Source organism: Methylobacterium haplocladii, from assembly GCF_007992175.1.
Lineage (GTDB): Bacteria > Pseudomonadota > Alphaproteobacteria > Rhizobiales > Beijerinckiaceae > Methylobacterium > Methylobacterium haplocladii.
Genome location: NZ_BJZT01000038.1, coordinates 1 through 54,529 on the forward strand (window position 1 = coordinate 1; position 54,529 = coordinate 54,529).

At 68.3% G+C, this 54,529-nt stretch carries 59 protein-coding genes (1 of these 59 cut by a window edge); 32 read left to right on the forward strand and 27 right to left on the reverse strand.

What is annotated here, in order from left to right; translation table 11 throughout:
* Positions 1-173: 173 nt before the first annotated feature.
* From MHA02_RS17125 to ygfZ, 5 genes are all read right to left on the reverse strand, one after another.
* Positions 174-458 carry an exodeoxyribonuclease VII small subunit gene (locus tag MHA02_RS17125; RefSeq protein ID WP_147080862.1) on the reverse strand — a complete coding sequence of 95 codons (285 nt, stop codon included), beginning with the start codon at positions 456-458 and terminating at the stop codon, positions 174-176.
* A gap of 159 nt (positions 459-617) precedes the next feature.
* Positions 618-1,130: a tyrosine phosphatase family protein gene (locus MHA02_RS17130; protein WP_147080864.1), complete on the reverse strand. Its 513-nt coding sequence runs from the start codon at positions 1,128-1,130 to the stop codon at positions 618-620.
* Positions 1,131-1,146: 16 nt separating this feature from the next.
* Positions 1,147-1,788 carry an HD domain-containing protein gene (locus MHA02_RS17135; protein ID WP_147080866.1) on the reverse strand — a complete coding sequence of 214 codons (642 nt, stop codon included), beginning with the start codon at positions 1,786-1,788 and terminating at the stop codon, positions 1,147-1,149.
* A complete protein-coding gene (locus MHA02_RS17140) occupies positions 1,785-2,399 on the reverse strand; it encodes a DNA-3-methyladenine glycosylase I (protein WP_147080869.1) in 615 nt (204 codons plus the stop codon). The genes MHA02_RS17135 and MHA02_RS17140 overlap by 4 nt, the downstream gene beginning before the upstream one ends.
* Positions 2,400-2,570: 171 nt before the next feature.
* The gene (gene ygfZ / locus MHA02_RS17145; RefSeq protein ID WP_147080871.1) at positions 2,571-3,431 is read right to left on the reverse strand and encodes a CAF17-like 4Fe-4S cluster assembly/insertion protein YgfZ; all 861 of its coding nucleotides are present in this window, start codon (positions 3,429-3,431) and stop codon (positions 2,571-2,573) included.
* A gap of 91 nt (positions 3,432-3,522) precedes the next feature.
* Between ygfZ and MHA02_RS17150 the strand changes: the two genes are divergently transcribed.
* Positions 3,523-4,866 carry a dihydroorotase gene (locus MHA02_RS17150; protein ID WP_147080873.1) on the forward strand — a complete coding sequence of 448 codons (1,344 nt, stop codon included), beginning with the start codon at positions 3,523-3,525 and terminating at the stop codon, positions 4,864-4,866.
* Positions 4,867-4,995: 129 nt separating this feature from the next.
* Here MHA02_RS17150 and MHA02_RS17155 read toward each other — a convergent pair whose 3' ends face one another.
* The 6 genes from MHA02_RS17155 to MHA02_RS17180 all read right to left on the reverse strand — a co-directional run bounded on the left by MHA02_RS17155 (position 4,996) and on the right by MHA02_RS17180 (position 8,911).
* Entirely contained in the window at positions 4,996-5,205 is a 210-nt protein-coding gene (locus MHA02_RS17155; protein ID WP_147080875.1) for a hypothetical protein, read from the reverse strand.
* A 364-nt stretch (positions 5,206-5,569) separates the two neighbouring features.
* On the reverse strand, positions 5,570-5,836 hold the full coding sequence (locus tag MHA02_RS17160) for a hypothetical protein (RefSeq protein WP_238180230.1): 267 nt from the start codon (positions 5,834-5,836) through the stop codon (positions 5,570-5,572).
* A 152-nt stretch (positions 5,837-5,988) separates the two neighbouring features.
* Complete coding sequence (locus tag MHA02_RS17165) at positions 5,989-6,432, reverse strand: TIGR02301 family protein (protein WP_147081085.1); 444 nt, start codon at positions 6,430-6,432, stop codon at positions 5,989-5,991.
* 3 nt (positions 6,433-6,435) lie between these two features.
* Positions 6,436-6,933 (reverse strand): NUDIX hydrolase, encoded by a 498-nt coding sequence (locus tag MHA02_RS17170; RefSeq protein WP_147080877.1) that lies wholly within the window; start codon positions 6,931-6,933, stop codon positions 6,436-6,438.
* Positions 6,930-8,054, reverse strand: coding sequence for a hypothetical protein (locus MHA02_RS17175; protein WP_147080879.1), 1,125 nt, complete (start codon positions 8,052-8,054; stop codon positions 6,930-6,932). Before MHA02_RS17175 ends, MHA02_RS17170 begins: the two co-directional genes overlap by 4 nt.
* 134 nt (positions 8,055-8,188) lie before the next feature.
* A complete protein-coding gene (locus tag MHA02_RS17180; protein WP_147081088.1) occupies positions 8,189-8,911 on the reverse strand; it encodes an SDR family NAD(P)-dependent oxidoreductase in 723 nt (240 codons plus the stop codon).
* Between the two features lie 353 nt (positions 8,912-9,264).
* Between MHA02_RS17180 and MHA02_RS22470 the strand changes: the two genes are divergently transcribed.
* Positions 9,265-9,423 carry a hypothetical protein gene (locus tag MHA02_RS22470; protein ID WP_210245083.1) on the forward strand — a complete coding sequence of 53 codons (159 nt, stop codon included), beginning with the start codon at positions 9,265-9,267 and terminating at the stop codon, positions 9,421-9,423.
* A 171-nt stretch (positions 9,424-9,594) separates the two neighbouring features.
* On the opposite strand, the gene pdxH is transcribed toward MHA02_RS22470, so the two are convergent.
* Positions 9,595-10,221, reverse strand: coding sequence for a pyridoxamine 5'-phosphate oxidase (gene pdxH / locus MHA02_RS17185; protein WP_147080881.1), 627 nt, complete (start codon positions 10,219-10,221; stop codon positions 9,595-9,597).
* Positions 10,222-10,313: 92 nt separating this feature from the next.
* On the opposite strand from pdxH, the gene MHA02_RS17190 reads away from it, so the two are divergent.
* From MHA02_RS17190 to fabI, 3 genes are all read left to right on the forward strand, one after another.
* On the forward strand, positions 10,314-10,793 hold the full coding sequence (locus tag MHA02_RS17190; protein ID WP_147080883.1) for an RT0821/Lpp0805 family surface protein: 480 nt from the start codon (positions 10,314-10,316) through the stop codon (positions 10,791-10,793).
* A gap of 183 nt (positions 10,794-10,976) precedes the next feature.
* A complete protein-coding gene (locus MHA02_RS17195) occupies positions 10,977-11,888 on the forward strand; it encodes a DnaJ C-terminal domain-containing protein (protein WP_147080885.1) in 912 nt (303 codons plus the stop codon).
* Positions 11,889-12,012: 124 nt separating this feature from the next.
* Positions 12,013-12,834: an enoyl-ACP reductase FabI gene (gene fabI / locus MHA02_RS17200; protein ID WP_147080887.1), complete on the forward strand. Its 822-nt coding sequence runs from the start codon at positions 12,013-12,015 to the stop codon at positions 12,832-12,834.
* A 7-nt stretch (positions 12,835-12,841) separates the two neighbouring features.
* On the opposite strand, the gene MHA02_RS17205 is transcribed toward fabI, so the two are convergent.
* From MHA02_RS17205 to MHA02_RS17215, 4 genes are read right to left on the reverse strand one after another with little or no spacing between them, the layout of a single operon-like run.
* Entirely contained in the window at positions 12,842-13,993 is a 1,152-nt protein-coding gene (locus tag MHA02_RS17205; protein WP_147080889.1) for an AAA family ATPase, read from the reverse strand.
* A 43-nt stretch (positions 13,994-14,036) separates the two neighbouring features.
* Complete coding sequence (locus MHA02_RS23000) at positions 14,037-14,153, reverse strand: hypothetical protein (RefSeq protein ID WP_368736859.1); 117 nt, start codon at positions 14,151-14,153, stop codon at positions 14,037-14,039.
* Positions 14,099-14,464 carry a hypothetical protein gene (locus tag MHA02_RS17210; RefSeq protein WP_238180229.1) on the reverse strand — a complete coding sequence of 122 codons (366 nt, stop codon included), beginning with the start codon at positions 14,462-14,464 and terminating at the stop codon, positions 14,099-14,101. Before MHA02_RS17210 ends, MHA02_RS23000 begins: the two co-directional genes overlap by 55 nt.
* A 31-nt stretch (positions 14,465-14,495) precedes the next feature.
* A complete protein-coding gene (locus MHA02_RS17215) occupies positions 14,496-15,380 on the reverse strand; it encodes a polyphosphate kinase 2 family protein (RefSeq protein ID WP_147080894.1) in 885 nt (294 codons plus the stop codon).
* A 101-nt stretch (positions 15,381-15,481) separates the two neighbouring features.
* Between MHA02_RS17215 and MHA02_RS17220 the strand changes: the two genes are divergently transcribed.
* The 4 genes from MHA02_RS17220 to MHA02_RS17235 all read left to right on the forward strand — a co-directional run bounded on the left by MHA02_RS17220 (position 15,482) and on the right by MHA02_RS17235 (position 21,391).
* Positions 15,482-16,078, forward strand: a complete 597-nt coding sequence (locus MHA02_RS17220; RefSeq protein WP_238180228.1) for a histidine phosphatase family protein — start codon at positions 15,482-15,484, stop codon at positions 16,076-16,078.
* 187 nt (positions 16,079-16,265) lie between these two features.
* Positions 16,266-20,357, forward strand: a complete 4,092-nt coding sequence (locus MHA02_RS17225) for a Pls/PosA family non-ribosomal peptide synthetase (RefSeq protein WP_147080899.1) — start codon at positions 16,266-16,268, stop codon at positions 20,355-20,357.
* A gap of 105 nt (positions 20,358-20,462) precedes the next feature.
* On the forward strand, positions 20,463-20,882 hold the full coding sequence (locus tag MHA02_RS17230; protein WP_147080901.1) for a VOC family protein: 420 nt from the start codon (positions 20,463-20,465) through the stop codon (positions 20,880-20,882).
* Positions 20,883-20,917: 35 nt separating this feature from the next.
* Positions 20,918-21,391, forward strand: a complete 474-nt coding sequence (locus MHA02_RS17235; protein ID WP_147080903.1) for an SRPBCC family protein — start codon at positions 20,918-20,920, stop codon at positions 21,389-21,391.
* Positions 21,392-21,521: 130 nt separating this feature from the next.
* On the opposite strand, the gene MHA02_RS17240 is transcribed toward MHA02_RS17235, so the two are convergent.
* Positions 21,522-22,175, reverse strand: a complete 654-nt coding sequence (locus tag MHA02_RS17240; RefSeq protein ID WP_147080905.1) for an alpha/beta hydrolase — start codon at positions 22,173-22,175, stop codon at positions 21,522-21,524.
* Between the two features lie 288 nt (positions 22,176-22,463).
* Here MHA02_RS17240 and MHA02_RS17245 point away from each other — a divergent pair, with 288 nt between their 5' ends.
* From MHA02_RS17245 to MHA02_RS17275, 7 genes are all read left to right on the forward strand, one after another.
* Complete coding sequence (locus MHA02_RS17245; RefSeq protein WP_147080907.1) at positions 22,464-23,636, forward strand: cysteine desulfurase family protein; 1,173 nt, start codon at positions 22,464-22,466, stop codon at positions 23,634-23,636.
* Positions 23,637-23,704: 68 nt separating this feature from the next.
* Complete coding sequence (gene sufB, locus MHA02_RS17250; protein ID WP_147080910.1) at positions 23,705-25,174, forward strand: Fe-S cluster assembly protein SufB; 1,470 nt, start codon at positions 23,705-23,707, stop codon at positions 25,172-25,174.
* Positions 25,175-25,266: 92 nt separating this feature from the next.
* Entirely contained in the window at positions 25,267-26,016 is a 750-nt protein-coding gene (sufC, locus tag MHA02_RS17255) for a Fe-S cluster assembly ATPase SufC (RefSeq protein WP_147080912.1), read from the forward strand.
* Positions 26,016-27,338, forward strand: a complete 1,323-nt coding sequence (locus tag MHA02_RS17260) for a SufB/SufD family protein (RefSeq protein ID WP_147080914.1) — start codon at positions 26,016-26,018, stop codon at positions 27,336-27,338. Before sufC ends, MHA02_RS17260 begins: the two co-directional genes overlap by 1 nt.
* 217 nt (positions 27,339-27,555) lie before the next feature.
* Positions 27,556-28,800, forward strand: coding sequence for a cysteine desulfurase (locus MHA02_RS17265; protein WP_147080917.1), 1,245 nt, complete (start codon positions 27,556-27,558; stop codon positions 28,798-28,800).
* 49 nt (positions 28,801-28,849) lie between these two features.
* Entirely contained in the window at positions 28,850-29,233 is a 384-nt protein-coding gene (locus MHA02_RS17270; protein WP_147080921.1) for an SUF system Fe-S cluster assembly protein, read from the forward strand.
* A gap of 118 nt (positions 29,234-29,351) precedes the next feature.
* The gene (locus tag MHA02_RS17275) at positions 29,352-29,735 is read left to right on the forward strand and encodes a HesB/IscA family protein (protein WP_147080924.1); all 384 of its coding nucleotides are present in this window, start codon (positions 29,352-29,354) and stop codon (positions 29,733-29,735) included.
* A gap of 7 nt (positions 29,736-29,742) precedes the next feature.
* Here the strand turns inward: MHA02_RS17275 and MHA02_RS17280 are convergent, their stop codons facing one another.
* The 3 genes from MHA02_RS17280 to MHA02_RS17290 all read right to left on the reverse strand — a co-directional run bounded on the left by MHA02_RS17280 (position 29,743) and on the right by MHA02_RS17290 (position 33,066).
* Positions 29,743-30,798 carry a GGDEF domain-containing protein gene (locus MHA02_RS17280; protein ID WP_147080928.1) on the reverse strand — a complete coding sequence of 352 codons (1,056 nt, stop codon included), beginning with the start codon at positions 30,796-30,798 and terminating at the stop codon, positions 29,743-29,745.
* Positions 30,799-30,947: 149 nt separating this feature from the next.
* Positions 30,948-32,495: a DEAD/DEAH box helicase gene (locus MHA02_RS17285; RefSeq protein ID WP_147080931.1), complete on the reverse strand. Its 1,548-nt coding sequence runs from the start codon at positions 32,493-32,495 to the stop codon at positions 30,948-30,950.
* 319 nt (positions 32,496-32,814) lie between these two features.
* Positions 32,815-33,066 (reverse strand): hypothetical protein, encoded by a 252-nt coding sequence (locus MHA02_RS17290; RefSeq protein WP_147080934.1) that lies wholly within the window; start codon positions 33,064-33,066, stop codon positions 32,815-32,817.
* 442 nt (positions 33,067-33,508) lie between these two features.
* On the opposite strand from MHA02_RS17290, the gene MHA02_RS17295 reads away from it, so the two are divergent.
* Positions 33,509-34,399: an outer membrane protein gene (locus tag MHA02_RS17295; protein ID WP_147080938.1), complete on the forward strand. Its 891-nt coding sequence runs from the start codon at positions 33,509-33,511 to the stop codon at positions 34,397-34,399.
* 388 nt (positions 34,400-34,787) lie between these two features.
* On the opposite strand, the gene MHA02_RS17300 is transcribed toward MHA02_RS17295, so the two are convergent.
* The gene (locus tag MHA02_RS17300) at positions 34,788-35,600 is read right to left on the reverse strand and encodes an ABC transporter permease (protein WP_147080942.1); all 813 of its coding nucleotides are present in this window, start codon (positions 35,598-35,600) and stop codon (positions 34,788-34,790) included.
* A gap of 202 nt (positions 35,601-35,802) precedes the next feature.
* Between MHA02_RS17300 and MHA02_RS17305 the strand changes: the two genes are divergently transcribed.
* The 6 genes from MHA02_RS17305 (at position 35,803) to MHA02_RS17330 (ending at position 41,001) form a co-directional block, all read left to right on the forward strand.
* Positions 35,803-37,332, forward strand: coding sequence for a Do family serine endopeptidase (locus MHA02_RS17305; protein WP_147080945.1), 1,530 nt, complete (start codon positions 35,803-35,805; stop codon positions 37,330-37,332).
* A gap of 167 nt (positions 37,333-37,499) precedes the next feature.
* Positions 37,500-38,387, forward strand: coding sequence for an aldo/keto reductase (locus MHA02_RS17310; protein WP_147080948.1), 888 nt, complete (start codon positions 37,500-37,502; stop codon positions 38,385-38,387).
* A 161-nt stretch (positions 38,388-38,548) separates the two neighbouring features.
* Positions 38,549-39,004, forward strand: coding sequence for a hypothetical protein (locus tag MHA02_RS17315; RefSeq protein ID WP_147080951.1), 456 nt, complete (start codon positions 38,549-38,551; stop codon positions 39,002-39,004).
* A 116-nt stretch (positions 39,005-39,120) separates the two neighbouring features.
* Positions 39,121-39,609 carry a hypothetical protein gene (locus MHA02_RS17320; protein ID WP_147080954.1) on the forward strand — a complete coding sequence of 163 codons (489 nt, stop codon included), beginning with the start codon at positions 39,121-39,123 and terminating at the stop codon, positions 39,607-39,609.
* A gap of 17 nt (positions 39,610-39,626) precedes the next feature.
* On the forward strand, positions 39,627-40,481 hold the full coding sequence (kdsA, locus tag MHA02_RS17325) for a 3-deoxy-8-phosphooctulonate synthase (RefSeq protein WP_147080957.1): 855 nt from the start codon (positions 39,627-39,629) through the stop codon (positions 40,479-40,481).
* Positions 40,482-40,668: 187 nt separating this feature from the next.
* Positions 40,669-41,001: a hypothetical protein gene (locus MHA02_RS17330; protein WP_147080960.1), complete on the forward strand. Its 333-nt coding sequence runs from the start codon at positions 40,669-40,671 to the stop codon at positions 40,999-41,001.
* Between the two features lie 200 nt (positions 41,002-41,201).
* Here MHA02_RS17330 and queF read toward each other — a convergent pair whose 3' ends face one another.
* Positions 41,202-41,666, reverse strand: coding sequence for a preQ(1) synthase (gene queF / locus MHA02_RS17335; RefSeq protein WP_147080963.1), 465 nt, complete (start codon positions 41,664-41,666; stop codon positions 41,202-41,204).
* Between the two features lie 239 nt (positions 41,667-41,905).
* Here queF and eno point away from each other — a divergent pair, with 239 nt between their 5' ends.
* The gene (gene eno / locus MHA02_RS17340) at positions 41,906-43,195 is read left to right on the forward strand and encodes a phosphopyruvate hydratase (RefSeq protein WP_147080965.1); all 1,290 of its coding nucleotides are present in this window, start codon (positions 41,906-41,908) and stop codon (positions 43,193-43,195) included.
* A 9-nt stretch (positions 43,196-43,204) separates the two neighbouring features.
* On the opposite strand, the gene MHA02_RS17345 is transcribed toward eno, so the two are convergent.
* Entirely contained in the window at positions 43,205-44,260 is a 1,056-nt protein-coding gene (locus MHA02_RS17345; RefSeq protein WP_170249324.1) for a DUF4268 domain-containing protein, read from the reverse strand.
* 285 nt (positions 44,261-44,545) lie between these two features.
* Here MHA02_RS17345 and MHA02_RS17350 point away from each other — a divergent pair, with 285 nt between their 5' ends.
* The 7 genes from MHA02_RS17350 (at position 44,546) to lpdA (ending at position 51,389) form a co-directional block, all read left to right on the forward strand.
* On the forward strand, positions 44,546-44,857 hold the full coding sequence (locus MHA02_RS17350; protein ID WP_147080970.1) for an FtsB family cell division protein: 312 nt from the start codon (positions 44,546-44,548) through the stop codon (positions 44,855-44,857).
* Positions 44,858-44,954: 97 nt separating this feature from the next.
* Positions 44,955-46,004 carry a pyruvate dehydrogenase (acetyl-transferring) E1 component subunit alpha gene (gene pdhA / locus MHA02_RS17355; protein WP_147080973.1) on the forward strand — a complete coding sequence of 350 codons (1,050 nt, stop codon included), beginning with the start codon at positions 44,955-44,957 and terminating at the stop codon, positions 46,002-46,004.
* A 54-nt stretch (positions 46,005-46,058) separates the two neighbouring features.
* Complete coding sequence (locus tag MHA02_RS17360) at positions 46,059-47,510, forward strand: pyruvate dehydrogenase complex E1 component subunit beta (RefSeq protein WP_147080977.1); 1,452 nt, start codon at positions 46,059-46,061, stop codon at positions 47,508-47,510.
* A 43-nt stretch (positions 47,511-47,553) separates the two neighbouring features.
* Complete coding sequence (locus MHA02_RS17365) at positions 47,554-47,829, forward strand: DUF5076 domain-containing protein (RefSeq protein WP_147080980.1); 276 nt, start codon at positions 47,554-47,556, stop codon at positions 47,827-47,829.
* Positions 47,830-47,856: 27 nt separating this feature from the next.
* Positions 47,857-49,242: a pyruvate dehydrogenase complex dihydrolipoamide acetyltransferase gene (locus MHA02_RS17370; RefSeq protein ID WP_147080984.1), complete on the forward strand. Its 1,386-nt coding sequence runs from the start codon at positions 47,857-47,859 to the stop codon at positions 49,240-49,242.
* A gap of 163 nt (positions 49,243-49,405) precedes the next feature.
* Complete coding sequence (locus MHA02_RS17375) at positions 49,406-49,960, forward strand: endonuclease domain-containing protein (protein ID WP_210245084.1); 555 nt, start codon at positions 49,406-49,408, stop codon at positions 49,958-49,960.
* A gap of 7 nt (positions 49,961-49,967) precedes the next feature.
* Complete coding sequence (gene lpdA, locus MHA02_RS17380; RefSeq protein ID WP_147080987.1) at positions 49,968-51,389, forward strand: dihydrolipoyl dehydrogenase; 1,422 nt, start codon at positions 49,968-49,970, stop codon at positions 51,387-51,389.
* A gap of 127 nt (positions 51,390-51,516) precedes the next feature.
* Here lpdA and MHA02_RS17385 read toward each other — a convergent pair whose 3' ends face one another.
* The 3 genes from MHA02_RS17385 to ppk2 all read right to left on the reverse strand — a co-directional run bounded on the left by MHA02_RS17385 (position 51,517) and on the right by ppk2 (position 53,169).
* Positions 51,517-51,783 carry a DUF6894 family protein gene (locus MHA02_RS17385; protein ID WP_147080990.1) on the reverse strand — a complete coding sequence of 89 codons (267 nt, stop codon included), beginning with the start codon at positions 51,781-51,783 and terminating at the stop codon, positions 51,517-51,519.
* A 5-nt stretch (positions 51,784-51,788) separates the two neighbouring features.
* Positions 51,789-51,971 (reverse strand): DUF3606 domain-containing protein, encoded by a 183-nt coding sequence (locus tag MHA02_RS17390; protein ID WP_147080992.1) that lies wholly within the window; start codon positions 51,969-51,971, stop codon positions 51,789-51,791.
* 289 nt (positions 51,972-52,260) lie between these two features.
* Complete coding sequence (gene ppk2 / locus MHA02_RS17395; protein ID WP_147080995.1) at positions 52,261-53,169, reverse strand: polyphosphate kinase 2; 909 nt, start codon at positions 53,167-53,169, stop codon at positions 52,261-52,263.
* Positions 53,170-53,301: 132 nt separating this feature from the next.
* On the opposite strand from ppk2, the gene MHA02_RS17400 reads away from it, so the two are divergent.
* The gene (locus tag MHA02_RS17400) at positions 53,302-53,955 is read left to right on the forward strand and encodes a class II aldolase/adducin family protein (RefSeq protein ID WP_147080998.1); all 654 of its coding nucleotides are present in this window, start codon (positions 53,302-53,304) and stop codon (positions 53,953-53,955) included.
* 67 nt (positions 53,956-54,022) lie between these two features.
* Here the strand turns inward: MHA02_RS17400 and MHA02_RS17405 are convergent, their stop codons facing one another.
* A protein-coding gene (locus MHA02_RS17405; RefSeq protein ID WP_147081001.1) for a molybdopterin molybdotransferase MoeA crosses the window boundary here: on the reverse strand, positions 54,023-54,529 show its 3' end. The gene runs 747 nt beyond the window's last position; the window shows 507 of its 1,254 coding nt (coding positions 748-1,254); the start codon falls outside the window, past its right edge — the gene reads right to left on this strand; its stop codon occupies positions 54,023-54,025.

Genomic DNA, 54,529 nt, shown 5'->3' on the forward strand with positions numbered 1-54,529 from the left:
CCCTCCGGAAGGCGACGCAGCGCGTCAGGCGTCGGGATCGAATCGAGAATGGTCTTGTCTACGAGTGCCACCGAACCATCCTCATGTCCGGAGTAAGAAAAGGCGCGCAAGGTCTTGCGCGAGCTGATGACTTCGATCGAAGCGAGCGTGAGGAGGCCATGCGCCGGCGCCCGCTACTCGACGTCGAGGGGAGCGACGGAGGCTGCCTGACCATCGGGGCCGAGGGTGATCCGCTGGATGCGGGCTTCGGCCCGCTTGAGCAGCGCTTCGCAATGGCGCTTCAGCGCCTCGCCGCGCTCGTAGATCTCCACGGACCGGTCGAGGGGCACATCGCCCTTCTCGAGCTGACGTACGATCTCTTCGAGCTGCGCCAGCGCCGCCTCGAAGGGCAGGTCTTCGGGCACGGCGTCGGGCGCCCCGGGCACGGAGGCCGGCGCGGCGGATCGAGCTGCGTTCATCCCTCACATCCCATTGGGCCGGTTATGACGGGGCCGGTGCAACCGCACAAGCCCGCCGGATTGCTCGGAGGCGCAGCCCCGCGTCGGGTCTCGATGATCATGTCGGGCCAGTAACGCATGACGGCCGGTTTCCGTCGCGTTTTCTTCCGAGCCGGGTCCTCACCCGAGGGCGAGGTGGAACGGCGTACCCTCGAAGGCCTCCGCGCCGCGCCCGATGCCGGCGATGCCGGTGATCATGCGGCCCTGTCGTCCGAGCAGGCCGTCGGCGATCTCGACGAGCAGCCGGTTCGGGGTCGCGGAGGGGGACGCCCGGCGGAGTTCCGACGCGATGCCGCCCTCGTCCCGCTCCGGCTGGAGCGCACAGGCGGCGATGTAGAGCGCGGCCGTCGAGCGGCTGATGCCGGCATAGCAGTGGATCACGAGCGGCCGGGCGCGATTCCAGCCGCGCACGAAGTCGAGCAGCGCCCGCACATGCGCCTCCGCCGGCAGGATGTGATCGGCCATCGGGGAAGAGATGTCGCTGACGCCGAGGACGAGGTGGCGCTCCGCTTCGATCGCAGCCGGTCGCCTGACGGCGGCGCCGGCTGTGAAGAGCGTGACGAGATGGCTCGCCTGCGTCGCCGCGACGGTCTCGGGCAGGCGCGCCAGCGAGCAGGCATGGAGGGTCGGCATCGGCTTCTCGACTGTATCAGGATCGGGCGCGCGGCGGTTCGCCGGGTAGGGCGGCCGTCAGGGCCGCGAAACGGGCGAGATAGCAGGCCTGCGCCTCCGCCGTCGGGCGGCAGACGATCCAGGTCTCGATGTCGGCCGCGACCACATCCGGCAGGACGGGCGTCCGGCCGAAGATGCGTCCGGCCTCGTCCTCGGAGAAACCGGCGATCCGGACCGCCTCGATCGCGGCCGCGATCCGGTCGGCGCGCTTGACGAGCCGCGCCAGGGCCGGGGAGGGCGGGGCGAGTTCGAAGCGACGGCGGATGGCGCCGAGCAGCCGCCGTTCGACCGACTTGTAGGCGTCGCCGATCGCGGCCTTCAAGGGCGAGATGATGTCGCCGATGACGTATTCGGGCGCGTCGTGCAGCAGCAGTTCGAGGCGCTGCGCCGGCCCGTCGCCGCCGGCCAGCCCACCGCCGATCGCCTCGACCAGCAGCGAATGCTGCGCGACCGAGAAGACGTGCGGCCCGTGCGTCTGCCCGTTCCAGCGGGCCACGCGGGCGAGGCCGTGCGCAATGTCGGCGATCTCGACGTCGAGCGGCGAGGGATCGAGCAGATCGAGCCGCCGGCCCGACAGCATGCGCTGCCAGGCCCGCGGCGGTTGCTTCACGGCTTTCATGCCGGAGCGAGCGCGGCGCAGGCCGCATGGCGATGACAGCCGGTGAGGTGATCGTTGACCATCCCCGTCGCCTGCATGAAGGCGTGGACGATGGTCGGCCCGCAGAAGCTGAAGCCCTCGGCCTTCAACGCCTTCGCGATCTGTTGCGAGACTTCGGTTTCGGTCGCGATGTCGCCCCGGCTCAGCGCTCCGGACTGGATCGGCCGCCCATCGACGAAATCCCAGAGGAACCGCGAAAAGCCCGGTCCGCGCTCCTCGATGGCCAGCCACGCGCGGGCGCCAGCGATGGTGCCGACGATCTTGGCGCGGTTCCGGATGATGCCGGTGTCGGCCATCAGCCGCGCCACGTCGGCCTCGGTGAAGCGCGCGATGCGCTCGGGTTCGAAACCGACGAAGGCCCGCCGAAACCCCTCGCGGCGGCGCAGGATGGTGATCCAGGACAACCCGGCCTGGAAGCCGTCGAGGATCAGCTTTTCGTAGAGGGCGCGGGAATCGTATTCGGGCACGCCCCATTCGGTGTCGTGATAGGCGACGTAGACCGGGTCGAGCCCGGCCCACCAGCAACGCGGGCAGCCGTCGGGATGGGTGGTGATGAGGCCGGTCTCGTCCATCACACCCACCCTGCGCCCGAATTCCGCACCGTCGTTCCGGGGCCGCGCAGCGGAACCCGGAAGCCACCCGTGATGCGCCGGAGATGAAGGACGATGTGCCCAGTCGTGGATCCCGGGTTCTCGCCTTTGGCGAGCCCCGGGATGACAGGGTTATGGTCTCGAAACGTCACCTCACCCAGCCGGTGCCGCGGCATCCGCCGGGAAGGCGAAGGTGGCGAAGGAGGGCTTCTCGACACCCGCGATGAGACCGCCCGCACGCACCGGCTCGCCTGTGGCCAGCGCATCACCGAGGCGGTCGAGGCGGATCGCGGCGAGGCCGCGTCCGCCGGCAGAGCTGCCCGTGGTGCCGAGGTTCTTCTGGCCGGCCGTCACCTCGCTGCCGGGGGGGGCCGCCTCGCCGTCGCGGTAAACCAGCGACACGATGCGGGTGCGGGCGGTGCCGCGGTGCTGCATGCGCGAGACCACCTCCTGACCCACGTAGCAGCCTTTGCGAAAATCGACGCCGCCGAGCTGGTCCATCAGCGCCTCGTGCGGGAAGGCGTCGGCGAAGGCGAAGTCGCGCCCGCCCTCCGGAACGCCGAGGGCGATGCGGTGGGTGTGGTAATCGTCTTCGGTGGCATCGGCCGAGAACGCGCCTTGCGAAAAATAGAGGCGGCCGCCGAGTTGCGGCAGGCGCCCGTCCGCGAAGCGCGGCACGTCGGCGCTCGTCTCCGCATCGTTCCAGGAGGCGGCGACGCCCTGGGCCGGGTCGGCCGCGATCGTCACCTTGGCGCGCAGCTTGTAGAGGGTCAGGCGCTTGACGAGGTCGGGCACCTGCCCGGCCGCGACGTCGAGGCGAAACGCGTCGGGGCCGGCCCGCGACACCAGGAAGTCGAACTGGATCTTTCCTTGCGGCGTGAGAAGCGCCCCGAGGCGAGCCTCGCCCTCCGGCAGGGACTCGACATTGCAGGTCAGGATGCCCTGCAGGAAGGAGGTCGCCGGCTCCCCGGTGACCGTGACGACGGCGCGGTCCGGCAGCAATGCGATCGGCATGGACGTCTCACGCGATGGGCGCCGCGGGAATTGCACGCGGCCAGCGGCTGACATAAGCCGCCCGGCATTGAGCCTCAATGTGGAGCGGCCGGTGACGGAGACGCCTTTCGATCTCGTGCTGACGGGCGGGACGGTGGTCAACCACGATGGCGAGACCCTGGCCGACCTCGGCATCCGGGCGGGCCGGGTCGCCGCGATCGGCGACCTGTCCCAGGCTCGAACCGTCGAGAGGCGCGACTGTACCGGCCTGCATCTGCTGCCCGGCGTCATCGACAGCCAGGTCCATTTCCGCGAGCCGGGGCTCGACCACAAGGAAGACCTCGAATCGGGCTCGCGCGCCGCGGTGATGGGCGGCGTCACGGCCGTCTTCGAAATGCCGAACACCAACCCGCTGACCACCAGTGCCGCGGCGCTCGCCGACAAGGTGGCGCGCGCACATCACCGGATGCATTGCGACTTCGCCTTCTGGGTCGGCGGCACGCACGAGAACGCCGATCAGGTTGCCGAACTGGAGCGGCTTCCGGGCGCGGCCGGCATCAAGATCTTCATCGGGTCGTCGACCGGCGCGCTGCTGGTGGAGGACGATGCCGGCGTGCGCGAAATCCTGAAAAGAATCCGCCGCCGGGCCGCCTTCCACTCGGAAGACGAGCCAATGCTGCGGGAGCGCAAAGGCCTGCGGGTGCCGGGCGACCCGTCCTCGCATCCGGTCTGGCGGTCGCCCGAGGTCGCAGTGAAGGCGACGCGGCGGCTGATCGCGCTCGCCCGGGAGACCGGCGCACGCATCCACATCCTGCACATCTCGACCCAGGACGAGATGCCGATCCTCGCCGAGGCCAAGGACCTCGTCAGCGTCGAGGTGACGCCGCATCACCTCACCCTCGACGGCAGCGAGGCCTATGCCCGCCTCGGTACGCTGGTGCAGATGAACCCGCCGGTGCGCGACGCCGCCCATCGCGACGGGATCTGGCGGGGCCTCGCCCAAGGCATCGCCGACGTGCTCGGTTCGGACCACGCCCCGCACACGCTGGAGGAGAAGGCCAAGCCCTATCCCGACTCGCCCTCCGGCATGACCGGGGTGCAGACGCTGGTACCGATCATGCTCGATCACGTCGCCGCCGGGCGGCTCTCACTCGCGCGCTTCGTCGACCTGACGAGCGCCGGGCCGAAGCGGCTGTTCGGCATCGCGCGAAAGGGCCGGCTGGCCGTCGGCTACGACGCGGACGTCACCGTGGTCGACCTGAAGCGCCGCGAGACGATCCGCAACGACTGGATCGCCTCGAAATGCGGCTGGACGCCCTATGACGGCGTCTGCGTCACCGGCTGGCCGGTCGGCACGCTGGTGCGCGGCGTCCCCGTCATGTGGCAGGGCGATCTCGTGGCGCCGTCACGCGGCGAAGCCGTCGTCTTCGAAGAGGCCTTGCATCCGCTCTCGTGACGCAGGGGCCGGAAACGATCCGGATCAGCCGCCCGATCGTCTCGAAGAACCGCGCGTGCCGCATTCGCTCGGTTCGCGCCGGCCGCCAGCGCGTCGGCCCGTGTCCGCAAGCAACGCCCGCGACGAGGATCATTGCTGCTGCGCCCAGATCAGATGCAGGCCGGCGCGATTGCGGAACCACCGCATCGGCGGCGCGTGCCGGCCGTTCTGCGCGTAGGAACCGGCCAGACGATCGACGAGCGCCTTGGCCTCGTCGTGGTTCTCGATATCGACGGCGAGTGTCTCCAGCGAAGGCTCGCTGCGGCGGTCGACCCGGCGATACTTGATGGCGAATGGCATGACGCGACACCCGATATGTTCATGTACGATGAACGTCAGGCTATGCGACGAACCGGAGAATCCCAGTTACGGCTGAGAACACAGGATGGAAAACTGAGTTGAGATTTGGAATACTTCAGTCGATCGATAAAATTTGATCTGATCTGTGCGCTTTCCGATTTCAAGACATCAGATCGGACAGGCTACAAAACACCAAGGCACGCCAGCGGCTTAGCGAGTCGGTTCTTCCAAGTCGCTGCGCGCAGTCAGGCCCAGACATCCGCAAAAACATGATCCGGCGTCGCGAGACGCGTCACGCGACCGCGTCTGTCGGTGCGGCGAACGTCCTGTGGATATTGCAGTGACCGGCCCGGCAGACGGCGTTCTAGTGATGAAGCGTCGTCGTGAACCCGCCGGCGCGGATGCGCTCGGGCAAGCCTTCGGCATAGACCGCAGTGGCGTCTTCGCCATAGGTGGCCACGAGTTCCTGGAAGGCCGCGAACAAGGCGGCCTGCGCCATGCAATCCCCGTCGAGCCCATCCAGACAGCCCTCGGCGAAAGCTTCGGTGACGAGGCCCAGGGCGACGCGCTTGTCGTCGCTGTCGACATCGAAGGTTTCGGCGGCGGTTTCCTGGAGCATGGTCTCGCGCATGGTTCGGGCCGATCCGTTGTCCGGCGAAGCAGTTGGACGATAGGCCGCTTGGGCCGCGCGGACCAGCAGGGAATTGCGAAGAGGTTAATGTCGACGCCACGATTGGAGCGATCGTCGTAACCAAACGGTTATGTGGCCATTCGGCAACAAGCTCACCCGCCGAAACGGCCGGCGATGCCATGGGACAGGCGCTCGCCCTCGCCGAGATAGCGGTTCGTCGCCTCGGTCGCCGACGGCGTGCAGACCCGGTAGGTGAGGGCATAGCCGCGGTAGCCGCGGTTGTAGGCACCGGCGAGCCGGTCGCGGCGGTTCGGCGTCACCCCTTCCGATTCCATGATGGATTTCATCCGCGCCGGCCATTCGGCGGCGTCCCCAGCGCCGCAGAGGCCACGCAGGAAGGCCAGTGCGCCGATGATCTCGGAGAGACGCAGGAGGTCGCGGTCGTAGGGAGCGGGCGGAGGCTCGGCCGGGGGCGGAGGCTCCTTGTCCGCCGGCTTCTGCTGGGATTGCGGCCGCGCCGGCGCCACGCGCTGTTGGGCAAGCGCAGGTGTGGCGGCGAGCAGTATGGCGAGCAGGATCGGACCGAGCCGGCGGATCACCTACGTGCCTCCCCCGACGCGGGAAAACGCCTCGGCCAGCGTGCCGGCGAGGCCCGGCGTGGTCTCCAGCCCGGCGACGTCCGCGAGCTGCGCCCAGCGCACATCGAGGGCCTCCGGTCCTGGCGTCGGCTCGCCGGCGAGCCAGGTCGCGGCATGGGGATGGATGACGTAGTGGTGACGGATGCCGCCGGCCTCGTCGCGCAAGATGATCTCGGTCGGCGTCAGGCTGGTGCCGACGACCGCGGCAACCACGCCGACCTCCTCCGAAAGCTCGCGGAGTGCGGCCTGCGCCAGCGGCTCCCCGGCCTCGACGAGCCCCCCCGGAAGCGTCCAGACGCCCCGCATCGGCTGGTTGGCGCGCGCGGCGAGCAGCACCCGTCCGTTCCGGATCACGGCGATCGAGACGCCGACGAAAGGACGGGTCGGAAACAGCCGGTCGTCGCCGTCGCTCGTGGCTTGTACGGGCGTCGGCCGTGCGTGAGCCAGGGCGGCCGTCATGGCGACACGGCTCCGGCGGCGTTCGCGGGGATCACGGCCAAGCGGCCATCCGCGAGGCCGACGAGGATCCGCGCCCGACCTCCACGGCCGAGCACGGCGACGCCGAGGGCGGCCGGTCCGGGCAGCAGAATCCGCGCCCGTTCCGCGATGCCGCCCTGGAGCGACACGATCGCGAGCGTGTCGCGGTCGGCGGCGGGGAGGGCGAGGGCTGCGGCTTGGCCGGGCTCGCCCGGAATCACGGCGGCGAGGTCGATCTCGGCGGTCGGGCCGGCATAGCCCGGCGCCTCGGCGGACAGGCTGAGAGCGCCGTCGGCGTAGGACCAGAGCTGCAGCACCCCCACCCCGTCGGGCTCGCGGATCGTCGCGGCCTGGGGACGGCCGCTGCCGGCGAAATCGCCGAGGCCCGCGACGGCGAGCGGCGTTGCGCCGGACTGCGGCGGCGTGCGCGCGACGACGCTCCAGGCGCCGGCGGCGTCCTTGGCAGCGAGCACCAGCGCGGAGACGGCACCCGGCCCGGCCGTGACGGCGACGATCACCGGTGTGCCGTCGATCGTCGCGATGCGCGGGCGGCGGGCGGCGAAGACCGCGTCGGCCCCCGGCGCGAGCGTGGCGCTCGCCACCGGCACGGCCGTCGGCTCGCTGGTGGTCCCGACGGGCTGGCGCTCGCGGATCGTCAGGCCCGAGGCCCGGCCCGTGGCGCCGGTCGGCCCCGAAAGGTAGGCGCTCAGCGGGCCTGACAGCGCCCGGCGCGAGCCCGGCACCGCGCCGCGCGGCGTCTCGGAGGCGGCGAGCCCCTCCATCGCCTCGGCCCCGATGAGCGTGGTCTTCACCGTGTCGCCGTCGAGGCTGAGCACGGCCCCGCCGCCCTCGCCCCAGACCACGGCCACCGGCGCGATCTCGGTCTCGTCCGGTGTCGGTGCGGGACGTGCCTTCGGGTCGGCACTCGCGGGTTTCGGCCGGGCGATCGGCAGCAGCCCCGAGGTCGAGACGGCAAGCGCCACCTCGCTGCCGGGTCCGCGCATCGCCTTCACGGAGAAGGGCAGGTCGAGGATCGTGACGCCGCCCGCCGGCTCCGCGGCCACGGCCGGAGCGGCCAGAATGAGGAGGAGGGCGGCGACCACGAGGCCGCCCGCACCCTTTCCGTCATGGCGAGCCGAAGGCGAAGCAAGCCGGGGCTGAAGCCCCGAGGTCGCGGATCCGGCCCTGGGTTTCTTCGCCGCGCTCGCGATGACGGAGGAAGCGATCGACCACGCCCTCAAACGTGCTGCCCGCCGTTGATGTGCAATTCCGCCCCGTTCACGTAGGACGACGCCTCGGTGCAGAGGAAGTAGATCGCCTTGGCGACCTCGTCCGGCGTGCCGAGCCGCCGCTGCGGGATCTTCTTGACGATCTCGTCGGTGCCCGGCGACAGGATCGAGGTGTCGATCTCGCCCGGCGAGATCGCATTGACGCGCACGCCCAGCGGTCCGAAATCCTCCGCCATCTCGCGGGTCAGCCCGGCGAGCGCAGACTTCGAGGTGCCGTAGGCGGCGCCGGCGAAGGGGTGGACGCGCGAGCCGGCGATCGAGGTGACGTTGACGATGGAGCCCTTGGCCCGGGTCAGCTCCTCGCGCATGCCCTGGGCCAGCAGCATCGGCGCGAAGAAATTGACCTGAAACACCCGCGACCACGTCGTGTAGTCGGTGCCGAGCGCGCCGAGGCGCTGGCCGTCGGGACCTTTCGGCGAAATGCCGGCATTGTTGACGAGGGCGTGCAGCATGCCGCCCTCGGCCTCGAGCCGTCCGGCGACCTCGCGCACGCCGCGGATCGTATCCTCGGCATCGGCCAGATCGACCTGCAGATGGTCCTCGGGCCCCATCTCCCACGGGCAGTTTTCGGGGAAGGGGTGGCGGGAACAGGTGATGACGCGCCAGCCCGCAGCGGAGAAACGCTTCACGGTGGCGTGGCCGATTCCTCGGCTCGCGCCGGTGAGCAGCATGACGCGCCGACGATCGTTGGACTGGGCCAAGGCCGCTCCTTCAGTCCCGGCACGCGAACCGCCAAGGCCGCGGCGCCCGCATGGACACGCACAGGTCTAGGACGCGCGACACCGGAAATCCAGCGCCCTACCGCGTTGCAGCGATACAGGGCGATGCAGTCCGGAACGGATGACGGAAGCAGACCGGATTTGGGGGCGGCCCTCGGCCTGCACCGCTTCCTGGAAACACGCAGCGGGCGCGGAAGGCCTGTTGGCAGAGGCGGGCACGGTCGACGCACGCGCCGCACTTCTCTCCAGCGGCAATCAGGGACAGCCGCCGAACCGATGGCGTCGGCGCGGCGGCTGCCGATCGAATGGACTACGGCTTCGGCGCGTCCGGCTTCGGCGCGGGCGTTGCCGGCGGCGGTGTTGTCGGGGCGGTGCTCGCCGGCGGCGGAGGTGGCGGCGGCGGCGCCTTCTTCTCATCCTTGCACCCGGCGAGGGCAAAGACCCCGATCAGCGGCAACAGATAACGGATTCTCACGGCGCTTCTCCTCGTTCTGGGTCGAGAAGAACGCCGGGCGTGGCGAAACGGTTCGGATACGGACAGGGCGCTCGGTCCGGCGCATCACGTCGCCGGTCAGCTGGCACTCTATCCAGCGATGTCCGAGCCTCACACGCACACCTGAGGTGCCGCGCAGCACTCACGGATACAACCGCGCCCGGCTCCACCCCGCCCCGTCCCGGGTAAACCGCACCCGGTCGTGCAGCCGAAAGTCGCCGTTCTGCCAGAACTCCATCTGAACGGGGGCGATCCGAAATCCCGTCCAGTTCTCCGGCCGCGGAATCGGGCCGTCTTCGTATCGCGCCGAGAGTTCTGCGACTTCGGCCATCAGCGTCGGGCGGTCGGCCAGCGGGCGCGACTGCCGGCTGGCGATGGCGCCGATGCGGCTGTCGCGGTGGCGGCTGGCGAAATAGGCGTCGGCCTCCTCCGGCGTCACCGGCACGATCGGGCCGCGGGCGCGGATCTGCCGACGTAGGGATTTCCAGTGAAACACCACGGCCGCCTGTGGATTGCGGGCGAGCTGCTCGCCCTTGGCGGATTCGACGTTGGTGTAGAACACGAGCCCGTGCGGGTCGGCGCCCTTCAGGAGCACCATGCGCACGTCGGGCAGGCCGTTCGCATCCGCCGTGGCGAGCGCCATCGCATTGGCATCCTCGGGCTCCGCGGCCGTCGCCTCCGTCATCCAGGCGGAGAACAGCGCCCAGGGATCTCGCGCGAGCGTGAAGTCCGCCGGAGCCCGAGGCTCATCGTCTCTTAACCGATCCACGCTCTACTCCTGTGCAGTGACATCCGTGTCGGGGGGGTACCGGCGTGGAGCACCGATGCGTCGGTCACGTATGTCTCGCGAGTTCAGGTGTAATGCGTTTTCGCGACTGTAAAGCCCTCAACGGGCCGCCGCCGGGCGCGCTGATCGTCTCGGGCCTGATCCTGTCGGCGCTCTGCGGCTGCAGCGGGCCGATCCTGTCGTTCGCGTCCGACCCCAAACCGGAGGTGCGCGAGCCGACGAGTACCGGCAGTATCACCAAGCCGCCGACGAGCTTCGGCCGGGATCTCGACGACGAGGACTGGCGCCGGGCGCATGCCGCGCTCGCGGTGGCGCTCGATCCGCAAGGCAACGGCAAGCCGGTGAAGTGGGAGAACCCGGAGACCGCGATGCGCGGTTCCGTGAACCCCACCGGGCTTCCCTACGTCTCCAACGACGAGATCTGCCGCGACTTCCTCGCCTCGGTGGTGGCGCCCGCCACCAGCCGCTTCGTGCGCGGGACCGGTTGCAAGCCGTCGGGCGGCGGCTGGGAGTTGAAGCGCCTGAAGGCTGCGTCCAAGCCGGCGACGACCTGATTGGCGGCGTTTTGCACCGACGGCAGTCGGCGAGCGCGACGGCCCGGCGCCGCTTCCGCGACGGGCAGTCCTGGCGGCGTCGGCCGCAAGGGCCACTGGTATTCGACAACCAAACTCCCACGTTGAAGGGCTGATCACGAGGTCGTATCCGTACGGCCTGATTTCTCTTGGACATCATCCCGGATGCGGAACCCCTACGACGTGCTCGGCGTGCCGAAGGGCGCGAGCGAGGCGGAGGTCAAGAAGGCCTTCCGGAAGCTCGCCAAGGCCTATCACCCCGACTCGAACAAGGACCCGAAGGCCAAGGAGCGGTTCGCCGAGGCGAACACCGCCTACGAGGTGCTGGGCGACAAGGACAAGCGCGGCCAGTTCGACCGTGGCGAGATCGACGCCGAGGGCAAGCCCCGCGCCACCGGCTTCGAGGGCTTCGGTGGCGGGCGCGGCGGCTTCGACTTCGAGAACGTCCAGCGGGGCCGCGGTCCCGCCGGCGGTGGCATGAGCGACGACATCTTCTCCACGCTGTTCGGCGAGGCGTTTCGCGCGGGCGGCGCCGGGCCGGGGCAGGCGCGTGGGCCCGCGCGCGGCGAGGACGTCGCGGCGGAACTCACCGTCACCCTGGAGCAGGTGGCCAGCGACGAGAAGCTGCGCCTGACTCTCCCAGGGGGACGCGGCGTCGACGTGATGATCCCCAAGGGCGTGGTCGACGGCCAGACGATTCGACTGCGCGGCCTCGGCGGACAGGCCGGTCCGCGCGCGGAGCCGGGCGACGCACTCCTCACCATCCGGATCAAGCCGCACGACCGCTTCAAGGTGGAGGGCGCGGATCTGCGCGTCACCGTCGATCTCGCCCTTGAAGACGCCGTGCTCGGCGGGGCGCTCCGCGTGCCGACGCTGACCGGCGCCGTCGAGATGAAGATTCCGGCGATGACCAGTTCCGGCCGCGCGTTCCGGTTGCGTGGAAAGGGCCTGCCGAAGAAGGACGGCTCGCGCGGCGACCTGATCGCCACAACCGCCATCGTCCTGCCGTCCGACGCGGACGCGGCCCTTGCCGACTACGCGCGGCAGCGGCGCGAGGCCAAGGCCGGGACGGCCTGACCCTCACGCAGAGTGGCGGCCCGAGGCTTTCCCCTGCGCCGGGCCTCCGCTAAGGATGCCGGCCGCATGGCCGTCCCTTGGCGGGCGTCCCTTGGGTCGTGCGGTTGCGAAGGCAGGGTCGAACATGGCGGACGGAACCGGTTTGCTGGCAGGCAAGAACGGGCTGGTGCTCGGGGTGGCCAACAACCGCTCGATCGCCTGGGGCATCGCCAGGAGCGCTGCCGCGCACGGGGCCAAGCTCGCCTTCACCTACCAGGGCGACGCCCTGAAGAAGCGCGTCGAGCCGCTGGCAAAGGAGCTCGATGCCCACGTCGTCGGCCATTGCGACGTCACCGACCCGGCCTCGATCGATGCGGTCTTCGCGCGGACCGCCGAAATCTTTCCCGAGGGCATCGACTTCGTCGTCCACTGCATCGCCTTCTCCGACAAGGACGAGCTGACCGGGCGCTACGTCGAGACCTCGGAGGCGAACTTCACCAAGTCGCTCCTGATCTCCTGCTATTCGTTCACGGCGGTCGCCCAGCGCGCCGAGAAGCTGATGTCCAACGGCGGATCGCTCCTGACGCTGACCTATTACGGCGCCGAGAAGTGGATGCCGCACTACAACGTCATGGGCGTCGCCAAGGCCGCGCTCGAAGCCTCGGTGCGCTACCTAGCCGCCGACCTCGGCCCCTCGAAGATCCGCGTCAACGCGATCTCGGCCGGCCCGATCAAGACGCTCGCCGCCTCCGGCATCGGCGACTTCCGCTACATCCTGAAGTGGAACGAGTACAACGCGCCCTTGCGCCGGACCGTCACCATCGACGAAGTCGGCGAAACGGCGGCCTACCTCGTCTCCGACATGTCCCGCGGCATGACCGGCGAGATCCTGCACGTCGATGCCGGCTACCACGTGGTGGGCATGAAGAACCCCGAGGCGCCGGACCTGGCGCTCGACAAGGACTGAGCGCGGCTCAGTCCTCATCCTGCGAAAAATCTCCGGCCAGCCTGAGACCCTCGATCCAGGTCGCGCCGTCGCGCTTGACGACCACGCGCGGACGCACGCCGCCGTGCTCGGCGATGGCCTGCGCCAGCCGTTCGGAATGGGTGACGAGCCAGACCTGCGTGCGTTCGGACGCCCGCACGATCATGCGCGCCAGCGGCTCCATGAGATCCGGATGCAGGCTGGTCTCCGGCTCGTTCAGGGCGACGAAGGGCGGCAGCCGGTAGGCGAGGAGCGCTCCGGCGAGGGCGAGGTAGCGCAACGTCCCATCCGACAGCTCCGACGCCGCGAAGACGCGCCGCGGATACTCCGAAAAGATCAGCCCGAACTGCGCCTCGCGATCGGGCGGCGGGATGACGAGACGTGCGCCGGGAAAGGCGTGCCCGACCGCCTCGTCGAGATCGACCGTGTCCTGCCGGATGTGCCTCAGCGTCGCGAACACCGCAGCGAGATCGGACCCGTCCGAGGCGAGCGTCGGCGTCGTCACGGCCAGGCAGGGACGGCGCAGAGCCGAGGCGGCATCGGTGCGAAAGTCGTGGTGGAAGCGCCAGGCCGCCATGGCCCGGCGTACGATCTCGATCTCAGGAAAGCGCACCGCGTCCTGCAAGGCGCCGAGCGCGGTCTCGGTGGCGAGCAGGGTGGTGCCGAAGGGCCGCTTCCGGCCGTCCTCGTCGCGCACGAAGCCGGACGGGCCGTCTCGGTTCAGCGCCACCACCGGGCGCAGACCCGTCTGCACCGTCAAGCGCTCCGTCTTGACCTGGGGCTCCAGCGAGAAGGCGGCGCCGTAGATCTCGTCACCGGCTTGCGGCACGAGGCCGACCGCGACCTCGTAAGCGAAGGCGTGTCCGGTCTCGTCATCCGCCAGCTCGGCCGACAGCCGGACGCGCGCAGGCTCCGTCCTGCGGCGCTCGCCTGCCCAGAGCACCGATTCCATCCCGCCCTCGGCCGCCAGCGCCCGCGTCAGCGCGCCGTCGGCGGCGGACTGCAGCAGCTCGAGCGAGCGGTAGAGGTTTGTCTTGCCGGCCCCGTTGCCGCCGACGAACACGCCGAGCCCGTCCACCGGGAAACGGATCTGCTTGAGCGAGCGATAGCCGGAAACGGCGATCTCACGAACGGTGAGCATGGCTGATTCTCGACGTCACCGGATCGGAACGGCCGTCGGCATCTCACCCCGCGACGAGATACACGCCCACCACGCAGAGCAGCATACCAGCGACCTTGCGCGCGGTCATCGGCTCGCCCAGCACGAGGACGCCGAGCAGGCTGCCGCCGAGGATGAACATCCCGTAGATCGGCACGACGACGCTCGCAGGGCCGAGCGAGAGGCCCTTGAACAGCGACCCACCGCGATCGTCAGGGCGATGCCCGCCGCGTAGGCATACAGCGCCCCGGGCCTCAGGAAATCCGCGCCGGTCTTGCCGGCGAAGGCCCCGCCGAGAACAGCGTTGGCGAGGGCCGAGACCGCAACGACGCCCGTCGCGACGGCAAGCACGGCAAAGGCGTTGAAATCGCCGGTGCGCGTGGCGAGCTTCACCAGAAGTGTCACCGCCGAGTAGCCGGCCATGCCGAGCAGCGCCCAGGCGATATGGGTCATGGGTTTCCGCTCCGGCGCGACGCCCGTCACATCACACCACCTTCAACCCCGCGATCCCGTCCTTGGGCTCCGGAAACTGCGGGTCCATCGCCTCCAGCGTGTCGGCGACGGTGCGGCTGACGACGAGGTTACGGTACCATTTGCGGTTGGCGGGAACGACGTGCCAGGGCGCGTAGGGCGTCGAGCAGCGCGCGAGCGCGTCGGCGAAGGCGGCCTGGTAGGCGTCCCAGGACTTGCGCTCGGTCAGATCGGCCGGATCGAACTTCCAGGCCTTGTCCGGCTCGGCGAGGCGGGATTCCAGGCGCTCCTTCTGCTTGTCCTTCGAGATGTGCAGGAAGAACTTGAGCACCGTCACGCCCGAGAGCGTGAGCAGCCGCTCGAAATCGTTGATCAGCCCGTAGCGCTCGCGCCAGACGGTCTCGGGCACGAGCTCCTTCACCCGCACGGCCAGGACGTCCTCGTAATGGCTGCGGTTGAACACGCCGATCAGGCCGCGCCCCGGAACCTTGGCGTGGTAGCGCCACAGGAAGTCCTGATCGAGCTCGTCCGAGCTCGGCACCTTGAACGACCAGACCCGGCAGCCCTGCGGGTTCACGCCCTTGAAGACGTTGCGGATGGTGCCGTCCTTGCCGCCGGTGTCGATCGCCTGGAACACCACGAGCAGGCTGCGCTTGCGCTCGGCATAGAGGCGTTCCTGCAGGACGCTGATCCGCTCGCGCTCGACCTTCAGAGCCGCGCCCGCGGCCTCCTTCTCGAAGCCGCCATCGGCGTCGGAATCAACCGCGCCGAGGTCGAAGGCCTGCCCCGGCACCACGGTCACGATGCCGGACGCGGCGCGTGGACCATCCTGCCATGGTGTCGCATCGTCCGCTGCGGGGGTTGCGGCGCGGTGGCGCTTGCCGTGCTTCTTCGACATGGGAAAAGACGGATCCTGACAGGTTTTCGCAACGGGAACGGTGCAGGCTATCGAAGGCTGCGGCCGAGGTCCAAGGCCGAGCCGGGTCGAGAGGAGATGCGGTGAAGCCGAGATCGGCGATCTGGTTCGTACGCCACGGCCAGACCGACTGGAACGCGCAGCGGCGCCTCCAGGGCCAGCGCGACATCGACCTCAACGCCACCGGCCTCGCCCAGGCGGCGGAGGCGGCCGCGCGCCTGCGCGCCGTGGCGGGGGCGGGGCTGGCCGACGCCGCCTTCGTCGCGAGCCCGCTGGTCCGCACCCGGCACACCATGGAAATTCTTCGCGATGGGCTGGGGCTGCCGCAGGCCGGCTACCGGACGGACCCACGACTGAAGGAGATCGGCTTCGGCGCCTGGGAGGGCTCGACCTGGGCCGAGATCCGGCGCTGGGACCCCTCCGGCGCGGCGGCGCGCGACCGCGACCGCTGGAACTACCAGCCGAAGGGACACGGCGCCGAGAGCTACGCCATGCTGACCGAGCGCGTCGCCGCGCTCATCGGCGAACTCGACGGCCCGACGGTGCTGGTCGCCCATGGCGGCGTCGCCCGCGCGGTGCTGGTGGCGCTCGGCCATGTCGACACCTACGCCGCCCCCCGCCTCGGGATCCGCCAGGGCAGCATCCTGGTGATCGAACCGGACGGTTGGCGCTGGGCGTGAAAAAAATCCGGCATTCAACGCCGGTTCAAGCGGCCCATGGAACCGTGCTACGCGACCGGTACGGGGCTCACGCCCCGGTGACGGCAAGATCCGGTCGCAGAATGGCCCCGCGCGCCGGACAAGCTCTCCCCGAACCGACTTGAGACGAGAGGGCCGATCCCTGGCGGGAGCGGCAGCGAAGAATCGGATGAGCACACTCACCGAGACGAGCCGGGGGCAGGAGGGCGGTACGCCGTCCGATAGGTTCGCGGGCAAGGCCTTCCTGCGCGGCGAGTCGCGTCCGGATCTGATCCGCAACGAAGTCCTCGCCGACATCTTTCGCGCCAGCGCGGAGACGAGGCCGGGGCAGGCTTGCCTGATCGACGGAGCGGCCCGCGATGCCGATGGCCGCTATCCGTCGCTGACCTACGCCGAAGTCGATGCCCGCTCCGATGCGGTCGCCGCCGCTCTGGCGAACCGTGGCATCGGACCGGGGGCGGTCGTCGGCCTCTGGATGGCGCGCGGGCCGGAACTGCTGATCGCGCAGATCGGCATCACCAAGTCCGGCGCCGCCTGGCTGCCCTTCGACGCCGAGGCCCCGGCCGACCGCGTCGGTGTGTGCCTCACCGACGCCGCGGCCAAGGCGCTGATCGTCTCCGAGGCACTGAAGACCGCCGCGCCGGACGCCGCCCCCGTCGTCGTCACCATCGAAGCCCTACTACGTGACGTGCCCGAGGGTGCACCCGCGCCGGACCTGAAGGCACTGCGCCTGACGCCGGAGCATCCGGCCTACCTGATCTACACCTCCGGCTCGACCGGCGTGCCAAAAGGCATCGTCATCAGCCACGCCAACATCTGCCACTTCCTGCGGTCCGGAAATGCGCTTTACGGCATGCGGGCCGACGACGTGGTGTTCCAGGGCGCCTCGGTCGCCTTCGATCTCTCGATGGAGGAGATCTGGGTTCCCTATCTCGTCGGCGCGACGCTGTTCGTGGCCACCCCGACGATGATGGGAGACGTCGAGAGCCTGCCGGGCATCATCGCGGGGGCAGGCGTTACGGTGCTCGACACGGTGCCGACGCTGCTCGCCATGATCACCGGCGACTTGGCCGGGGTCCGGCTGGTGCTGCTCGGCGGCGAGGCGCTGCCGGAGCCGCTGGTGGGCCGCTGGGCCGTGAACGGCCGCCAGCTCTTCAACACCTACGGCCCGACCGAAGCGACGGTCGTCGCCACCGCCGCCGAGATGCGCCCGGGCGAGCCCGTCACCATCGGCGGCCCGATCGCCAATTATTCGGTCTATGTCGCCGACGAGAGCCTCAACCTGCTCGATCCCGGACAGCAGGGCGAGTTGCTGATCGGCGGCCCCGGCGTCGCCAAGGGCTACCTGCAGCGGCCGGAGCTGACCGCGGAAAAGTTCGTCGCCAACCCGTTCGCGACGGGGGGCATCGATCCGGTGCTCTACCGCTCCGGCGACGCCGTCTCGCTGGATGCGCAGGGGCGCATCGCCTTCCACGGCCGCATCGACGATCAGGTCAAGGTGCGCGGCTTCCGGGTCGAGCTCGGCGAGATCGAGACGCGGATCCGGGCCGAGACCGGCATCAACCAAGCGGCCGTCGTGCTCCGCAACGACGACGGCGTCGAGCGGCTCGTCGCCTTCCTCGTGCCCGACCGCGGCGCGACCGTCGATCCGGCCGCCCTGAGAAAATCGCTCGCGGCGCAGCTGCCGCCCTACATGATGCCCGGCCATTTCGAGGCCGTCGAGACGCTGCCCCGGCTGACCTCCGGCAAAGTCGACCGCAAGGCGCTGAAGGCCGCCCCGCTCACCGTCACGGTGGTGGAGGGCGAACAGGAAGAGCCGCGGAACGACACCGAGGCCGCGCTGCTCGTCGCCGCGAAGAAGGCGTTCGGCGAACAGCCGATCGGGTTCGATGCGGATTTCTTCGTCGATCTCGGCGGCCACTCTCTGCTGGCTGCCCGCTTCGTCGGCGCGGTGCGCGACACGCCGGTGCTGGCGGCGATGACCATCCGCGACGTCTACGCCCATCGCACACTGCGGGCGATGTCGGACGACCTGATCGCGCGGTTCGGCGGCGTCGGCACGGACGTGGCCGTGCGCGATCTGAGCTTCGAGCCGCCGCCCCTGCTGCGCCGGGCGCTCTGCGGTCTCGCCCAGGCGGTCGCGCTGCCTTTCGTGATCGCGCTCGCGACCTCGCAATGGCTCGGCATCTTCGTCACCTACCTGCTGCTCACCGGCGGCGGGCTCGGGTTCTTCGAAGAGCTCGGCGTGCTGCTCGCGGTCTATATCGGCCTTGTCCTCGGCACCGGCGCCATCGCCATCGCCGCGAAATGGATTCTGCTCGGGCGGACCAGGCCCGGCCGCTATCCGCTCTGGGGCCAGTACTATTTCCGCTGGTGGCTGGTCTCGCGGCTGTCGCCGCTGGTCCACGTGAAGTGGCTGCAGGGCTCGCCGGCGATCGTCTGGTACCTCCGCCTGATGGGGGCGAAGATCGGCAAGGATGCGCTGATCTCCGAACTCGTCGTCGGCGCGCCGGATCTCCTGACCGTCGGCGCGGACGCGACGCTGGGCGGCCACAACGTCGTCGCCAATGCCGAGGTGATCGGCAACGAGCTCGTCATCGGCACCGTCACCATCGGCCGCGACGTCGTCACCGGCGCCTCCTGCGTGTTCGGGCCGGATACGGTGGTGGGCGACTACGCGCAGCTCGCCGACCTGACCACCGTGCCCGAAGGCACCGAGATCGGCGAGGCCGAGGCCTGGGACGGCTCCCCCGGCCGCAAGGTCGGCATGGTCGACGTCGCGAGCCTGCCGGAGCCCGCCTACGCCTCACCGGCCCGCCGGTTCTGGCTCGGCGCCGCCTATCTCGCCCTCGTCACCATCGTGCCGTCGGTCGGCCTGCTGCCGATCTTTCCGGCCTTCTTCGTGTTCGACCAGATCAGCGACTCCCTCGGCGACGTCACCGACATCGACTACCACTGGTACCTGCCGCTGCTCACCTGGCCCACCGCCATGCTGATGACGGCGAGTTCGGTGATGCTGATCGCGCTGATGCGCTGGGTGCTGGTGCCGCGGCTGCGCACCGAGACCTATTCGGTCCACTCGGTGTTCTACCTGCGCAAATGGACCCTGGCGCTTGCCGTCGAGGTGACGCTGGAGATGCTCTCCTCGCTCTTCGCCACCGTCTACATGCGGGCCTGGTACCGCATCATGGGCACGCGGATGGGCAAGGGCTCGGAGATCTCCACCAACCTCTCCGGCCGCTACGACATCGTCGACATCGGCCCGAACAACTTTCTGGCCGACGAGGTGATCATCGGCGAGGAGGAGATCGTCCGGGGCTGGGTCGAGACCCATCCGGTCAAGACCGGCGCCCGCGTCTTCATCGGCAACGAGGCGGTGGTACAGCCCGGCGCGATCATCCCAGACGACGTGCTGATCGGCATCAAGTCGAAGGCGCCGTCCAATGCCGAGATGTCGCCCGGCGACACCTGGTTCGGCTCGCCGCCGATCAAGCTGCCGACCCGGCAGCGCGTCGATCTCGGCGAGATCGGCAAGACCTACGAGCCCGGCTTCGGCCCGAAGATCCGGCGCGGGCTTTTCGAGGCGTTCTCGACCTCGTTCTCGCCGATGCTGTACCTCACGCTCGCGGTCTGCGGCATCGACTACTACTTCTATCCGGCCATCCTGGCGGGTGACTGGAGCGGTCTCGCCATCAGCTTCATCGTGGTCAGCGTCGCCTTCGCCTTCATCCAGACGGCCGCGGTGATCGGGCTGAAATGGGCGCTGATGGGCACCTACAAGCCCGGGATGCGGCCGATGTGGTCGTGGTTCGCCATGCGCACCGAGGCGATCGCCGTGGCCTATTGGGGGCTCGCCGGAAAGGTGCTGCTCGAGCACATGATGGGCACGCCGTTCCTGCCCTGGATGCTGCGGCTCTTCGGCGTGAAGATCGGCCAGGGCTGCTGCCTGTTCACGACCGACGTCACAGAGTTCGACTGCGTGACGATCGGCGACTACGTCACCGTCAACCGCGTCTCGGCGGCCCAGACCCATCTCTACGAGGACCGGATCATGAAGGTCGGCCGCGTCTCGATCGGCAACGGCGTCTCGATCGGCTCCTTCGCCACGGTGCTCTACGACGCCAAGGTCGGCGACTTCGCGCGGCTGCGCCCGCTCACCATCGTCATGAAGGGCGAGACGATTCCCGCGCATAGCGAGTGGGAGGGCGCGCCGCCGGTGCCGGTGACGCGCGCGCCGGCCGAGGCGAAGCAGGCGGCTTGAGAGGCTTCACGCAAAAAAAGTCGTGAAAAGCCTGTCGGGATGGCCATGCTTCGTTCGTCCTGGGATCGGACCGGCGAGACGGCCGAGCACGAGAGGAGCCCGACGATGAGCGACCACCCGCAAGCCACACCCCCGAAAGACATCACCAAGGGCGGCGTCGTCGCCTACCTCCAGGTCGACGGCGCCCTGAAGGCGGCCGAGTTCTACGGCCGCGCCTTCGCCGCCGAGACCGCCTACGTCATCCCGCCGGACGACAAGGGCCGGACCATGCACGTCCACCTGCACATCAACGGTTCGTCGGTGATGCTCGGCGACGCCTATCCCGAGTACGGACACCCGCTCCTGCCGCCGCAGGCCTTCAACCTGACGCTGATGGTCGACGACATTGCGCCGTGGTGGGATCGCGCGGTCGCGGCCGGCTGCAGCGTGATCACGCCCTACGCCGAGATGTTCTGGGGCGACGTCTACGGCCAGCTCCGTGACCCCTTCGGCGTCACCTGGGCACTGAACCAGCCCAAGCGCTAGCGCGTCGCTCCCCCTCGGATGACGGAGACGTTCCCATGACCGATACCGCCGACGCAGCGGACCGCGACCTCGTGCTCACGCGGCTGATCGCGGCGAGCCCGGCCGCGCTCTATCGCTGCTGGACCGAGCCGGAGCTGATGAAGCAGTGGTTCACGCCGGCCCCCTGGACCACGGTCCATGCCGAGACCGACGTGCGGCCCGGCGGCGCGAGCCTCGTCGTCATGAAGGGGCCGGACGGCACCGAGTTCCCGAACCGCGGCGTCTATCTCGAAGTCGTGCCGAACGAGCGCCTCGTCTTCACCGACGCCTATGTCGCCGCCTGGGAACCATCGCAGAAGCCGTTCATGACGGTGATCCTAACCTTCGAGACGGAGGGCGACGGCACCCGCTACACCGCTCGCGCCCGCCACTGGAGTGCCGCCGACCGCGAGGCCCATGAAGGCATGGGTTTTCACGAGGGCTGGGGGAAGGCGGCGGACCAGCTCGCAGCGCTGGCGGCGGGGCTGTAGGGCAGAGCGCGTAACCCTCTCCCCTCTGCGGGAGAGGGGAGCGCCACGTCCGGAGAGGTCGTTCCCCTCTCCCGCCCTGCATCCGCAGGGCACCCTCTCCCGCAGAGGGGAGAGGGATTTTGGCGCCGGCTCAAGCCGCCTTCGCCGGGCCCAACCGCTTGTCGAGATACGTGTCCACCGTCTGGGTCAGTTCGTCGACCTTGCCGTCGAAGAAGTGGTTGGCGCCCTCGACCATCTGGTGCTCGATGATGACGCCCTTCTGGACCTTCACCTTCTCGATCACCGGCATGACCTCGCGGGCCGGCGCGACCCGATCCTCGGAGCCGTGCACGAACAGGCCGGAGGAGGGGCAGGGGGCGAGGAAGGTGAAATCGTAGCGGTTGGCCATGGCCGCGATCGAGATGAAGCCCTCGATCTCGGGGCGGCGCATCAGCAGCTGCATGCCGATCCAGGAGCCGAACGAGACGCCAGCGATCCAGCAGGCCTTGGCCTCGGGGTTGACCGACTGCACCCAATCGAGGGCCGAGGCGGCGTCCGACAGCTCTCCCGAACCGTGATCGAACGCGCCCTGGCTGCGGCCGACGCCGCGGAAGTTGAAGCGCAGGGCCGCAAATCCGCGATTCGCGAACGTGTAGAACATGTTGTAGACGATCTGGTTGTTCATCGTGCCCCCGAACTGGGGGTGCGGATGCAGCACGATCGCGATCGGCGCGCCCTTCTTCTTGGGCGCCTGGTAGCGGCCTTCGAGGCGACCGGCCGGGCCGGTGAAGATGACTTCGGGCATGATGTCCTCAGGCGGAGCATCCGATCGCCTCCGCTCGGCGGAAACCGGCGGGACCCATGATCCGGGCGCATCTCGCGACGCCTTGACTCGGTCCGCCAGCTTCGTACAAGCGGCTTAGAATAATTCTAGGCGATTAGAAGCATTCTAAACAAGAAGCCGCTTGAGGCGGCCCTGTCGTTGCAGGTGTTGCGTGGCAGCGCCTTAGCACGGTGACGGGGGGCGAAAGCAAGAATTTCGAGCACCCGGTCGGTGGGCGCGGCGAAATCGGGCGATCGAGAACCAGACAGGATGACCGCAGCCACGCGCAGCTACCTCGACCATAACGCCACGTCTCCGGTTCGTCCGGAGGTGGCGGCAGCGGTCGCGCGTGCGCTGGCACTGCCCGGCAATCCCTCCTCGATCCATGCCGAGGGCCGTGCCGCCCGCGCCATGCTCGACACCGCCCGCGATTCCGTGGCCGCCCTCGTCGGCGCGCGGCCGGCGCAGGTGACCTTCACCAGCGGCGGCACAGAGGCCGCGAACGCCGTGCTCTCGGGCGCCTTGCGCCGCACCGGCCGGCCGGCCCCGACGCGGCTCCTGATCTCCGCGACCGAGCACCCCTGCGTCTCCGCCGGCCACCGCTTTTCGCCGGACGCCGTCGCGGTGCTGCCGGTCGATGAAGCGGGCGTGCTTCGGCTCGACGTGCTGCGCGAGCGTCTGGCAGATCTGGCCGGCGAGAGCCTGCTGATTTCGGTCCACGCCGCCAACAACGAGACCGGGGTGGTCCAGCCGCTTGCCGAGATCGTGGCGCTGGCGCGCGAGCACGGTCAAGCGTTGGTGCACAGCGATGCCGTGCAGGCCGTCGGCAAAGTCTCCCTCGACATGGCGGCGATCGGCCTCGATGCGCTCACCCTCTCGGGCCACAAGTTCGCGGCGCCGAAGGGCGTCGGCGCCCTCGTGCTCGCCGACGGCGTCGTCCTCGAATCCGCCTTCGTACGCGGCGGCGGCCAGGAGTCGCGCCTGCGCTGCGGCACCGAGAACCTTTCGGGCGTTGCCGGCATGGGCGAGGCGGCCGGCCTCGCGACGGCTGATCGCGATGCCGAGGGCCCACGGCTCGCGGACCTGCGGAATGCTCTCGAAGCACGGGTGCTGGCACTCGCACCGGACGCCGTCGTATTCGGCAAGGGCGCGCCGCGCCTGCCGAACACCCTCAGCTTCGCGGTCCCCGGCCTGGAGGCTGCCACCGCGCTGATCGCCTTCGATCTCGCCGGCGTCGCGGTCTCGTCGGGCTCGGCCTGCTCGTCGGGCAAGGTGGCGCGCTCGGCCACGCTCGCGGCCATGGGCGTGAGCCCTGCAGTGGCCGCGGGGGCGCTACGCGTGAGTTTCGGCTGGAATTCCACGGACGCGGATGCGGCACGGTTCCTCACGGCCTTCGAACGGGTCGTGTCGTCCCTATATCAGCGGCGAGGGCAGGCGGCATGACGCGCGCCTCCCACCGTCATCTCGAAAATACGCCGGCCCCTCGGTCCGGCGCCGTCAGGAGACGTTGAATGCCTGCAGTGCAGGAGACCATCGACCGGGTTCGTTCGATCGACCTCGACCAGTACAAGTACGGCTTCGAGACCGTCATCGAGATGGAGAAATCCGTCCGTGGCCTGTCCGAGGACGTGGTGCGCTTCATCTCGGCCAAGAAGGACGAGCCGGAGTGGATGCTGGAATGGCGCCTCGACGCCTATCGCCGCTGGCTCACCATGCAGGAGCCCGACTGGGCGCGCGTGTCCTACGACAAGATCGACTACAACAACCTCTATTACTACGCGGCGCCCAAGCGCCCGGCGGCGCTCTCCCTCGACGAGATCGACCCGGAAATCCTGAAGACCTACGAAAAGCTCGGCATCCCACTGCGCGAAGTCGAGGTGCTGGAGGGCATCGCCCCCGAGCGCCGCGTCGCCGTGGACGCCGTGTTCGACTCCGTCTCGGTCGCGACCACCTTCAAGAAGGAACTCTCGAAGGCCGGCGTGATCTTCATGCCGATCTCCGAGGCCCTGCGCGAGTACCCGGACCTCGTCCGGAAGTACCTCGGCACGGTCGTGCCGGTGACAGACAACTTCTTCGCGACCCTGAACTCGGCGGTGTTTTCCGACGGCTCGTTCGTCTACATCCCGCCCGGCGTGCGCTGCCCGATGGAGCTGTCGACCTACTTCCGCATCAACGAGCGCGATACCGGCCAGTTCGAGCGGACCCTCATCATCGCCGACAAGGGCAGCTACGTCTCGTATCTCGAGGGCTGCACCGCCCCGAAGCGCGACGACAACCAGCTCCATGCGGCGGTGGTCGAGCTCGTCGCCCTGGACGACGCCGAGATCAAATACTCCACCGTCCAGAACTGGTACCCCGGCGACAACGAGGGCAAGGGCGGCATCTACAACTTCGTGACCAAGCGCGGCGATTGCCGCGGCGCCCGCTCGAAGATCTCGTGGACGCAGGTCGAGACCGGTTCGGCGATCACCTGGAAGTACCCGTCCTGCATCCTGCGCGGCGACGATTCCCGCGGCGAGTTCTACTCGATCGCAGTGTCGAACGGCATGCAGCAGGTCGATTCCGGCACCAAGATGATCCATCTCGGCAAGAACACGTCGAGCCGCATCATCTCGAAGGGCATCTCGGCCGGGCGTTCGCAGAACACCTATCGCGGCCTCGTCTCGGCGCACAAGAAGGCGAAGAACGCCCGCAACTTCACCAACTGCGACTCGCTCCTGATCGGCGATCAGTGCGGCGCGCACACGGTGCCCTACATCGAGTCGAAGAACGCTTCCGCGGTGTTCGAGCACGAGGCCACCACCTCGAAGATCTCCGAGGACCAGATGTTCTACTGCCAGCAGCGCGGCCTCTCAAACGAGGAGGCCACCGCCCTCATCGTCAACGGCTTCGTCCGCGACGTGCTGCAGCAGCTGCCGATGGAGTTCGCCGTGGAGGCGCAGAAGCTGATCTCGATCAGTCTCGAAGGCTCGGTGGGCTGAGGCCCGCCTAGACAAGAACGATCACTGTCGGCGCCAACCCCACTGCCCCGCAGCGGGGCTCGGCAGCCGTTTCCAACCAGGACGACCCAAGCATGCTCGAAATCAAGAACCTCGTCGTACAGATCGAGGACAACCGCATCCTCAACGGCTTGAACCTCACCGTGAACGATGGCGAGGTCGCCGCGATCATGGGACCGAATGGCTCCGGCAAGTCGACGCTGTCCTACGTCATCGCCGGCAAGGAGGACTACGAGGTCCTCGACGGCGAAATCCTGCTCGACGGCAACAACGTGCTGGAGATGTCGCCGGACGAGCGCGCCGCAGCCGGCCTGTTCCTGGCCTTCCAGTATCCGCTGGAAATTCCCGGCGTCGGCACGATGACCTTCCTCAAGGCCTGCATCAACGCGCAACGCCGCGCCCGCGGCGAGGGCGAGATCTCGACGCCGGACTTCATCCGCAAGGTGAACGCCGCCGCCGACAAGCTCGAGATCGAGAAGGACATGCTCAAGCGCGCCCTCAACGTCGGGTTCTCCGGCGGCGAGAAGAAGCGCATGGAGATCCTGCAGATGGCGCTGCTGGAGCCGAAGTTCTGCGTGCTCGACGAGACCGATTCCGGCCTCGACATCGACGCGCTGCGTATCGTCTCAGAGGGCGTGAACGCGCTGCGCGCCCAGGGCCGCTCGTTCCTCGTCATCACCCACTACCAGCGCCTCCTCGACCACATCGTGCCCGACACCGTGCACGTCATGTCGAAGGGCCTGATCGTGAAGACCGGCGGCAAGGAGCTGGCGCTCGAACTCGAGAAGTCCGGCTACGCCGATTACCGCAGCGAGGCCGCGTGATGGCCGACATCCAGAACCTGCGCAGCGCCGCCGAAACCCGCCTGTCGAGCCTGTTCGAGTCGGCGCGTCAGAGCTTCGCCAGCGAAGAGAAGATCTCGCGGGAGGAAGCCTTCAAATTCTTCGAGGCGACGGGCCTGCCGAGCCGCCGCGTCGAGGCCTTCAAGTACACTGACCTGCGCGCCGCCATCGAGGATGCGGCGCATCCGGCCAAGAAGCCCTCTCTCGACGTGGCGAAGGCGGCGGTGAGTGCCGCGACGGCCTTCGCCGGCATCGAGGCCGTGCGCCTGACCTTCGTCAACGGCCACCTGATCGGCGAGTTGTCCGACCTCGACCGCGTGCCGGCAGGCGTCACGGTCACGCCGCTCAACGAGGCGATGAGCCAGGGCGATCCGCTGTTGAAGCAGCTCGCGCCGGTCGCGCAGACCCGCGAAAACCCGATCTACCAGCTGAACACCGCCTTCCTGGCGGACGGCGCGCTGATCTCGGTCGACGCTGGCGCCACGGTCGAGACGCCGATCCACCTGCGCTTCGTCGGCACCGGCGAGACCGCCTTCTCGACGGCGACCCGCGTGCTGGTCACCTTGGGGGAGGGCGCCGAGTTCTCCTTCCTCGAGAGCCACGAGGGGCAGGACGGTGTCGCCTACCAGCCGAACGACGTGGTCGACACGGTGATCGCCGACCGGGCCAACCTGCATCACACCCGCCTCAACCGCGAGGGCGACAAGGCCGTCGCGCTCTCGACGATCACGGCGCGGCTCGGGGCCGGATCCAACATCGAATCCGTCAATCTCGTCTTCGGCGGCGTGCTCTCGCGCCACCAGATCTACCTGCACTTCGCCGGCGAGAACGCCACGGCGACCGTCAACGGCGCGGCGATGCTCGGCCACGGTCGGCTCGCCGACTCGACGCTGCTCGCCGACCACGCAGCGGTCGGCGGGGTCAGCCGCGAGATGTTCAAGACGGTGATCGACGGCGATTCAACCGGCGTGTTCCAGGGCAAGATCATCGTCCGCCAAGCGGCGCAGAAGACCGACGGTAAGATGAAGTCGGACTGCCTGCTCCTGACCGACGACGGCCAGATGATGAACAAACCCGAGCTCGAAATCTTCGCCGACGACGTCGCCTGCGGCCACGGCGCGACCTGCGGCGCACCGGACGAAGACCTGCTGTTCTACCTCATGGCCCGCGGCTTGCCGAAGCCGATCGCCGAAAGCCTGCTCGTCCAGGCCTTCGTCGGCGAGGCGATCGAGTCGGTCACCCACGAAGGCGCACGGGACGCGCTGATCGGCGAAGTCGAGGGTTGGCTGAAGACGCGGGGGTAAGAACTCTCCCCCCCCCTCCGCGGGGGGAGGGGAGCGTTGACCGATCCTCGTCCTCGCCCGACGTGCCCCCAGAGCGGGCCGCGCAGGAGGGCTTCAGGGATCGCAGAGACTGCTGGAAGCCTCCTTCGAGGCCTCCGCTTCGCTTCGGCACCTCGGGACGAGGGCGCGGGTTGGAGGAGCGAGGCTCGCAACTGACCGCAGGTTCGAGATCGACACCATGAACGCACCGATCCGCCAGCCGAGCTACGACGTCGAGGCGATCCGGAAGGAATTCCCGATCCTGTCGAAGCAGGTCTACGGCAAACCCCTGGTCTATCTCGACAATGCCGCTTCCGCGCAGAAACCGCGCGCCGTGATCGACGCCATGGTCGGCTGCATGGAGGGCGCCTATGCCAATGTGCATCGCGGGCTGCACTACATGGCGAACGCCGCGACCGAAGGTTTCGAGGGTGCGCGCGAGACCACGCGGCAGTTCCTGAACGCCACCTCCACCGACGAGATCGTCTTCACCCGCAACGCGACGGAGGCCTACAACCTCGTCGCCTCCTCGATGCATCGCGGCGGGCTGATCGGGGAGGGGGACGAGATCATCCTCTCGATCATGGAGCACCACTCCAACATCGTTCCCTGGCATTTTCTGCGAGAGCGCTACGGGGCCGTCATCAAGTGGGCGCCCGTCGACGACGAGGGCAACTTCCTGCTGGACGCGTACGAGAAGCTGTTCTCGCCGCGTACGAAGATGGTCGCGATCACGCACATGTCGAACGTGCTCGGCACGGTGACGCCGGCCGAGGCGATCATCCGCATCGCCCATGGGCACGGCGTGCCGGTGCTGCTCGACGGGGCGCAGAGCGCGGTCCACCGCACGATCGACGTGCAGGCGCTCGATTGCGACTTCTTCGTCTTCACCGGCCACAAGGTCTACGGCCCGACCGGCATCGGCGTGCTCTACGGCAAGAAGGAATGGCTCGACCGTCTCCCGCCCTACCAGGGCGGCGGCGAGATGATCCGGACCGTCTCCGAGGACACCATCACCTACAACGACCCGCCGCACCGCTTCGAGGCCGGCACGCCGGCGATCATCGAAGCGGTGGGCCTCGGTGCGGCGCTGGAATTCATGATGGGTGTCGGCCGCGAGGCGATCAGTGCGCACGAGGACGCGCTGACGGCCTACGCACAGGAGCGGCTCGGGGCGATGAACGCGATCCGCCTGATCGGAACGGCACGGGACAAGGGCGGCGTCGTCGCCTTCGAGATGAAGGGCACGCATGCCCACGACATCGCCACGGTGATCGACCGCCAGGGCATCGCCATCCGCGCCGGCACGCATTGCGCCATGCCGCTGCTCAACCGCTTCGGCGCGACCTCGACCTGCCGCGCCTCGTTCGGCCTGTATAATACGAAGGCCGAGATCGACGCGCTTGCGGAGGCGCTCGCCAAAGCCGAGATGCTGTTCGCCTGAGTTTTTTGATTGTCCGTCGCGGCCCGGGCCGCACCGGAGGAGGATCATCATGAGCACCGACGCCACCATCACCGGCGGCACCAACACGCCGGCCGTCGCGGCGGCCTCCGCGATCCCGCCGGAAGAGCTCGACCGGCTGACCGACGACATCGTCGCCGCGCTCAAGTCCGTCTACGATCCCGAGATCCCGGCCGACATCTACGAGCTCGGCCTGATCTACAAGGTCGACATCGCCGACGACCGCAAGGTCGCGATCGACATGACCCTTACCGCCCCGGGCTGTCCCGTGGCCGGCGAAATGCCGGGCTGGGTCGAGGACGCGGTCTCGAAGGTGCCGGGCGTCCAGTCCTGCGACGTGACGATGGTGTTCGACCCGCCCTGGGACCAGAGCCGCATGTCGGACGAGGCGCGCGTGGCGCTGGACATGTGGTAGCTGCCGGCTCCGCGCGTGGCAGCGCTGCGCTGGACCAGCAATCGGCGAATGCTTATCTTGGGCTAGAGCATAACCCCCTCACCCGCCCGGGCCTTGAACCCGGCCGCAGGAGAGAACGATGTCAGGTTTCCAGGTGATCTCGCTGACCGACCGCGCCGCGGATCGGCTCAAGGCGATCATAGCCGATGCGGACAAGCCGATCGCGGGGTTGCGCGTCGGCGTGCGCAACGGTGGCTGCGCCGGCATGGCCTACACGATGGAATATGCCGAAGGCCGCAACGTCGGCGAGGACATGGTCGAGGTGAACGGCGTGACCGTGTTCATCGACCCGAAGGCGGTGCTGTTCCTCCTCGGCACCGAGATGGACTTCAAGACCGACAAGCTGTCGTCGCAGTTCGTGTTCAACAACCCGAACCAGACCTCGGCCTGCGGCTGCGGCGAGTCCATCGCCATCACCCCGGCGACGCCGGACAGGCTCGCGGCGGCCGGCGTGCCGGCCTGACGCGACCTCAGGCGACCTCGGAAAACTCCGAGAGCTCGCCGTCGTCGATCGTGCGGTTCCGGCCCGCGCGCTTGCCGGCATAGAGGCAGGAATCGGCCCGCTCGATGAACGACACCATGGTGTCGTCGGGGCGTCTCTGCGCGACGCCGAGCGAGATCGTGACCTTCCCGAGCGATTCGCCGGTGGCGCGCTTCACGAGATCACGGCCCATGATGCTGGTGCGGACGGCCTCGGCCACGATGCGTGCGGCATCGCGGCCGATACCGGGCAGAAGGATGCCGAACTCTTCGCCACCGAAGCGCGAGAGCGTCGCGCGCGCCGAGACGGTCTCGCGCATCACGACCGCCACGAGCCGCAGGACTTGGTCGCCGGTCAGATGGCCGAACAGGTCGTTGAAGCGCTTGAAGAAATCGATGTCGATCAGGATTAGGCTCGCCGGCTGGTGCGACTTGGCGCCCTCGTCGATCTCCTTGCAGAGCATCTCCTCGAAATGCTTGCGGTTGGAGAGGCCGGTCAGCGGATCCGTCAGGCTCTCGAGCCGGGCCGCGGCCAGCGTCTCGCGCAAGGTTTCGATCTCGCGCCGGCTTTCACGCATATGCGCCTCCAGCGTCCGGTTGCTCGCCGCCACCTCGCAGGTGTTGACGATCAGCGTCGCGACGATGTCTTTCAGCCGGTTCGGCGTGGTGTCGGCGAGATCCTTGGAGATGGCCTGCAGCGACGCGCCGTACTGGGCCGTCGAACCGAGAGACAGGTCGATCATCTCCATGATGCCCTGCACCTCGGTGATCAGGCCCGCATTGTGACGATCCAGCTCGCCTTCGACGTTGCGGCCGTCGATATGGGCCTCGTAGAGGTCGTCGATGTCGCCGTCGGAGAGGCTGCCGCTCTGCGTGGTCAGACGCTTGATCGCGGTGTTCATCAGGGGCTGGCGGCCCGAGACGTAATTATACCAGACCGCGTAGGCGCGGGGGCTCGCCGACGAGCCGTAGTCGCGCATCAGCTCGTTCGCGCGCTGCGCGATGACGTAGCTGCGTTCGCGATCCTCATGCCCAGCGCCGCTCATTCGACCTAACCCGACCCACCGTGCGGAGATCATGACCGACGGGTGGTAGCTGGCAGGTTAAAGTTCGGACGGAAACGTCGCCCTCGATCCTCGGAAATCAGTGAACCCGGTCAGAACCTTCGCTTCGGAGCGACGTCGCGGGCCGGGGCTCAATCCTTCCTGGGCGGCACGGGACGCATCAGGAAGGCCGGCACGTGCGCGCCGAGGCCCACCGGCGTATCGCCGTCGTCGTCGCGGCGCGGCGCGGGACGTCGGCTCTCGCGCTCGCGCTCGCGCTCGCGGGGGCGATCGTCAGCCGGCCGCTCGGCCACGCGGCGCGGAGGCAGCGCGGCGCGCTCGGCCGGAGGCTGCTCCACAGGCAACGGTGCGGGAGCCTCTTCGGAACGCGGACGCCGGCCGCGGACGCGGGTCGCCGAACGGGTCTCGTCGGTCTTGGCGCGGCGGCTCCCCTCGGCACGGGGCTCGCGGCCGGCTTCAGCGCGCGGCTCGCTGTGCGCAGCGCTACCGCTGCGGCTTCCGCGGCGGCGCGGGCGGCTCTCCTCGGATTCTCCCAGATCCCCGGACAACGCGGCGAGATCGCCGTCGAGCCAGGGGATCGGCTGGCCGATCAGACTCTCGATCGCCGCGAGCGAGCGCTCGTCGCCACGTCCGATCAGGGTGAAGGCGTGGCCCGAACGGCCGGCGCGGCCAGTGCGGCCGATGCGGTGAACGTAGTCCTCGGCGTGATGCGGCACGTCGAAATTGAAGACGTGGCTCACGGCCGGAATGTCGAGACCGCGCGCGGCGACGTCGGAGGCGACGAGCAGCGGCACCTCGCCGGAGCGGAAGCCTTCGAGGGCGAGGGTCCGCGCGCGCTGGTCCATGTCGCCGTGGAGCGCCGCGACATTGAAGCCGTGGCTGGCCAGCGATTTCTGCAGCAGTGCCACGTCGCGCTTGCGGTTGCAGAAGACGAGGCCGTTCTGGAGTTCCTTGGCGTCGCGCATCAGGCGGCGCAGGGTCTCGCGCTTGGCAGCCGCCTCCGATCCCGTCGCCACGAGCCGCTGCTCGATCGTCGTCGCGGCGGAGGCCGGCCGGCTGACCTCGACCCGCTGCGGGTTCGACAGGAACATGTCGGCGAGACGCTCGATCTCCGGCGGCATGGTCGCCGAGAAGAACAGCGTCTGGCGCGTGAACGGCACCATCTTCACGATGCGCTCGATGTCGGGGATGAAGCCCATGTCGAGCATGCGGTCGGCCTCGTCGATGACGAGGAGCTCGACGCCGGTGAGCAGGAGCTTGCCGCGCTCGAAATGGTCGAGCAGGCGGCCGGGCGTTGCGATCAGAACGTCGGTGCCGCGCATCAGCTTGGCATCCTGGTCCCCGAAGGAGACGCCGCCGATGATGAGCGCAACGTTGAGCTTGTGGTTGGTGCCGTAGCGCTCGAAGTTCTCGACGACCTGCGCCGCGAGTTCGCGGGTCGGCTCGAGGATCAGCGTGCGCGGCATCCGGGCGCGGGCGCGACCGTTCTCCAGCATCGTCAGCATCGGCAGCGTGAACGCCGCCGTCTTGCCGGTGCCGGTCTGGGCGATGCCGAGCACGTCGCGCCGCGCGAGCACGTGGGGGATCGCGTTCGCCTGGATCGGCGTCGGCTCGGTGTATCCGGCGGCGGCGACGGCCGCGAGGACCTTGTCGCTCAGTCCGAGATCGGCAAATGACATGATCGTTTGGAGACCGTCCGCGCGAGGTCTTCGGCATCATCGGCGCGACACGGCGTCGGCTCACCGTACGAACCGCGCCAAGGCGAATGATGCGAAATCAAGAGACCCGAGCAAGGGATCCGCGGGGAAGGGTCCCGCGGATCCCTTGCTCGGGCCGGTCGGGCTCGCGTCGCGGCGGAAGCGTCCGGTCGTGTCCCGTGGCCGTCGTTTAAGCCACGCACCATCCTCGCCCCGCCGAGGGTGCGAGCGTGCGCGACGTTTAGAGGCTTGCCGGGGCTTGTCAATCTTCGGAGGATATCCGTCCCCGGCAGGCTCGGGATCAGGGTCCGCGGACGAGCAGCCGTTCCTTGCCGTTGCAGGGATCGAGGACGACGCTGCGGGCGGACGTGCCGATCGAGCCGGTCACCTCCGGGTCGGCGATGCCCGACGGGAGCGACGCGACGCGGCTTCCGGCCCTGTCGACGGTGCGGGCGAGGTGATGGACCAGCCCGAGCGCGCCGACGCTCGCGACGAGCGCGATCAATGCCGTCGAGGCGAGGAGGCCGCGGGGACCGAAGGGATCGAAGGACATCGGGCAGGCACCGTCCGCGAGCGCCGGGCAGCGGCGGCACGCCCGGATCATCGGCGAACACGGTTAATGCGGCCTGACGCGAGAGCGACGAAGTCTGCCCCTTTCGGGACAGGCGATCATGAGCCTCCGGCAATTTTCCCTCGGCAATGCGCAGTATAAATCCACTCTTCGAGCCAACCGGAAGGATCGATCCACACTCGCCCGGCCGGATCCGACGCCCATCGGCGCTATTGGGCCGATGCGGCCGGAGATGTCATCTTCGCTAGTGACGTGTGCGAAAAATCACCTCCGGCTTATCCCCTCGATCGGCCGCGGCTAACCTTTACCTTTCCTTGACGAGGTCGGGTGCATCTGAGCGGCTTGTTGCAGGAAAGCGACAGACCTTCCGACGGGACCGGAGCTAGAAGCGCGCCGGCTTTCGCCAATCAGGACCTTGCACCGCATGAAAAAACTGCTTCTCGCCTCGTCCGTCCTCGCCGGCATGACCGTCGTCGCTTCGGCCGCGGATCTGCCGCGCCGCGTCGCCGCTCCGCCGATCTTCACGCCGGTTCCGGTCTTCACCTGGACGGGCTTCTATGCCGGCTTCAACGCGGGCTACGGCTTCGGCACGCAGGACACCCAGCAGGCGACCGTGATCGGCATCCCCGCCAACGGCCTGCTCGTGAACGCGGCCGGCGCCCCCGCCACGGGCGCCGTCGCCTTCGGCAACAGCAACCGCACCGACGGCTTCGTCGGCGGTGGCCAGATCGGCTACAATTATCAGTTCACCCCGGGATCGGGCTTCGTGATCGGCGTCGAGGCCGACGCCCAGTACGCCGATTTCGGCCGTGACCGGAACCGCGCCGCCTTCAGCACCGGCACCGCCCCCGGCGCCGGCGTGACCTTCTTCAACCCGAACGGCTTGTCGGGCCTCGACTATTTCGGCACGGTCCGCGGCCGCCTCGGCTACGCCTTCGACCGCACCCTCGTGTACGGCACCGGCGGCTTCGCCTACGGCGCCGGCGGCGGTCGTGAGTTCGGTCTGCCGGATTCCTCCACCAGCGATTTCCAGACCGGCTACGCCGTCGGCGGCGGCATCGAGTACGCGCTTCCCACCGAGTCGTTCCTGAACGTCTTCAAGTCGTCCGCCGTGACGCTGAAGCTCGAAGGCCTCTACGTGAACCTCGATCGCGGCGGCAACCGCAACACCGGCGCCTTCGCCGTCGGTGCGAACGGCGCCGTCGCCAGCCTCGCCGGCGGCAACGGCGTCCTGCTCTCCGGCGCAGTCCGCCGCCAGGATACCGAGTTCGCCGTCGTGCGCGCCGGCATCAACTACAAGTTCGGCTCGTACTAGAACCGGACGGTACCGAATTCCGGCGGTTCCCGGACGGGGCCTCTCGGACGACATCAACACACCCTCGGACCGGAACCCCGGTCCGAGGGTGCTTTCGTTCGTGCCGGCGGCAGCGGGTGGCCGGATCTGCGGTCGTCGCCGGAGGCGGGCGTCGGAGCGGAGGAAACCGAAGGAATGATCCGTAAGGCCGGATCGAACGTAGCGGCGGCTCGTGGCAGGTCGTCCGACCCGCCGCCTGACCGAAGGCGGTCAGCCGTCGGGGTACGTCGAGGCAGTTGCTCGACGGCTGCCGCACACAGGCCGCGTACCCGCAAGGCGGACCGGTTCCTTGCAGGGCGATCGAGCCCCGCGGGCTAGGCCACCGCAGATCGGGGGAGAGGTGTCCTTTTCAGGCACTGCCCCGGCGGCCGATCGTGCGCTCGAGGGCGAGCCCGAGCGAGAGCGAGCCGAAGATCCACAGGAACAGGTAGATGTAATCGATGGTGATCGGAAGGGTCGGATCGTAGCCGAGCCGAACCCATTCGACGAGCTGTAGAATCGGATTCCACTTCAGGTAGTAATAAATCTGCTCCGGAAAGTCGCTGGCCAGGAACATGACGCCGCTGGCGATATAGAGCAGGATACCGATCCCGATATATCCGAGTAGCCATCCCGGGAAGACCTGGATGATCGCGACGTTTACGGTTCCGACTCCAATTCCTAGGGCGATCGCGCTCAGATATCCACAAATCGCCGTCGTTATATCCTTCGGTATCGGATTGAGGCCGAGCGCAAACAGGATCGTCAGAATCAACATCACACCCAGGAAGCTGCTGACGATCTCGACGAGAACGCGCGAGAACATGACATCGAGCGTTCTGACCTGAGGATAATAGGTCAGCGGCTTGTTCTGCATGATGCCCTTCATGATCTCGCGGGAGATGTACTGAAAGGCGAGGGCGGGAATGGCACCGGTTGCCGCGAAGACCATCGTGCTGTCGCCGAACGGCGGCGGCACATGCCGGAAGGCCATGGCGGTGGCGATGATGAACATGTGCGCCACCGGCCAGAGCACCTGGACCAGATAGCCCCAGTAGGAGCCGGCGAAGCGGGTGCGCATGTCGCGCAGCATCAGCGCGTTGAGCACGCGCAGATACGAGTCGATCCGCTCGGCCTTCGAGAAGATGGACCGCGGCCCGAGCGAAGGGATTTCGAGTTGCATGGCAGGCCGTCGAACGCTCCGTTCAGGCCTTCGCTATCGCCAGCGAACGCGACCAAATTGAGCCCGCCAGCCCAAGGCGCCATTCGTGCCGCATGACGAAACCGTAATGCCGGCGCCACGCCCAGGTCAGGCGGCGGCCCGTATTTCTGGCGATACGCTCCGCCCTGCACGGCGACAGCACGACCGCTTTCCGGAGATCTCCATGACAACGACCTTCCGTCGTCGCGCCCTCGCTTCCGTCGCCGCCGCGGCCATCGTCGCCGGCGGCGCGGCGGGCGTCGGCGCGATTGCCCCCGCGACCCAGGTGCTGGCTCAGGCGCTGCCCAAGACCCCGATCGAGGCGCCCGAGCATCCGCCGGGCTCGTTCGCCGGCATCGTCAACAAGGTGAAGCCCGCCGTGGTCGCCGTGAAGGTGAAGCTCAACGACGACGCCACCGACGATGACGACGACGGCCCGGGCCGTCCCAACATGCAGCAGGTCCCGCCGCAGCTGCGCGAGTTCTTCAAGCGCTTCGGGCAGGGTGGTCCCAATGGCGGGCAGCAGGGTCAGAACGGCGCCCCGCAGCGCCAGGGACAGCGCGGTGCCGTCGGCTCGGGCTTCATCATCTCCGCCGACGGCTACGTCGTCACCAACAACCACGTGGTGAGCAAGGCCAAGAGCGTTCAGGTCACCCTCGACGACAACCGCACCCTCGACGCCAAGGTGATCGGCACCGACCCGAAGACCGACATCGCCCTCCTGAAGATCAAGGACGACGGCTCCTACCCCTACGTGTCCTTCGGCAAGTCCGCGCCGCAGGTCGGCGACTGGGTGGTGGCGATCGGCAACCCGTTCGGCCTCGGCGGCACCGTCACCGCCGGCATCGTCTCGGCCCGCGGCCGCGACATCGGCGCCGGTCCCTACGACGACTTCCTGCAGATCGATGCGCCGATCAACAAAGGCAATTCGGGCGGCCCGGACTTCAACGTCCAGGGCGAAGTGGTGGGCGTGAACACCGCGATCGCCTCGCCGTCGGGCGGCAGCGTCGGTCTCGCCTTCGCCATCCCCGCCGAGACCGTGCAGGCGGTGGTCGACCAGCTCCGCAACGACGGCAAGGTTGTGCGCGGCTATCTCGGCGTGCAGATCCAGCCGGTGACGCAGGACATCGCCGACAGCCTCGGTCTCCAGAAGGCCAAGGGCGCCCTGGTGAACTCCACCGAGAGCGGCACCCCCGCCTCCAAGGCGGGCCTGAAGACGGGCGACGTGATCGAGAAGGTCGACGGCAAGCCGATCGACGACGCCAAGGAGCTCTCGCGCAAGATCGCCGGCCTGAAGCCCGGCACGAAGGTCGAGCTCGCCTACCTGCGCAATGGCAAGAGCGACGTCGCCACGGTCGAACTCGGGACCTTGCCCACGGACCTTAAGGCGGCCCGCAGCGACGACGAGGGCGGCTTCGCGAACAACGGCCAGCCGCGCCTCGGGCTCGGCCTCGCCCCGGCGGACGAGGTCGGCCTCGGATCGAGCGGCGTCGCCGTGGTGCGGGTCGATCCCGAGGGTCCGGCCGCCGCCAAGGGCATCGAGCAGGGCGACGTGATCCTGGATGTCGCCGGCACCAACGTGTCGAGCCCCGCCGACGTCGCCGCGCAGATCCGCACGGCCGAGTCCAACGGACGCAAGGCGGTCCTGATGCGCGTCAAGAATTCGAAGGGCGTGACCCGCTTCGTGGCGGTCTCGCTGTCGAAGAGCGGCTGAGTCCGGCCGCTCGACCCGGCGCGGTCTTCTCCCCGCGCCGGGCCCGTTTCCCTCGATTCCCCGACTGCGCCGACCCGGAAACGGGTCGGCGCTTTTTTCATTGCGGGGATGCGCGGGCGAACCACGGCGCCCCGTCGGCGTTCTCCCGGGGTAGCGGAGAGCGACATATGACAAGCCCACAGGGCTCGGCGGCACAATCCGGGACCTTCGCCATCGGCGGCGATCTCAGCGTCCATCGCCTCGGCTTCGGCGCGATGCGCGTCACCGGTCCCGGCATCTGGGGCGAGCCGGACGACCCCGAGAAAGTCAGGGCGACGTTGAGGCGGGTGCCGGAACTCGGCATCGACCTGATCGACACCGCCGACAGCTACGGCCCGTTCGTCAGCGAGGACCTGATCCGCGAGGTCCTCTACCCCTATGACGGCCTCGTCGTCGCCACCAAGGGCGGCCTGACCCGGCACGGGCCGGATGTCTGGCGGCCAGTCGGAAACCCCGATTATCTCCGTCAATGCGTGCTGATGAGCCTGCGCCGCTTGAAGGTCGACCGCATCGACCTCTGGCAGCTCCACCGCATCGGTCCCGACGTCCCACGCGAACGTCAGTTCGAGGTGATCGCGGCGATGCGTGACGAGGGTCTGATCCGCCATGTCGGCCTCTCCGAGGTTTCGGTCGAGGAGATCGAGGCGGCCCGGTCGTTCTTCCCGGTCGCCACCGTTCAGAACCGCTTCAACCTCGTCGACCGGACCAGCGAAGCGGTGCTGGACCACTGCGAACAGCACGGTATCGGCTTCATCCCCTGGGCGCCTCTCGACAAGGGCACGCTTGCGAAGCCCGGCTCGGCGCTCGCGGAGATCGCGATCAAGCGCGGTACCAATGCCGGGGCCGTCGCGTTGGCGTGGCTGCTGAAGCGCTCGCCGGTGATCCTGCCGATCCCCGGAACCGGCGACCCCGAGCATCTCGCCGAGAACGTGCGTGGCGCCGGCCTCGCTCTCACCGACGACGAATTCCGGGCGCTCGACACGCAGGGCCGGGCGGCCTCGACGTCGGCTTCGTGAGCGTTTTCATGCGGCGCACCCGGCGCCACGACATCAACCAGCAATGGATCGATGCGACATCGGCGAGGCCTCAGGCGACGTTCGGCTGCCGCCCGCCACAAAGTTGCCCGAATCCTGCATGGCGCGCCGCAACGCCGTCTGCCGACCGGAAAGGCCCCCATATGCGCGCTGCGACTCTGACATTGGCCGGACTGCTGGCGATCTCCGCGGCTCTCCCCGCCATGGCGCGGCCGGTCTGGACCAGCGGCACCTTCGTCTATGCCGATCTCTGCACGGACCAGAACGCCGGCCGGCTCGAAGGCCGCCGCGTCACGGTGCGGCGCTCGCCCAATGGCGATGGCGTGCTCTACGAGGCGGCGGCGGGCGCGGCCGTCACGCCGGTTCCGGCCGAGGTCCTGTCGATCGACGACGGCACCCGGCAGATCGCCTTCACCGTCGAGAGCGAGGCCGGACCGATGCATTTCCAGGGCGTCGCAGGGGCCGATGTCCTGGCCGGTACGCTCAGCGACGGCTCCGGCGACCGCCCCCTGCGCCTGCGCCGGGTGCTGCGTTCGCACGAGCGCGAGGCTTGCCAAGCCATGCAGCAGGACCCGGACACCACCGCCTCCACGAATTGATTCTTGTGTGAAGGCCGAGTGCGAATCCCCATCGCTGCGGACGCTGCGAAGCGACCCAGCGCCATGCGGGAATGCCCGGCTCGCCACGGCGGCGCGCGCGGGCTAGACCGACAGGCATGATCCTTCGTGCCGCCGCAGCCGGTCTCGCCCTCTGCCTCGCCGCCGGCACTCCGGCCCGAGCCGACGGTTGCGACGCGCTGACCGCACGGCTCATCCGCGGCACCGGCGCCTCGTTCGCCGGACGCACCGGCCCGCTGGTCGTGTTTCGGGCGACCGACGCGGAACGCATGAGCCTCGATTGCGGAACGCCCCACCGGATGATCTTTCGCTCCCGCGAGCGCGAGCCGAACCGCTTTTACTTCGTGCTGATCGGCCTGGCCGCGACGACGCTCGCCGGCGCCGATGCGGAGCGCGTCGAGGTCCTGGCCCTGAACCTGCACCAGCAGACGCTGCTCACGGGTGAGCCGCAGCAAGGCAGGCTGGGAGGCGTGGTCCTGCGCTGCGAGCCGACGGACCGGCTCGACGGCTTTTCCGACGGGGCGCTGTGCCGGCTCGCAGCGGACCGGAGGCCGAGGCGCAGGGGCGGCCTTTCCGCACGCTCATGAGCGCGGTAGAGCGGGGCATGTCGCAGCAGCCCGCCACCGGTCCCGTCGTCCATGCCGGCGCCGTCGCCTTCGCCAACCATTTGCCTTTCGCGCTGATCGCCGGCCCCTGCCAGCTCGAGAGCCGCGAGCACGCCCTCACCATCGCCGCGGCGCTCAAGGAGATGACCGAACGGCTCGGCATCGGCCTCGTCTTCAAATCCTCCTTCGACAAGGCCAACCGCACCTCCGGCAGCACCGCCCGCGGCATCGGACTGGAGGGCGCGCTGCCGATCTTCTCGGAGATCAAGGAGCGCTTCGGCCTGCCGGTGCTCACGGACGTGCACGAGGCCTCGCACTGCGCCGCGGCGGCCGAGGTCGTCGACGTGCTGCAGATCCCGGCCTTCCTCTGCCGGCAGACCGACCTGCTGCTCGCCGCCGCCGCCACCGGCCGGGTCGTCAACGTCAAGAAGGGTCAGTTCCTGGCACCCTGGGACATGGCCCATGTCGCCGCCAAAGTGACCGGGGCCGGCAACCCCAATGTCATGGTGACCGAGCGCGGCGCCTCGTTCGGCTACAACACGCTGGTCTCCGACATGCGGTCGCTGCCGGTCATGGCGCGGGTCACCCACGGCGCGCCGGTGGTGTTCGACGCGACGCACTCCGTCCAGCAGCCGGGCGGGCAGGGTGCGACCTCGGGCGGACAGCGGGAGTTCGTGCCGGTGCTGGCCCGCGCCGCGGTGGCGGTGGGCGTCGCCGGCCTGTTCATCGAGACCCATCAGGATCCCGACAGCGCCCCCTCGGACGGACCGAACATGGTGCCGCTCGCGGCGATGCCGGCACTGCTCGCACGGCTCCAGGCCTTCGACCGGCTGGCCAAGGATTCGGCATCGTAGTTAACGCAACGGTTCCGGTCGTTCGCCACCCTGCTTTCAGCACAGGTTCAGGTCGCGCATGCGATCTTAAGGCCACCGAAAATCTTCGGGTTGGCGGATGCGGTCTCGGATTTCCTCGAGTTCTTGGGAACTCGCTGTGAAGCTCGGCGTTATCCGCCCTAACAAAGCCTGAAGTGGGAAGGACGCTATGCGCAAACTTGCAATCATCACGGCCATCGTGGCTTCGACCATCCCGATGCTCGCAGCGACCGCCGAAGCGCGGCCCTATGGCCGCGGCTATTACGGCGGGGGTCATTACGGCGGCGGCTATGGTCGTGGCTACTACGGCGGCCGTCGCGGGATCGGCACGGGTGCGGCCGTCGGCCTCGGTATCGCCGGTCTCGCGGCCGGTGCCATCGCCGCCGGTGCAGCCAGCAACTATTACGGCCGGCCGGGCTACGGCTACTATGAGCGTCCGGCTTACGGTTACGCCCCGGCCTATGGCTACGGCGGCGGCTACGGTGGCTATTACGGCTACTGATCCTCGGGATCACGAAGTTGGGGAGGGCGGCCGGTGAAAACCGGTCGCCCTTTTCATGTGCCGTGACACGGTCGATCCGCCGGACGCTCAGCCGGCCGGACATGGTTCAGTCTTCGGGGGTGAGCATGCCAGCCCTATGAGCGGTGCTCGATCAAGCCGGATCGGGCCGCGGAAAACTGCGAATACCTGTCCGAACCTGCTCAGCCGCGGCCACGATAGGGGGCCACGCCCTGCTCGGGCAGCCAGATGCCCTTCAGCGGCTCGCCAGTCTGCCAGAACACGTCGATGGGAATGCCGCCGCGTGGGTACCAATACCCGCCGATGCGCAGCCAGCGCGGTTCGAGCAGCGCCGTCAGCCGCCGGCCGATGCCGACCGTGCAATCCTCGTGGAAGGCACCGTGGTTGCGGAAAGCGCCGAGATAGAGCTTGAGCGATTTCGATTCGACCAGCCACGCGCCCGGTACGTAATCGATCACCAGTGTCGCGAAATCCGGTTGGCCGGTCACCGGGCAGAGCGAAGTGAACTCGGGCGCCGTGAAGCGCGCGAGGTAATCGGTATCGGCATGCGGATTCGGCACCCGGTCGAGTTGCGCGGCCTCCGGAGAGGCGGGCAGGGGCGTGGCCTGACCGAGTTGCAGGCCGGCGGCTGAAGGATCATCGCTCATGCCGCCGCTATAGCGGCTGGCCGCGCGCGGCGCATCTCGCACGGAATGGTTGCACGCGCATCAAGTGCCCGGGCGTTCTTTCCAAGACCTGGAAAAATACTTCGAACACCGGAAAGATTCTTCATGGCCGGCGGCGCTTGCCCGGCGCTGTCGCTTGGCGGATAAGCCGCGCGGATGATGTCGCACCCTGCCGCTCGCTGCCGGGCCGGTCCCGCGCGACGCCTGACGAAGGACGTTCCATGACCGCGATCACCAACATCGCCGCCCGCGAGATCCTCGACAGCCGGGGCAACCCCACGGTCGAGGTGGACGTGCTGCTGGAAGACGGCTCCTTCGGCCGCGCCGCGGTGCCGTCGGGCGCCTCCACCGGCGCGCACGAGGCCGTGGAACTCCGCGATGGCGACAAGGCGCGCTTCGGCGGCAAGGGCGTGCTCAAGGCGGTCGAGGCGGTGCAGACCGAGATCCTCGACGCCATCGGCGGCATGGAGGCCGAGGATCAGGTCGCCATCGACGAGGCGATGATCGCGCTGGACGGCACGCACAACAAGGCACGCCTCGGCGCCAACGCGATTCTCGGCGTCTCGCTCGCCGTGGCCAAGGCTGCCGCCGAGACCGCCGGCCTGCCGCTCTACCGCTATGTCGGCGGCGTCCAGGGCCGCGTCCTGCCCGTGCCGATGATGAACATCGTCAACGGCGGCGCGCATGCCGACAACCCGATCGACTTCCAGGAATTCATGGTGATGCCGATCGGCGCCTCCTCGCTCAGCGAGGCCGTGCGGATGGGCGCCGAGATCTTCCACACGCTCAAGAGCGCCCTGAAGAAGGCCGGTCACAACACCAATGTCGGCGACGAGGGCGGCTTCGCCCCGAACCTGCCTTCGGCCGAGGCCGCCCTCGACTTCGTGATGGAGTCGATCCAGGCCGCCGGCTTCAAGCCGGGCCAGGACGTGGTGCTGGCGCTCGATTGCGCGGCCACCGAGTTCTTCAAGGACGGCGCCTACCGCTACGAGGGCGAAGGCCAGACCCGCTCCATCGAGCAGCAGGTGGACTACCTCGCCAAGCTCGCCAGCGCGTACCCGATCCTCTCGATCGAGGACGGCATGTCCGAGGACGACTGGGAGGGCTGGAACCTGCTCACCCGTAAGATCGGCGACCGGGTTCAGCTCGTGGGCGACGACCTGTTCGTGACCAATGTCGAGCGCCTGTCGCGCGGCATCAAGGAGGGCACGGCCAACTCGATCCTGGTGAAGGTCAACCAGATCGGGTCGCTCACCGAAACGCTCGCTGCCGTAGATATGGCGCAGCGCGCCGGCTACACCGCGGTGATGTCGCACCGCTCGGGCGAGACCGAGGATTCGACCATCGCGGATCTGGCCGTCGCGACGAATTGCGGGCAGATCAAGACCGGCTCCCTCGCCCGCTCCGACCGGTTGGCCAAGTACAACCAGCTGATCCGCATCGAGGAAGGCCTCGGCGCGCAGGGGCGCTATGCCGGCCGCGAGGCGCTGAAGCAGCTGGCGACGCGCTGAGACCGATATTCAGTTTGCAGTGCTGGCGTTGCCGGTCGCGACCTCTCGCAGGGAGGTCGCAATGCGGGGCCTTAGTGCATTGACGAAGGCATTAATCGCTTCGCGGAACCATTGAAGCTGCTCTTCGCGCACGGCAGGATCGCCGAGCTTGGGGTAGCGCTTCGATGCCGCGACACGAACCTTTCCATTTCCGTCGCGCGACCAAACGACCGGCAAACCGATCTCGTTCGTGATGTCTTCACGATCAATTTCAAGCTGTAGGCCGATCGCCATAGCGACCGCGCTTGTCCGGTCACTTCCGAGGAAGATGCCAATGCCACCCTCCTTCTGACTAAAGTAACAGGTCAGCCACATCCCGGGAGTTGGCATTCGGAAGAATATATTTGGCTGCGAAAGCGGATTCGCAAGCGGCTGCTCGGCATCATCTAACCGGATTGTCGTGAGCAAATCGACCCAAAATTGTTTGTGCCTAGCTTCCCGCTCGCTCGGCTCAAGAATTCTCGACTCCTCTGGTCCTGCTGCCTCGACCTCATCGACAAGCTTCAAATCATTCCCCGCCAAAGCGACGACACTGCGGTTGACGATTAATGTCTTTGTCAAGACGCGCGGCTGAACGATTAACTGTCCTTCTCCTACCTCAAAAATTTGCATTTCTACGAGACCGAACGTGAAGTGTAGGCCCGTTGTCCCTTGAATGTAACTGGCGATAGCCTCGACACCCTCGCGGATGCCATCGCCGAGCACCAGTAGAAGCACACGCCCCTGCGCGAGGTTGCGCGTTACGTTGTCGACGAAGGCAGCCTGATCAAGATCTGGCAATCGCGCTTGCTCTTGAACGTGAGCGAAGAGGTCGAACCCCTGCTTTTTTCGGGCTCGGGCGGCTTCGCGCTGGAGGTCGGAAAATGTCCACTCCCGGATTACACGCGCGTAATCAAGAATTTGCCCTACGACTTCGCGCCGAGCTTCTGGATTACGCCACAGCTTGCATTCGACAAGTGTCGGCATGCCAAGTGGATTGATAAACAATATATCCGCGAAACCAGCCTTTCGGGTATCGAGCTCCACGCAGACCGGAATAAGTGGGCCAAACGATGGGTCGAGCTCTTGGACTGGCACCGATTCCGGATGCGCGAAGACGAGGTCCCGAATCCAAGCCTCATCATAGCTTCTAGAAGAATCCCCCCTTTGAAGTGAAACGGGATCTAGTCTGCGGGTGGCCCGATCGCGGGACACGAGAACCAGAGGTGTGTGCTGGCGAGATGACATCGCAGAATCCTGCCGGACGACGGTGCCTGTCGTCTACAGGTCGTGGCAACACTTTCTTCACCCTGAGCGATGATGGTTGTCCCCATGGTCATCCGTCGCCGCGTCCGAGCCGTCGTCGTGCCCGCCGTCCTCTGGACGGTGTCGGCGCTGGTGGGTGGCTATTTCCTGCTCCAGGCCGAGACGGGCAACCGCGGCATGGAGGCCAAGCGCGCGCTCAAGATCGAAGCCTACGGCCTCAACAAGGAGCTCGCCGCCGTGAAGGCCGAGCGGGCTACCTGGGAGCACCGCGTCTCTCTGCTTCGCTCCGAGCAGATCGACCGCGACCTGCTCGAGGAGCGCGCCCGCGTCGTCCTCGGCCGCGTCCACGCCAACGACGTCGTGATCATCGATCCCTGAGCGCCGCGCTTCGGCGCTGCAGAATAGCTCACGCTCGCTTTCCGCTGTCCCGCGCCCTAGAACCCTCCCGAGGCAAGGCAGTTGCGGGAGGTCGCCGATGGCAGCAGGCAGCGATGCGGGCAAGGCCGCCACGAGCGCGGATGCGCCGCAGCACCAGCCGGCGCCGAACATCCCGCAATTCACCAAGGACGAGGATCTCCACGCCTATCGGGAGATGCTGCTGATCCGCCGCTTCGAGGAGAAGGCGGGCCAGCTCTACGGCATGGGGCTCATCGGCGGCTTCTGCCACCTCTATATCGGCCAGGAGGCCGTGGTGGTCGGCCTGCAGATGGCCTCGACCGACGGCGACCAGGTCATCACCGGATACCGCGACCACGGCCACATGCTGGCCACCGGCATGGACGCCAAGGGCGTCATGGCCGAGCTGACCGGCCGCCGCGGCGGCTACAGCCGCGGCAAGGGCGGCTCGATGCACATGTTTTCGCGCGAGAAGCAGTTCTTCGGCGGGCACGGCATCGTCGGTGCGCAGGTCTCCCTCGGCACCGGCCTCGCCTTCGCCGACGCCTATACGAAGAACGGCAAGGTCAGCTTCACCTATATGGGCGACGGCGCGGCCAACCAGGGTCAGGTCTACGAGAGCTTCAACATGGCGGCGCTGTGGAAGCTGCCGGTGGTCTATGTGGTCGAGAACAACCGCTACGCCATGGGCACCTCGGTCGCCCGCGCCTCGGCCCAGACCGATTTTTCGAAGCGCGGCCTCTCCTTCGGCATCCCCGGCGAGCAGGTTGACGGCATGGACGTGCGCACCGTGCGCGAGGCGGCCGTGCGCGCCGTCGAGCATGCGCGATCGGGGCAGGGGCCTTTCATCCTCGAGATGCAGACCTACCGCTATCGCGGCCACTCGATGTCCGACCCGGCCAAGTACCGGACCAAGGACGAGGTCTCGAAGATGCGCGACGAGCACGACCCGATCGAGATGGTGCGCAAGCGCCTGATCGAGGCGCACGGCGTCTCCGAGGCCGACCTGAAGGCGACCGACGGAAAGATCCGCGAGATCGTCAACGACGCGGCCGAGTTCGCGACCCACGATCCCGAGCCCGATCCGAAGGAGCTCTGGACCGACATCCTGCTGGAGGCCAGCGCCTGAGCCCCGCTCGGCCAGCCGACCACCCCACGCGACCGGATCGATAGAGCAGCGTTCATGGCGACCGACATCCTGATGCCCGCCCTCTCGCCAACCATGGAGGAGGGCAAGCTCGCCAAGTGGCTCGTGAAGGAGGGCGACGCGGTGAAATCCGGCGACGTCCTCGCCGAGATCGAGACCGACAAGGCCACCATGGAGATCGAGGCGATCGACGAGGGCGTGCTGGCGAAGATCCTGGTGCCGGACGGCACCGAGAACGTCGCCGTCAACACGCCGATCGCGATCATCGCCGGCGAGGGCGAGGACGTCGCCGCGGCGGCGGCCGGCGGCGGCAGACCGAAGGCGAACGGGAAGGACGGCGCCCAGCCCGCGCCCACGCCGGACATGGATTCCGAGGGCATGGCGGACGCGTCGTCCGCAACCGCCAAGACCGGCGACGACTCGGCCCCAAAAACCCCGGCCGCACCGGCCGTCGTCACCAACGCGGCCGCCGCGCCGGTGATGGCGGAATTCCCGGCCGATACGCCGATGGTCTCGATGACCGTCCGCGAGGCGCTGCGCGATGCCATGGCCGAGGAGATGCGCGCGAACGACAAGGTCTTCGTGATGGGCGAGGAGGTCGCCGAGTACCAGGGCGCCTACAAGGTCACGCAGGGGCTGCTGCAGGAATTCGGCGCGCGGCGCGTCGTCGACACCCCGATCACCGAGCACGGCTTCGCCGGCATCGCGGTGGGCGCCGCCTTCACGGGCCTCCGGCCGATCTGCGAGTTCATGACCTTCAACTTCGCCATGCAGGCGATCGACCACATCATCAACTCGGCGGCCAAGACGCTCTACATGTCCGGCGGCCAGCTCGGTTGTCCCATCGTGTTCCGCGGCCCCAACGGCGCGGCCGCCCGCGTCGGCGCTCAGCACAGCCACGACTATTCGGCGTGGTACTCGAACGTGCCGGGCCTGAAGGTGGTTGCGCCCTACACGGCCTCCGACGCCAAGGGCCTGCTGAAGGCCGCGATCCGCGACCCCAACCCGGTGATCTTCCTGGAGAACGAGATCCTCTACGGCCAGAGCTTTCCGGTGCCGCAGCTCGACGACTTCGTGCTGCCAATCGGCAAGGCCAAGGTCCATCGGCCCGGCACGGACGTGACCATCGTCTCCTTCTCCATCGGCATGACCTACGCCCTCAAGGCGGCGCAGGCGCTCGCCGAGCAGGGCATCGAGGCTGAGGTGATCGACCTGCGCACGCTGCGCCCCATGGACACCGACACCGTCGTCGCCTCGGTGAAGAAGACCGGCCGCTGCGTCACCGTGGAGGAGGGCTTTCCGCAGAGCGGCATCGGCGCCGAGATCGTGGCCCGCCTCATGGTCGACGCCTTCGATTACCTCGACGCCCCTGTGCTGCGCGTGACCGGCAAGGACGTGCCGATGCCGTATGCGGCGAACCTCGAGAAGCTGGCTCTGCCGAACGTGGCCGGGGTGATCGCGGCGGCGAAGGCGGTTTGTTATCGATGAGGTCGTGGCTGGGCCGCTCATTCCTCCGTCCAGGCTGCACGTGATGACCGAAAAATTCGCCGAACTCGCCATTCCCCCCGACGCCCTCGAACAGGGCGGCATCGAGGTGCTGCGCGCGGCCGTCGTCGACGGCGCCGTGAGCGTGGCCCTACGCCGCTCGTTCGACGATCCCGCCACCTGGGGCCGCCTGCTGATCGACCTCGCCCGCCAAGCGGCGCGCGCTTACGCGCTGGAGACGGACATGTCGGAGGAGGAGGCGTTCGAGCGCATCCGCGCGGGCATCGAGGCCGAGAGCCTCGACCCCGGCAGCTTCAACTGACCGATCGCACGGGAACCGAGAAAAACCATGCCGATCAACGTGCTGATGCCCGCCCTGTCTCCGACCATGGAGAAGGGCAACCTCGCCAAATGGCTGAAGAAGGAGGGCGACACGGTCAGATCCGGCGACATCCTCGCCGAGATCGAGACCGACAAGGCCACCATGGAAGTCGAGGCGATCGACGAGGGTATCCTGGCCAAGATCGTCGTGCCCGAGGGCACCGCCGACGTGCCGGTGAACGACCTGATCGCGCTGATCGCAGGGGAGGGCGAGGATCCCGCCGGCGTCACGGCGGCGTCGGGCAGCGCACCTGCTGTCAAGACGGCGGCCAAGCCCGCCCAGACGGCGGACGCGAACGTCGCGCCCGGCGGCGGTCATCGGGAGGACGCCCGCGTCGATGCCGCTCCCGAGGGCGCGAGGACGAACGGCGCCGCTGAGCCGGCAAAGACTCGCGTCTTCGCCTCGCCCCTCGCCCGACGCATCGCGGGACAGGAGGGCATCGACCTTTCGGCGCTGAAGGGCTCCGGCCCGCACGGCCGGGTGATCGCCGCCGACGTGCAGGCGGCCAAGGCGGCGGGCACCGGCAAGCCCACGCCGACGACCACGACGGCGCCAAAGGCCGCCTCCACGCCGCCAGCCCCGGCGGCGCCGGCAGCCGGTGCTCCTGCCGGTCTCGGCCTCGATCAGGTCCGCGGCTTCTACAAGGAGGGCACCTACGAGGAGGTGCCCCTCGACGGCATGCGCAAGACCATCGCCAAGCGCCTCACCGAGGCGATGCAGGTCGCCCCGCATTTCTACCTGACGGTGGATTGCGAGATCGACGCGCTGATGGGGCTACGCGAGCAGATCAACAGGAGCGCCGGCAAGGACAGGGACGGCAAGCCGGCCTTCAAGCTGTCGGTCAACGACTTCATCATCAAGGCGATGGGTCTGGCGCTCACCCGGGTGCCCGCCGCCAACGCCGTCTGGGCGGTGGACCGGGTGCTGCGCTTCAAGCATGCCGAGGTCGGCGTCGCGGTGGCGATCGACGGCGGCCTGTTCACGCCGGTGATCCGCGAGGCGGACCGGAAGACGCTCTCCACCATCTCCAACGAGATGAAGGATTTTGCCGCCCGCGCCCGTGCCAAAAAGCTGAAGCCGGAGGAATACCAGGGCGGCGTCACCTCGGTCTCGAACCTCGGCATGTTCGGCATCAAGCACTTCACCGCCGTGATCAACCCGCCCCAGTCGAGCATCCTCGCCGTCGGCGCCGGCGAGAAGCGCATCGTCGTCAGGGACGGTGCCCCGGCGGTCGCCCAAGTCATGACGGCGACCCTCTCCTGCGATCACCGCGTGCTCGACGGGGCGCTCGGTGCCGAACTGATCGCGGCGTTCAAGGGGCTGATCGAGAACCCGATGGGGATGCTGGTTTGATGGCGGCGGGCCGCGTCGATTGCGCGGACGCTCTTCCCTCCCCCTCGTGGGGAGGGATTGAGGGTGGGGGTCGGGACGAGGTACCGGCGCCTGATGCGGTACTACCCCTGCCCCTCCCGGCAAGGAGGAGGGGATCGCCGTTGCGTACTGAACAAGCGTGACGATGCCCTGGAGCGAAGCGCCCGTTAAGCCGATGACGCCGCGAGCCGCAGCAAGCGCCCGCGTGCTTCGACAGCGTCTCACGGAACCGGATAAGCGGCTCTGGTGGCATCTGCGCCATCGATTGCCCATCGCCGGCACGCATTTTCGGCGTCAGGTGCCGATCGGCCAATACGTCGCCGACTTCTGCTGCCTATCTGCGCGACTCGTCATCGAAGTCGACGGCGGCGGCCACAGCTACGATGCCAAAGCTGCCGACGACGCACGCCGCACGGCGGTGCTGGAGGCAGGCGGCTACCAAGTTCTGCGCTTCACCAACGGCGAGGTGATGCGCGAGATCGATAACGTGCTGGACACCATCTTCGCTGCGATCACCGCGGGTTCCCCTCCCCATTGCGGGGGGGTCAGGGGTGGGGGTGGCGCCCCCGAACTCAGGCTTCAACGAAGACAGTGCAGTCAGCCGAAGAAAAGGCTCGCCGCCCAACGCGACACCGCACGACGCAAACGGAACCACCCCCACCCCCGGCCCCTCCCCGCAAGGGGGAGGGGAGAAGGCTGAGAGCTGAATGTCCGACACCTACGACGTCATCATCATCGGTGCCGGGCCCGGCGGGTACGTCACGGCGATCCGGGCGGCGCAGCTCGGTTTCAAGACGGCGGTCGTCGACCGGGAGCACCTGGGCGGTATCTGCCTGAACTGGGGCTGCATCCCCACCAAGGCGCTGCTGCGCTCCGCCGAGATCTACCACTACATGCAGCATGCCGCCGATTACGGGCTGAGCGCCAAGGAGGTCAGCTTCGACATCGCGGCGGTGGTCAAGCGCTCGCGCGGGGTCTCGGGCCGGCTCAATGGCGGCGTCGGGATGCTGCTGAAGAAGAACAAGGTCGACGTGATCTGGGGCGAGGCCGCCATCGACGCGCCGGGCCGGGTCACGGTGAAGGAGACGGCGCGGGCGCCGGCGCCGAAGGGAGCCAAGGGCGCGGGCAGCTACGCAGCGGAGCACATCATCGTCGCCACGGGCGCACGGCCCCGCGCGCTACCCGGCATCGAGCCCGACAAGCAGAAGATCTGGACTTATTACGAGGCCATGGTCCCCGAAACGATGCCCAAGAGCCTGCTGGTGATGGGCTCCGGCGCGATCGGAATCGAGTTCGCCTCGTTCTATCGCACCATGGGCGCCGGGGTGACGGTGATCGAGCTGCTGCCGCAGATCCTGCCGGTGGAGGATGCGGAGATCGCCGCCATCGCCCGCAAGCGCTTCGAGAAACAGGGCATCCGGATCCTCACCGGCGCGAAGGTGACGACGGTCGAGAAGGGCACCGACTCGGTCACGGCGACCGTCGAGGACGACAAGGGCGGCTCGCAGACGCTGACGGCCGAGAAGCTGATCTCGGCGGTGGGCGTCGTCGGCAACATCGAGAATCTCGGCCTCGAAAAGCTCGGCGTGACCATCGAGCGCGGCATCGTCGTCACCGACGGGCTCGGGCGCACCAACGTGCCGGGGCTCTACGCCATCGGCGACGTCGCCGGGCCGCCGATGCTGGCGCACAAGGCCGAGCACGAGGGCGTGCTCTGCATCGAGACGATAAAGGGGCTGCCCACCCACCCGATGGACAAGGCCAAGATCCCCGGCTGCACCTATTGCCAGCCGCAGATCGCCAGCGTCGGCCTCACCGAGGCCAAGGCCCGCGAGCAGGGTTTTTCCGTGAAAGTCGGTCGCTTCCCGTTCGCCGGCAACGGCAAGGCCATCGCACTCGGCGAGCCGGAGGGGCTGATCAAGACGATCTTCGACGCCAAGACCGGCCAGCTCCTCGGCGCGCATATGGTCGGCGCGGAGGTCACCGAGCTGATCCAGGGCTACGTCGTCGCCATGAACCTCGAGACCACCGAGGAAGACCTGATGCACACGGTTTTTCCGCACCCGACGCTCTCGGAGATGATGCACGAGAGCGTGCTGGATGCGTATGGGCGGGTGATTCATTCGTAGGCACCGTCATCGCGAGCCGAAGGCGAAGCGATCCAGCGCCGACGCCCTGACGGTCCGGCTGTGGCCCTGGATTGCTTCGCTACGCTCGCAATGACGGTGGCGAGCCATCACGCGGCGGGCGATTGCCTCAATGCCGCGTCTCGTCGTCCGGCTGCGCCACCGGCTCGGCCACCAGCGCATCGGTGAGCGGGAACTCCAGCACCACCTCCTCGCTCGCGTCGGTCACGAAGATCACCGCCTGGAACAGGGCCGGGTCGCTCTCCGCGCCCTGGAGGAGCTGGAGAGCGAGGGTGCGGGCGGCATTCCAGGCGGCGTCCGGGTCGGCGAGGTCGCGACCGTCGGGGTCGACGATGACGTCGTCGTCGATATGGGTGTGGAAGAAGTAGCGGGGCATGGGCGTCAGCGCTTCTTGCCGAGTTCGGCGGCGATGTCCTTGGTCATGCGGCCGACCTTGCGATGGGCCGCCGTGAGCTGGTCCTGGGTCACGCCCCAGCGCTTCATCCAGTACTCGACGGCCTTGCGCTCGGAGAGGTCGAGCCGGTCCTTGTCGATGAAGCCGCGCTTGTCCTTGAGACCCGCCATGATCGCTCCTGTGAGGAGCCCGATGTCGGGTTCGGGGGAGGGGAGGTCAAGCGCCGTCTGCTCGCAGGAGGCGGCTGGGCGCGAAAACAGGCCTCCGCCCCGGACAATTTCGACGACACGGCGGAACACCGGGGCCCTCGATAGCTTAACCATTCATCAAGACACGATGGAGCGTCCGATGGGTGGGGAGCTGGTTGTATTCGTTCTCGCGGCCGCGACGTTCGCCGGCTACGTCTTCGGCAGCGACGCGCTCAAGGCCGACACACGGCACTGAGCCAAGGCGCCTTCGTCAGAACCGATCCGGCACGTAGAAGTCCTGCGGGATCGGCTGCCGGGCGTAGTCCTCGTGGCGCACGCGCGGCGGCAGCGTCACCGGCGGGTGCGGAACATCGCCGTAGGGGATCTGCTGCAGCAAGTGGCTGATGCAGTTGAGGCGGGCGCGCTTCTTGTCCACCGCCTCGACGAGGCGCCAGGGCGCCTCCGGGATGTGCGTGCGGGCCAGCATCTCCTCCTTGGCGCGGGTGTAGTCCTCCCAGCGACTGCGTGATTCGACGTCCATCGGGCTGAGCTTCCACTGCTTCAACGGATCGTGGATGCGCATCTGGAAGCGGAATTCCTGCTCCTCGTCCGTGATCGAGAACCAGTACTTGACGAGGATGATGCCGGAGCGGACGAGCATGCGCTCGAACTCGGGCACGGAGCGGAAGAATTCCTCCACCTCGCCCTCGGTGCAGAAGCCCATCACCCGCTCGACGCCGGCGCGGTTGTACCAGGAGCGATCGAACAGCACGATCTCGCCGGCCGCCGGGAGATGGGCGACGTAGCGCTGGAAATACCATTGCGTGCGCTCGCGCTCGCTCGGGGCGGGCAGGGCCGCGACGCGGCAGATGCGCGGGTTGAGCCGCTGGGTGATGCGCTTGATCGCGCCGCCCTTGCCGGCCGAGTCGCGCCCCTCGAACAGCACGACCACCCGGAGCTTCTGGCTCTGCACCCAGTCCTGCAGGCGCACCAGTTCGTGCTGCAGACGCAGCAGCTCGCGGAAGTAGACCTTGCGGTCCATGCCCTTGGGCTTGTGTCCGGTCGCGGCCGAGGCGAGGCCTTCGAGGCGCTCGTCCTCGAGTTCGAGCTCGAACTCCTCGTCGTAGCTGTCGGCCAGCTCGCGGCGGATCGCCTCGATGGTGGCTGCGTCGTCGGTCATGTCTCGGGGCTTCCGCTTGGATCGTCGCTCCGGGCTTAGACCGCGTTTCATGACAGCCCTGAGAAGGTCGGCGCCTTCCCGGTTGTCAGGGCCGCCGGCGTGGAGGAAGAGGGGGCGTCTCAGGAGGCCGCCATGTCCCGCCACACCGAATTCACGGTGCGCCAGTCGATCGTCGACGCGGCCCGCAGCCTGAGCGGGCTCGGCCTCAACCACGGCACCTCGGGCAACGTCTCGGTGCGCTGGGAGGACGGTTTGCTGATCACGCCGTCGGGCCTGCCCTACGAGCAGATGAGCGCCGACGACATCGTGCACCTGCGGATGGACGGCGGCTTCGACCATCCGCTGGTGCCCTCGAGCGAATGGCGCATCCACCGCGACATCCTGGAGGCCCGCGCCGACGTGAACGCGGTGGTCCACGCACATCCGATCCACTGCACGGCCTTCGCGATCTGCGGGATGGAGATCCCGGCGGTGCATTACATGATCGCGGCAGCAGGCGGACCGACGGTGCGCTGCAGCGGCTACGCCACCTTCGGCACGCCGGAGCTGTCGGAACTCGCCCTCGAAGCCTTGCAGGACCGCACCTGCTGCCTGCTCGCCAACCACGGCATGATCGCCACCGGGCCGGGGCTCGCCAAGGCGCTCTGGCTCGCGGTGGAGCTGGAAACCCTGTGCCGGCAATACGCAGTCGCTCTGCAGGTCGGCACGCCGCGCGTGCTGCCGGACGACGAGATCGCGCGGAACGTAGAGAAGTTCAGGAGCTACGGGCCACGGCCGAAGGGGTGAGGCGGCTCGCATCGCTCCGGGGCGAACGCTTCGGTCGTGCGCGCGCCCCGATCGATCGAACGCCGTGTCACCACAACAGCGCGTGCGGATAGAACCGGATCGTCTCGCCCTCGCTCACCCCCGCCGCGTCATCCAAGAGTTCGGCGAGGCCGTCGCTCTCGGTCAGCGAGGTGAGGGCGGCGCTGCCGTCCTTCGGGTATTTTTGGGCCGCGACGACACCGTCGGCCCCGGATGCGAGGCTGACGCGAAGGTATTCGCGGCGGCCGGGCTTCTTGCGGTAACTGAACGCGGCGCGCACGGGCTGCGGCATCAGCGGAACGAGGCTCTGGCCGGCGAGCCGCGCGATGAGCGGGCGCACCACGAAGAGCAGCGTGACGTACGCGGCGACGGGATTGCCCGGCAGCCCGACGAAGGGCGTTCGGCCGATCTGGCCCATGGCGACGGGCCGGCCGGGCCGGATGGCGAGGCGCCAGAAGGCCAGCCGCCCTACCGCCTCGACGGCGGCCTTCACGTGGTCCTCCTCCCCCACCGAGACGCCGCCGGAGGTGAGGATGAGGTCGTGATCCGCTGACGC

Coding starts and splice junctions, on each gene's coding strand:
- ppk2 (WP_147080995.1), bottom strand. CDS start 53,169: ATGACCGACGACGCAGCCACCATCGAGGCGATCCGCCGCGAGCTGGCC.
- MHA02_RS17135 (WP_147080866.1), bottom strand. CDS start 1,788: ATGAAAGCCGTGAAGCAACCGCCGCGGGCCTGGCAGCGCATGCTGTCG.
- MHA02_RS17320 (WP_147080954.1), top strand. CDS start 39,121: ATGATCCTTCGTGCCGCCGCAGCCGGTCTCGCCCTCTGCCTCGCCGCC.
- MHA02_RS17170 (WP_147080877.1), bottom strand. CDS start 6,933: ATGACGGCCGCCCTGGCTCACGCACGGCCGACGCCCGTACAAGCCACG.
- kdsA (WP_147080957.1), top strand. CDS start 39,627: ATGTCGCAGCAGCCCGCCACCGGTCCCGTCGTCCATGCCGGCGCCGTC.
- MHA02_RS17275 (WP_147080924.1), top strand. CDS start 29,352: ATGTCAGGTTTCCAGGTGATCTCGCTGACCGACCGCGCCGCGGATCGG.
- MHA02_RS17400 (WP_147080998.1), top strand. CDS start 53,302: ATGTCCCGCCACACCGAATTCACGGTGCGCCAGTCGATCGTCGACGCG.
- MHA02_RS17235 (WP_147080903.1), top strand. CDS start 20,918: ATGACCGATACCGCCGACGCAGCGGACCGCGACCTCGTGCTCACGCGG.
- ygfZ (WP_147080871.1), bottom strand. CDS start 3,431: ATGCCGATCGCATTGCTGCCGGACCGCGCCGTCGTCACGGTCACCGGG.
- MHA02_RS17385 (WP_147080990.1), bottom strand. CDS start 51,783: ATGCCCCGCTACTTCTTCCACACCCATATCGACGACGACGTCATCGTC.
- MHA02_RS17130 (WP_147080864.1), bottom strand. CDS start 1,130: ATGCCGACCCTCCATGCCTGCTCGCTGGCGCGCCTGCCCGAGACCGTC.
- MHA02_RS17245 (WP_147080907.1), top strand. CDS start 22,464: ATGACCGCAGCCACGCGCAGCTACCTCGACCATAACGCCACGTCTCCG.
- MHA02_RS22470 (WP_210245083.1), top strand. CDS start 9,265: ATGGACTACGGCTTCGGCGCGTCCGGCTTCGGCGCGGGCGTTGCCGGC.
- MHA02_RS17210 (WP_238180229.1), bottom strand. CDS start 14,464: ATGACCCATATCGCCTGGGCGCTGCTCGGCATGGCCGGCTACTCGGCG.
- MHA02_RS17190 (WP_147080883.1), top strand. CDS start 10,314: ATGCGTTTTCGCGACTGTAAAGCCCTCAACGGGCCGCCGCCGGGCGCG.
- MHA02_RS17260 (WP_147080914.1), top strand. CDS start 26,016: ATGGCCGACATCCAGAACCTGCGCAGCGCCGCCGAAACCCGCCTGTCG.
- MHA02_RS17370 (WP_147080984.1), top strand. CDS start 47,857: ATGCCGATCAACGTGCTGATGCCCGCCCTGTCTCCGACCATGGAGAAG.
- MHA02_RS17350 (WP_147080970.1), top strand. CDS start 44,546: ATGGTCATCCGTCGCCGCGTCCGAGCCGTCGTCGTGCCCGCCGTCCTC.
- MHA02_RS17270 (WP_147080921.1), top strand. CDS start 28,850: ATGAGCACCGACGCCACCATCACCGGCGGCACCAACACGCCGGCCGTC.
- MHA02_RS17140 (WP_147080869.1), bottom strand. CDS start 2,399: ATGGACGAGACCGGCCTCATCACCACCCATCCCGACGGCTGCCCGCGT.
- MHA02_RS17180 (WP_147081088.1), bottom strand. CDS start 8,911: ATGCTGCTCACCGGCGCGAGCCGAGGAATCGGCCACGCCACCGTGAAG.
- queF (WP_147080963.1), bottom strand. CDS start 41,666: ATGAGCGATGATCCTTCAGCCGCCGGCCTGCAACTCGGTCAGGCCACG.
- MHA02_RS17205 (WP_147080889.1), bottom strand. CDS start 13,993: ATGCTCACCGTTCGTGAGATCGCCGTTTCCGGCTATCGCTCGCTCAAG.
- MHA02_RS17155 (WP_147080875.1), bottom strand. CDS start 5,205: ATGCCATTCGCCATCAAGTATCGCCGGGTCGACCGCCGCAGCGAGCCT.
- sufC (WP_147080912.1), top strand. CDS start 25,267: ATGCTCGAAATCAAGAACCTCGTCGTACAGATCGAGGACAACCGCATC.
- MHA02_RS17375 (WP_210245084.1), top strand. CDS start 49,406: ATGCCCTGGAGCGAAGCGCCCGTTAAGCCGATGACGCCGCGAGCCGCA.
- MHA02_RS23000 (WP_368736859.1), bottom strand. CDS start 14,153: ATGTTCATCCTCGGCGGCAGCCTGCTCGGCGTCCTCGTGCTGGGCGAG.
- sufB (WP_147080910.1), top strand. CDS start 23,705: ATGCCTGCAGTGCAGGAGACCATCGACCGGGTTCGTTCGATCGACCTC.
- MHA02_RS17215 (WP_147080894.1), bottom strand. CDS start 15,380: ATGTCGAAGAAGCACGGCAAGCGCCACCGCGCCGCAACCCCCGCAGCG.
- lpdA (WP_147080987.1), top strand. CDS start 49,968: ATGTCCGACACCTACGACGTCATCATCATCGGTGCCGGGCCCGGCGGG.
- eno (WP_147080965.1), top strand. CDS start 41,906: ATGACCGCGATCACCAACATCGCCGCCCGCGAGATCCTCGACAGCCGG.
- fabI (WP_147080887.1), top strand. CDS start 12,013: ATGGCGGACGGAACCGGTTTGCTGGCAGGCAAGAACGGGCTGGTGCTC.
- MHA02_RS17365 (WP_147080980.1), top strand. CDS start 47,554: ATGACCGAAAAATTCGCCGAACTCGCCATTCCCCCCGACGCCCTCGAA.
- MHA02_RS17195 (WP_147080885.1), top strand. CDS start 10,977: ATGCGGAACCCCTACGACGTGCTCGGCGTGCCGAAGGGCGCGAGCGAG.
- MHA02_RS17230 (WP_147080901.1), top strand. CDS start 20,463: ATGAGCGACCACCCGCAAGCCACACCCCCGAAAGACATCACCAAGGGC.
- MHA02_RS17125 (WP_147080862.1), bottom strand. CDS start 458: ATGAACGCAGCTCGATCCGCCGCGCCGGCCTCCGTGCCCGGGGCGCCC.
- MHA02_RS17295 (WP_147080938.1), top strand. CDS start 33,509: ATGAAAAAACTGCTTCTCGCCTCGTCCGTCCTCGCCGGCATGACCGTC.
- MHA02_RS17330 (WP_147080960.1), top strand. CDS start 40,669: ATGCGCAAACTTGCAATCATCACGGCCATCGTGGCTTCGACCATCCCG.
- MHA02_RS17360 (WP_147080977.1), top strand. CDS start 46,059: ATGGCGACCGACATCCTGATGCCCGCCCTCTCGCCAACCATGGAGGAG.
- MHA02_RS17240 (WP_147080905.1), bottom strand. CDS start 22,175: ATGCCCGAAGTCATCTTCACCGGCCCGGCCGGTCGCCTCGAAGGCCGC.
- MHA02_RS17285 (WP_147080931.1), bottom strand. CDS start 32,495: ATGTCATTTGCCGATCTCGGACTGAGCGACAAGGTCCTCGCGGCCGTC.
- pdhA (WP_147080973.1), top strand. CDS start 44,955: ATGGCAGCAGGCAGCGATGCGGGCAAGGCCGCCACGAGCGCGGATGCG.
- MHA02_RS17280 (WP_147080928.1), bottom strand. CDS start 30,798: ATGAGCGGCGCTGGGCATGAGGATCGCGAACGCAGCTACGTCATCGCG.
- MHA02_RS17300 (WP_147080942.1), bottom strand. CDS start 35,600: ATGCAACTCGAAATCCCTTCGCTCGGGCCGCGGTCCATCTTCTCGAAG.
- MHA02_RS17265 (WP_147080917.1), top strand. CDS start 27,556: ATGAACGCACCGATCCGCCAGCCGAGCTACGACGTCGAGGCGATCCGG.
- MHA02_RS17315 (WP_147080951.1), top strand. CDS start 38,549: ATGCGCGCTGCGACTCTGACATTGGCCGGACTGCTGGCGATCTCCGCG.
- MHA02_RS17290 (WP_147080934.1), bottom strand. CDS start 33,066: ATGTCCTTCGATCCCTTCGGTCCCCGCGGCCTCCTCGCCTCGACGGCA.
- MHA02_RS17305 (WP_147080945.1), top strand. CDS start 35,803: ATGACAACGACCTTCCGTCGTCGCGCCCTCGCTTCCGTCGCCGCCGCG.
- MHA02_RS17160 (WP_238180230.1), bottom strand. CDS start 5,836: ATGCGCGAGACCATGCTCCAGGAAACCGCCGCCGAAACCTTCGATGTC.
- MHA02_RS17225 (WP_147080899.1), top strand. CDS start 16,266: ATGAGCACACTCACCGAGACGAGCCGGGGGCAGGAGGGCGGTACGCCG.
- MHA02_RS17390 (WP_147080992.1), bottom strand. CDS start 51,971: ATGGCGGGTCTCAAGGACAAGCGCGGCTTCATCGACAAGGACCGGCTC.
- MHA02_RS17310 (WP_147080948.1), top strand. CDS start 37,500: ATGACAAGCCCACAGGGCTCGGCGGCACAATCCGGGACCTTCGCCATC.